Below are 56837 nucleotides of genomic sequence, written 5' to 3' on the forward strand. Positions count from 1 at the left end.
TTGACGATGTTGGCACCAGTGGCCTCGTCGCCCTCGAGCTTCAGCTCGTCCAGCACAGGCGAGGACTGCAACAGGGCCACGCCACCACCGGAGACGATGCCCTCCTCGACGGCAGCCTTCGCGTTGCGGACGGCGTCCTCGATGCGGTGCTTGCGCTCCTTGAGCTCGACCTCGGTCGCAGCGCCGGCCTTGATGACCGCGACGCCACCGGCCAGCTTAGCCAGACGCTCCTGCAGCTTCTCACGGTCGTAGTCCGAATCCGACGCCTCGATCTCGGCGCGGATCTGGTTGACGCGCCCGGCGATGGCATCGGCGTCGCCGGCGCCCTCGACGATGGTGGTCTCGTCCTTGGTGACGACGACCTTGCGAGCGCGGCCCAGCAGCTCGATGCCGGCGGTCTCGAGGGACAGGCCGACCTCCTCGCTGATGACCTCGCCGCCGGTGAGGATGGCGATGTCGGCGAGCTGCGCCTTGCGGCGGTCACCGAAGCCCGGGGCCTTGACGGCGACGGACTTGAAGGTGCCGCGGATCTTGTTGACGACCAGGGTCGACAGGGCCTCGCCCTCGACGTCCTCGGCGACGATCAGCAGTGGCTTGCCGGCCTGGATGACCTTCTCGAGCAGCGGCAGCAGGTCCTTGACCGTGGAGATCTTGGAGCTGACCAGCAGGATGTACGGATCCTCAAGCACTGCCTCCTGACGCTCGGCGTCGGTGGCGAAGTACAGCGAGATGTAGCCCTTGTCGAAGCGCATACCCTCGGTGAGTTCGAGCTGCAGGCCGAAGGAGTTGGACTCCTCGACGGTGATGACGCCTTCCTTGCCGACCTTGTCCATGGCCTCGGCGATGAGCTCACCGATGGACGGGTCGCCGGCCGAGATGCCGGCGGTCGCTGCGATCTGCTCCTTGGTCTCGACCTCCTTGGCGGTGTCGAGCAGCTTGGCGGTGACGGCCTCGACGGCCTTCTCGATGCCGCGCTTGAGACCCAGCGGGTTGGCGCCGGCAGCGACGTTACGCAGCCCCTCACGGACGAGCGCCTGGGCCAGAACCGTCGCCGTCGTGGTGCCGTCACCAGCGACGTCGTCGGTCTTCTTGGCGACCTCCTTGACCAGCTCGGCGCCGATCTTCTCGTAGGGGTCCTCGAGCTCGATCTCCTTGGCGATGGAAACACCGTCGTTGGTGATCGTGGGGGCGCCCCACTTCTTCTCCAGTACGACGTTGCGACCCTTGGGTCCCAGCGTCACCTTGACGGCGTCTGCGAGGCTGTTCAGGCCACGCTCGAGGCCGCGACGTGCCTCTTCGTCGAACGCGATGATCTTGGCCATTGCGAAGTGATCCTCCGGATTGGGGGTGACACACGGAGGCGATCACTCGTCGGATCGCCCCATTTACGCTTCCGGCCAGGCTCGGTGCCCGCGACGGACGACCGGGGGTGTCTGGGTTCCCGGTCTCACCGTCCCGACCTGGCACTCACTAGTCGCGAGTGCCAAGTGCATTTTTAGCACTCTAGGGGGGCGAGTGCAACGTTGCGAGGAGGTCTCTGCCCTCGGTGGACATGACCCCGTTTCGCTACCCGCCCATGCAGGTCTGACCCGTCTTCAGATTCCATGCGAACGAGAGCGGACCGACGCAGTCGACGCCGCCCAGCTCAGCGGTCGCTCCGGAGCCCCAGCCGGCCACCGCGAAGGTCGCTATGCCGTCATCAGCCCACGAGTGTGCGATGCCTCCGCCGATCGCGAGGGCCAGAGACTGGCCGTTGCCCCGTGCCGCGCTCAGCGCCGTACCGTAGCCCGTCGCCAGACTGTTCGACGACCCGATGCCCTCCGCGACCGACACGGCGGTGCCGCTGTCCATCGCCGCCGAGCGAGCGACACCCCGCTCGATGGCCTCAGCACCGCAGCTCGCGAACTCCGAGACCTGGATGTCGTTGGGCGCGGTCGGCGAGAGGCACATCACCGGCGCCGCAGACGCAATGCCCGCTCCGGCCAGCGAAACACCCGCTGCCACACCGATTCCCGCGGTCGCGACCACCGCCGTCCGTGTCATCATCCGGCCGAGGATCGAGATTGCGCGCGCACGGGAAAGGGTCGACATTCGGACTCCTTGACAAACGGGACGAACAGGACGGGAGTGCCCGCGACATTACAGGCTCGACCCGCGTGAACCCAGGATTTCGATAGCATGCCGAACAGACTCGGCGCGTTACCCGATTTCGGTCAGCAACTGCGGTAGATCGGCCACCGAATCGACGAGATGGTCCGGACGGTCCACCGCCAGATCGAGAATCGGCTGCCGGAACTTGCCGGTCCGCACCAACACCCCGGTCATACCCACGCGCTGCGCCGGCAGGACATCGTTGCGGAAGTCGTCGCCGACCATCACCGTCGCCGCCGGATCGACCCCCATCAATTCGGCCGCCGTCAAGAATCCGGTGAGTGACGGCTTGCCCACCGATACGATCCGCGACCCCGACGCCTCCTCGATCCCCGGCAGGTACGCCCCGGTGTCCAGCTGCAAGCCGTCGGACTCCGACCACATCAGCGCACGGTGCATCGCTACCGCGGGCACCCCCGCCACCATCAGGTCGAGCACCCGACTGAGCGCGGCGTGCGTGAACTCCGGGCCCGCGCCGCCGATGACGATGACCTCTGGATCCAGGTCGTCCAACTCGATGTCCGGCATGTCGGCGCTGATGTCGCCGTCATTGAGCAGCATCACCCGGGCCCCCGGATAAGTCGACCGCAGGTACTCGGTGGTGAGCCGGGCCGCCGTCACGATTTCCTCGGACCGGACGTCGAAGCCGAAGGAAGCCAGCACCGATGCGATCTCGTCGCACGTCCGGGAGGTCGTGTTGGTCAGAAACGCCCGCACTCCCCCACGCCCTCGGATCTCGTCGAGCGCTTCCACCGCACCCGGCACCGGTTGCCACGAGGTGACCAGCACCCCATCGATGTCAAACAGGACACCTTCGACCCGGGTCATGAATCTGAGGGTAACGAGCAAGACGGGTCCGTGTCGCTGCCCACACGAACCTGTCGGAAAAGTGACCTCCCGCACACGAGAGAAGAGTCGACCCCTACGATCACCGGGTACGCGTGACACCCCGTACCACCCAATCGAATCCGGAGAGCAGAACAGTGACCGACACCCTCGAAGCCAGCATCGAGATCGCCGCCTCCCCGGAGGAGGTGTGGAATTTCATCTCCGATCTCAAGCGCATGGGCGAATGGAGCCCTCAGTGCCGCAAGATGCTCGTTTCCGGTGAGGTTCGTGAAGGCACCAAGACCTTCAACATCAACCGCAGGGGCCTGCTGGTCTGGGCGACCAGGTCCGAGGTCATCCGCTTCGAGCCGAACGAGGGCATCGCGTTTCGCATCAAGGAGAACTTCACCATCTGGTCCTTCACCCTCGAACCGACCTCCACCGGTACCCGGGTTGTCCAACGCCGCGAAACCCCGAACGGCACGAGCAAACTGTCACAGACGCTCGTCAAGGCCGTATTCGGCGGTGCCGAGACGTTCGAGGCCGAGTTGATCGTGGGCATGAACGCCACGCTCGCCCGGATCAAGGACGAGGCCGAAACCGCGAGCGCCGGGGCCCTTGGATCTCGTTAGCGGGGTCCCGCCGGCACAGGATCTAGTTGGCGCAGGATCCCGCTGCCACGGCGACCCGGCCGTACTCGGTAGTGACGTAACCTGTGTTAGCTGGAACGGCGAGAATCGCCGCTCAACCCGACCGGTAAGAGGAGCCCGTGGCACGTCGACCGACACCCCCTGGCAGCCCCCAGCCCACCGGCGTCGGCCACGTGATCGGCCTCGTCAAGGGTGCTGTCCCCCCGCTTCACCCCGCGGGCCTGCCCTTCGTGCTGGCCCCGCTCGCGGTCGCGGCACTCGGACGTAACCGCAAGTGGGTACGTCGCGCGGGACTCGCCTCAGCGGCCGCGTGTGCGGCATTCTTCCGCCATCCCCCCCGCGTGCCTCCGAAGCGCCCCGGCGTCGTCGTTGCTCCCGCCGACGGCGAGGTCGCGCTCGTCGACACCGCCGTACCGCCTGCCGAGCTCGGGCTGGGCGACCAGCCGCTGCCGCGGGTCAGCATCTTCCTGTCCGTGCTCGACGTCCACGTCCAACGTGTCCCCGTCGCCGGTGTCGTGAAGAAGGTCGTCCACCAACCCGGACAATTCCTGTCCGCCGACCTCGCGGACGCCAGCGAGGTCAACGAGCGCAACAGCATGCTCATCGAGACCGCCGACGGCCGCTATGTCGCCGCCGTGCAGATCGCCGGACTGATCGCCCGCCGGATCGTGTGTGACGCGCAGGAGGGTGACGCCGTCGCCATCGGCGACACGTACGGCCTCATCCGCTTCGGCTCGCGCGTCGACACGTACTTCCCCGTCGGCACTGCACTGCTCGTCGAGCGGGGCCAACGCACTGTGGGTGCCGAGACGGTCCTCGCACAGCTGCCGTGAGACCACCCCGCCCCAGTCGGCAGCACGCAGTCCGATTGCTGCCCAGCATCATCACGGTCCTCGCGCTGTGCGGCGGGCTGTCTGCCGTCAAGTTCGCGCTCGACGGCGAACTCGGCACTGCCCTGGCGATGGTCGGTGCCGCCGCCGTCCTCGACTCGCTCGACGGCCGGCTCGCGCGCATGCTCGACGCGACCAGCAAGATGGGTGCCGAACTCGATTCCCTCTCCGATGCCATCTCGTTCGGTGTCGCACCCGCCCTCGTGCTGTACGTGACCCTTCTCGACAGCAGCAGCTACGGCTGGATCGTCGCGCTGCTGTATGCGGTGAGCATCGTGCTCCGGCTCGCGCGATTCAACACCCTGCTCGACGACGACAGCGTGCCCGGCTACGCGAAGGACTTCTTCGTGGGCGTGCCCGCCCCTGCTGGGGGACTCGTCGCGCTGGCCCCGATCGCCGCCTACAGCCAGTGGGGCGAGGGCTGGTGGTCGTCGACGGGCGTGGTCATGGTGTGGACCCTGCTGTCCGCGACGCTGATCGTCAGCCGCATCCCCACACTCGCGATGAAGACCGTGTCGGTTCCGCCGCGAATGGCCGCCGGGCTGCTCGCCCTGGTCGCCCTCGCCGCCGCAGCGTTGGTCACCTACCCGTACGTACTGCTGCTGGTGCTCGTGTTCGTCTACCTCGCACACATCCCGTTCGCGGTCCGCTCGCAGCGCTGGGTCGCCGCACGCCCCGAGACCTGGGACATCAAGCCTTCCGAGCGGCGCGCGATACGCCGCTCCCCCAATGGCAGCCACAGATCCTCGGCGACGCGGCTGGGCCTGCGCCGGCCGAGGTAGGGTCGCCGGACCGAATCCGGTGCCGCACTAGGCTGGCGAGTGTGACCTCGCCCGAACTGACGCTCACCGTCCGGCTCAACACCTCTGCCGCGGACGCCCGCCGTGGTGTCGTGCGCCTGCACCCCGAGGTGCTCGCCGCGCTCGGTCTGAGGGAATGGGACGCGATCGCGCTGATCGGCGCCCGCCGAACAGCCGCGGTCGCCGGACTCGCACCCGCCGGCACCCCTACCGGCACAGCGCTGCTCGACGACGTCACTCTCTCCAACTCCGGGTTGCGCGAGGACTCTGCGGTCGTCGTCGCACCCGTCACCGTGTACGGCGCACGCGCGGTCACCGTGAGCGGCTCGGCAATGGCGCGGCAGGCCATCTCGGACACGACGCTGCGGCAAGCACTGCTCGGCAAGGTGCTCACAGTGGGTGATGCGGTGTCGTTGCTGCCCCGCGACCTCGGGCCGGGCACCAGTACCGCGCCGGCAACCCAGGCGCTGTCTCGGACCTTCGGTGTCACTTGGACATCGGAGTTGCTGACCGTCACCGGCGTCGACCCGTCGAGCGGTCCGGTGAGTGTGCAACCGAACTCAGCAGTGAGCTGGGGATCGGAGGTGACCGGCTCCCGTCCGGCACCGTCGGCGGCCGCGGCTTCAGCATCGTCGGAGCTCGCGCAGGTGGGGACCGAGCCTCGAACGACCGACGTCGTCCCGGTCGAGGACCTCGTCGGTGCCCACTTCCAGGCCGCAAAGCTATCCGAGTGGCTCACCCTCGCCCTCGACGAACCCGAACTGCTGCAGAAACTCGGTGCTTCACCGCATCTCGGTGTTCTCGTCACCGGACCTGCGGGGGTCGGCAAGTCGATGCTGGCGCGGTCGGTCCTGGCGAATCGTCGAGTCGTCGAACTCGACGGCCCGGGTGTCGGCGCGTCCGAAGCACAGTCGCGGCTCGAGCGCGTGACCGCGGCCGTCGACGCGGTGCGCTCCGGCGGGGTGCTGCTCGTCACCGACATCGACGCACTGCTGCCCGCGGCGCGTGAACCCGTCTCGACGCTCGTCCTCGACCAACTGCGCCGTGCGGTGGACACCGCGTCGGTGGCGCTCGTCGCAACCACCGCGCACCCCGAGTCGCTGGACGACCGATTGCGCTCACAGGATCTGTGCGACCGAGAGCTCTCGCTGCCGCTGCCGGACAGCACCGGCCGCCGACAACTGCTCGAGCTGCTCCTCCGCAAGGTACCCACCAGCGATCTCGACCTCACCGAGATTTCCTCACGCACGCCTGGATTCGTAGTCGCCGACCTCGCGGCCCTGTGCCGCGAAGCCGCGCTGAGGGCCGCGTCGCGCGCCAACGACACCAAGCAGGAGCCGAACCTGACACAGCAGGACCTACTCGGAGCCCTGGAGGTGATCCGCCCGCTGTCACGTTCGGGCACGGAGGAACTCGCGATCGGCACAGTCACCCTGGACGACGTCGGCGACATGGTCGAGACCAAGCAGGCGCTCACCGAAGCAGTTCTGTGGCCCCTGCAGCACCCGGACTCCTTCGCACGCCTGGGCGTCGATCCGCCGCGCGGTGTCCTGCTGTACGGCCCCCCCGGCTGCGGCAAGACCTATCTCGTTCGCGCCCTGGCCAGTTCTGGACAGCTGAGCGTCCATGCCGTCAAGGGCGCCGAGCTGATGGACAAATGGGTAGGCGCGTCGGAGAAGGCGGTGCGCGAACTTTTCCAACGGGCCCGAGACTCGGCGCCGTCGCTCATCTTCCTCGACGAGATCGACGCGCTCGCCCCGCGCCGGGGACAGAGTTCCGACTCAGGCGTCTCCGACCGGGTCGTCGCCGCACTGCTCACCGAACTCGACGGGGTCGAACCCCTTCGCGATGTCGTCGTGCTCGGCGCCACCAACCGACCTGACCTGGTCGACCCCGCCCTGTTGCGACCCGGACGCCTCGAGCGCCTCGTGTTCGTGCCACCGCCGAACGCGGATGCGCGCACGGAGATCCTGCGGACGTCGGGCAGGTCGGTGCCGCTCGCCGCCGACGTGGACATCGAAGCCCTTGCGCAGGACCTCGAGGGCTACTCGGCCGCGGACTGCGCGGCACTGCTACGAGAGGCGGCGCTCGCAGCGATGCGACGCAGCGTCGACGCCGCCGATGTCACTGCGGACGACGTCGCCGCGGCGCGCGAGAAGGTGCGAGCATCACTGGACCCGGAGCAGGTGGCACACCTGAAGGCCTATGCCGAAAGCCGGTGAGCGGCAGGTAGCGTCGGGGTGATGACCTTGAACGTCCGCTCGTCCCTGTCCGGCGTGGCTGTTTTGTTCGCTGGGATCCTGGGGACGTTCGTGCTCATCAGCCCACCCCAGTCGGGCTCGATGTTCACCGCAACCGCACGCCAGTTGGAGGCTTGGAACCGTACCCTGCCCACGGGTGTCGCGGTCGCGTGTGTGCTCGCCGTACTCACGTACGCCGCGATCCAGCGTGCGGCGTCGGTGCGCCCGGCGTGGATCACGGCGGTCGTCACGACGGCCGTGTTGATCGCAGCCCGCCTGATGGTGTCCGGCGTGAGCGATCTCGACCAGCTGACGCTGCTGTACTACACGAAGTGCGTGGCCGGGGGTGTCCTGCTGGGTGCGGCGGTGGCGGCCGCGTGGTCACGCACGCTGCCCCGGCTCCTCCTGGCCGGTGCCGTCGTGTCGACGTTCGTCGTCGCCCACACCGCACACGCCGCCTGGTCGCCGAGCACGTCGGTGCTCGGAGAGCCGTTCTGGTGGATGCTCTTGCCCGCCCTGGCCCTCGCCGCAGTGTGCGCGGTGATCGATACCGAGGAACCCGCACGCACCGACGGCACGGTCGTGCGCGAAGTGATCGCGGCCGTCGTGACGCTGGCGCTCGCGCATCGACTGCTCGGTGAGTGGATCGATGGCCAGAGCGGATCTCGGTTCCGGCTTTGGGTCGTCGCCGGCCTGTGTCTCGTACTCGTCGTCGCGCTCACCGAGTTCTGGGCCCGGCGCCTCGAGTCACAGTTCCTGCTTGCGGCCACAGCCGTTGCGGCTGTGGCGCCGTTCGCCACGACAGCGCTCGCATGGGGCCATCTTCGGCTGACCCCGTGGGTGCCGGTCACGGTCGGGGTCGCCACGGTGGCGGTCGGCGTGACGGTCGGGCTGTGGCGACCGTTGCCCCTGGCCGGTCTTGCCACGCTCGCCCTGATCCCCCTGGTCACCGCGATCGATCCCACGCCCCCCAACAGCCAGGCGTGGTTCCTCGCGGAACTCGCGGTCCTCGGCGTGGGAATCGGGCTGGCGCTCGGCGCGACCCTGCCCGACAGCGGAGCCCCCGCCGCGCTCGGACTGGTGGTGCCGCTGCTGTCACTGGTGTTCGCAACCGTCGTCGGCGCCACGACCACGTTCGAGACCACCGGATACGCACCGATCGTCAACGCCGAGTGGCCGCACCGCGACGGCGATGTCGTCTCGATCCTCGAGACCGATCTGTTGACGTCCAGCATCACCTTCGACCGCGGTGCGGCCATCGCGCTGCTGCTCGTCGTCGTGTTCTGCGCGATTGCGATTCGCGGATTACGGGCCCGTCCCGTCCCGCGTGCGGACTGACGCTTCGCCGGCAATCGTGCACAGCGGGGACCAAAATCTGTCCGTCAGTCGACGAGATCCAACTCTTTCAGTTTTGCGAAGACGAGCCGCGAACCGGGCGCAGTCTCGGACATCGCGGTGTACTCGGCTTCGGTGAAGTAGCGGATCTCGGCGATTTCGCCTGTCGCCTGAGGTTCATCGACGAGCTCGGCGATGAAGCACGTCATGTGCAGCCGGACGCCGTGACCGTGTCCGAATGCCGGGGCTTCGAAGACTCCCAACTCACGGAGGGTGCCGGGCGCGATGTCGGTGTCGAGTTCCTCGCGAATCTCCCGGTGCAGTGCCTGCTCGGGGGTCTCGCCGGGATCGATCTTTCCCCCTGCCATGTAGAACGCGGTCTTGCCGGCCGACCGGGCCTGCAGCATGCGGCGGTCACGGATGTGGGCGAGCGCGGCGGTACGGATCGGGGTGAGCTTGTCGTCGAACACCCGTCGAAAAGTACTCGGGTTCCGCGCTCCTCGCCGACCCGGCCGACGCGTGTCCGATTTCCTTGTTGAAAGGCTTGTCCCAGTCCGCTCAGTAAGATGGCCTCGTAGCCCACTCTGCTAGCTAAGCGAACGGTCTACTCGACTATCGGCTAACGCTGATTCGTCACCCCGCCGCCCGACGACCCGACGGAGTGTCATTTGCTTGTCGTATTGATCGCTCACGCAGTAGCGGCTGTTTTGGCTCCGCTCGTCGTGCGGTCGATGGGGCGCAATGGGTTCTTTCTGCTCGCACTGGTACCGCTGGGAAGCCTCGGCTGGGTGCTCGCGAACTGGGGGCAGGAACGCGAACTGCACATCCAGTGGGCACCCGGCCTGTCGATGGACATCGACATGCGGTTCGACTCGCTCGCCGCGATCATGTCCGTCCTGGTCCTCGGCGTCGGAACTCTGATCCTGATCTACTGCGGTCGCTACTTCACCAACGACGAACGCCGGCTCGGCATCTTCGCCGCCGAGATGGTCGCGTTCGCGGGCGCCATGTTCGGTCTCGTGACCAGCGACAACATGATCATCCTCTACACGTTCTGGGAACTGACGACGGTCCTGTCGTTCCTGCTGGTGGGTCACTACGCCGAACGAGCGACCAGCCGCCGCGCCGCCACGCAAGCACTGCTGGTGACCACCGCTGGTGGCCTCGCGATGCTGGTCGGCATCCTCATGCTCGGGCAGTCGGTGGGCAGCTACAACCTCTCCGACGTTGTTGCGAACCCGCCGAGCGGTTGGCTCGCGAGCGTCGCGCTGGTACTGGTGCTGATCGGTGCACTGTCGAAGTCCGCGATTGTGCCGTTGCACTTCTGGCTTCCGGGTGCAATGGCCGCGCCCACCCCGGTCAGCGGCTATCTGCACGCGGCTGCGATGGTCAAGGCCGGCATCTATCTCGTTGCGCGGCTGGCGCCCGGGTTCTCGGATTCGACACCGTGGCGGGTCACCATCATCACGCTGGGCCTTGCGTCGATGCTGCTCGCCGGCTGGCGTGCGCTGCGTTCGTTCGACCTGAAACTGGTGCTCGCGTTCGGCACCGTGAGCCAACTCGGGTTCATGATGGTGCTCGTCGGTCTCGGATCCCGCGACGCGGCCCTCGCAGGAATGACGATGATCATCGCGCACGGACTCTTCAAGGCCGCGCTGTTCATGGTGGTCGGCATCATCGACCACAGCACAGGCACCCGCGACATACGCAAACTCGCCCACCTGGGCGCGAAGGCTCCGTGGCTGGCCGCCATCGCCACGCTTGCGGCGGCGTCGATGGCCGGGCTGCCGCCCTTCCTCGGGTTCGTCGGCAAGGAGGCCGCACTCGAATCCATCCTCGAGGCGAACGTGCTCGAGCCGTGGGAACAGACCGTGACCGCCGCCGCGATCACACTCGGATCGATCCTCACCGTCGCATACAGCATCCGGTTCGTGTGGGGTGCGTTCGGCCGCAAACGGTTACGGCAGCCGAGCCCTGCGGTCACGGGCATGCACGCCCCGGGCGCACTGCTGCTGGCCCCGTCCGCGGTCCTTGCAGTTGCCGGTCTGCTCGCCGGCCCGCTGTCACCGCAGCTCGAGAAGCTACTGACGCCGTACTCGACGACGCTGCCCGCCGGCCCGCACGCCGACTACCACCTGGGTCTGTGGCACGGAATCACCACTCCGCTGCTGCTCACCGTCACGATCGTCCTTCTCGGTACGGTGCTGTTCGTGGCCCATCGCTGGGCCGTGGCCCGCCTACAGTTCAAGAACCCGCCGCTCGGCAACGCCGACCGCGCGTACGACGCCACACTGCGGGGGATGGACGCGCTGTCGATGCGCCTCACCGGCTTCACCCAGCGCGGCTCGCTGCCGCTCACGCAGTCGACGATCCTCGCGACGTTGATGCTGTTGCCCATGATCGTGCTGGCGCTGTACACCGACGCCTGGGCCGAGTTCCGACTGTGGGATTCGCCGCTGCAGTTCACTGTCGGCCTCGGGATGATCGGGGCCGCCCTGGCCACGACGGTGATGCGCAACCGCCTGGCCGCGGTGATCCTCGTGGGACTCACCGGCTACGGCTGCGGGGTCCTGTTCGCGCTGCACGGGGCGCCCGACCTGGCACTGACCCAGTTCCTCGTCGAGACGCTGACCTTGGTGATCTTCGTTTTGGTGCTTCGCAAACTGCCCGCCGAGGTCGACGAGCGTCAGTCCGTCGGCTTCAAAGTTCCCCGCGCACTCCTGGCGATCGGCGTCGGTACCGCGGTCACCATCCTCGCCGCGTACGCGGTGAACGCCCGCAACACGGTGCCGATCCACTACCAGTTGCCGGAGGCGGCATACGTACTCGGGGACGGCCGCAACGTGGTCAACGTGCTCCTCGTCGACATCCGCGCGTGGGACACCTTCGGCGAGATCTCGGTGTTGCTGGTCGCAGCCACCGGTGTCGCGAGCCTCGTGTTCCGGAGCCGCCGCTTCGGGACCGCGCCTCGTGTGGCCGACGCCCCCACCGTCGTGCTCGACGCGGCTTCGTCGAGTTCGGAGCGGACCTGGCTGCGTGGCGGCGACCTGATCGACCCGCGACACCGGTCGCTGGTGCTCGAGGTGACCACCCGGCTGATCTTCCCGACGATGATGGTTCTGTCCGTCTACTTCTTCTTCTCCGGCCACAACGCACCCGGTGGCGGCTTCGCCGGCGGGCTCACCGCCGGGCTTGCATTGGTCCTGCGATATCTCGCCGGCGGCCGGTACGAACTCGGCGAGACCGTCCCGATCGACGCGGGCAAGATCCTCGGCCTCGGCCTCGGCCTCGCCGCCGGCACTGCGGCGGCCTCGCTGTTCCTCGGCGCCCCGCCGCTGTCGTCGGCCGTGTTCGAGGTGACGCTGCCGCTGCTCGGCGACATCAAACTCGTCACCGCGCTCTTCTTCGACCTAGGGGTGTACCTGATCGTGGTGGGCCTGGTGCTCGACGTGCTCCGAAGCCTCGGTGCCCGACTCGACGCACGGGAGGAGGTGAACGCGTGAGTGCCGATCTCGCTTCGTTGATCCTCATCGGCGCGCTCACCGCCGCGGGCGTGTACCTGCTGGTCGAACGCAGCATCACCCGAATGCTGCTGGGCATACTGCTGATCAGCAACGCCGTGAATCTGCTGATCCTCACCGCCGGCGGTCGCGCGGGCAACCCCCCGATCGTGGGCCGCGAACCCTTCCGCGAGGAGATGGCGGATCCACTCGCACAGGCAATGATCCTGACCGCGATCGTCATCACCATGGGTATCGCCGCGTTCGTGCTCGCACTCGCATACCGGGCCTTCAAGATCAACACCATGGACCGCCTCGAGGACGACACCGAGGACACCAAGGTTTTCAAACGGCGCAGCCCCGCCGAGGCTCCCGATCGCGACCGCTCCGACGACCCATTGACCGGCGCCCCGAGCAAGAGCGGCGACGCCTTCGACGCCGCGGGCAATCCGATCCCCGTCGACCTCCTGGAGGATCCCGAGGACTACCAGTCCTACCAGAATCTTCACGGAGACGAAGACGAGGAAGACGAAAGGGAATCCGGCGGTATGGGATCCGGGGTACCGAGGGGACGACGATGAGCCTGTCTCCCGATCTCATCCGGACACTCGCGCCCCTGCCGGTCCTGATCCCGATGCTGGCCGCGGCAACCACGTTGTTCGTCGGTCGCCGACCCACCGTTCAGCGCGCGGTCACGATCTTCGCCCTGGTCGCCGTCACCGCCGTCTCGGCGATGCTGCTATATCTCGCGGACCGGTTCGGCGCAACCGCTGTCCAGGTGGGCGGCTGGGACACCCCGATCGGCATCACGCTCGTGGTCGACCGACTGGCGGCACTGATGCTGCTGGTGTCGTCGATCGTGCTACTCGCCGTCATCGTGTACGCCGTCGGTCAGGGCATTCGCGACGGGCAGGAAAACCAACCGGTCTCGATTTTCCTTCCGACATACCTGGCGCTCACGGCTGGTGTGTCCAACGCGTTCCTCGCCAGCGACCTGTTCAACATGTTTGTCGGCTTCGAGGTGCTGCTGGCCGCGAGCTTCGTGCTGTTGACACTGGGAGCGAGCGCGGACCGCGTCCGAGCCGGTGTGTCGTACGTCATGGTCTCGATGGTGTCGTCGCTGATCTTCCTGGCCGGCATCGGCTTTGCATACGCCGCGACCGGCACCCTCAATCTGGCGCAGATGTCCGAGCGGCTCGACGACATCCCCACCGGCACCCGCATGGCCATCTTCGGTGTGCTGCTGGTGGCGTTCGGTATCAAGGCTGCGGTGTTCCCGCTGTCGGCATGGCTGCCCGACTCCTACCCCACCGCCCCGGCCCCGGTCACGGCGGTGTTCGCGGGCCTTCTCACCAAGGTGGGTGTGTACGCGATCATCCGCGCCCACTCACTGTTGTTCCCGCAGGGGGAGCTCGACGACGTCCTGATGGTTTGCGGTCTGCTCACCATGATCGTCGGCATCCTGGGTGCGATCGCGCAGAGCGACATCAAGCGTCTGCTGTCGTTCACCCTGGTCAGCCATATCGGCTACATGATCTTCGGTGTCGCGCTCTCGACGCAGTCCGGTCTGTCCGGCGCCGTCTACTACGTGGCGCACCACATCATCGTGCAGACGACGCTGTTCCTGGTGGTGGGTCTGATAGAACGGCAGGCCGGATCGTCGTCGCTCCGCCGTCTCGGCGGCCTCGCGGCGGCCAGTCCGTTGCTCGCGATCGTGTTCCTGATCCCGGCCCTGAACCTGGGCGGCATCCCGCCGTTTTCCGGGTTCATCGGCAAGATCGCGCTACTGCAGGCCGGCGTCGCACACCCCAGCGTGCTGTCCTGGACACTTGTCGCCGGCGGCACCGTCACAAGCCTGTTGACGCTGTACGTCGTGGCCCGCGTCTGGACGAAGGCGTTCTGGAGGGCCCGAGCCGATGCCCCTGAAGGCGACCTCGCGGACGTGAGCCCGTCGGCGCTGATCGACGAGTCCGAGCGGGACATCGCCTTCGTCGACCGTGAGGATGTGGGCCGGATGCCGGTGTTCATGCTGGCTCCGACCATCGGCCTGGTCGCTGTGGGCCTGGCGCTGACGGTCTTCGCGGGCCAGATGATCGGGATCGCCGACCGGGCCGCCCGGGACCTGCAGAATCGAGACGTCTACATCACGGCCGTGCTGGGCGAGGGAGGTGGCCCATGACCCGCGAACGTGTTCTCCGCATCGGCGTCCTCACCTGGCTGACGACGGTGTGGGTCCTACTGTGGGGGAACGTCAGCGCCGCGAATATTCTCGGCGGCCTCGCCGTAGGTCTGCTGATCATGTGGCTGCTGCCGCTACCGCGGGTGGCAGTCGAGGGCCGCGTGCATCTGTTGTCGTTGGTTCAGCTCGTCTGGTGGATCACCTTCTATGCCGGTCAGTCGAGCGTGCAGGTCGCATGGCTCGCGGTCCGGCCCGGGCCGCCTCCCGTGACCGGCGTCCTGCGGTGCAAACTCGGCATCAAGTCGGACCTGGTGCTGACGCTGTGCGTCGACGTACTGAACCTGATCCCGGGCACCATGGTCATCGAGGTCGATCAGGCTCGGCGCGCGGTATACGTCCACGTCCTCGATGTGGGCACCACCAAGGCCGTGGACCAGTTCTATCGGACCGTGCGTCAACTCGAGCGACTGTTCATCGCGTCGTTCGAGCGGGACTCGGACTGGCAGCCGTCGCCGTGGCACCTACGCGACTACGAGTACCACGAACAGGGCAGGGAGGACCGGGCATGACAGCCGTGATGATCATTTCCGGAGTGATGCTGGTGCTCGCGGCGCTGGTCACCACCCAACGACTCCTCGCCGGACCCGGCAGCCTCGACCGCCTGATCGCGATGGACACCCTCATCGGGACCGCGATCTGCGGACTGTCGGTGTGGGCCACCTACACCGGTGACACCACGATCGTGCCCGCCATCGTCGCGCTCGCCCTCGTCGGCTTCATCGGTTCGGTGAGCGTGGCCCGGTTCCGAGTGCGAGACGACTCATGAACACAGTCCTCGACGTCATCGCCGCGACCTGCATCCTGGTCGGATCGTTCCTCGCGCTCACCGCGGCGATCGGCCTCGTCCGTTTCCCCGACACCCTCTCCCGGATGCACGCGGCCACCAAGCCCCAGGTCGTCGGCCTGGTGCTGGTCCTTGCCGGCGCGGTGATCCGACTGCACGGCAACGTCGACATCTGGATGCTGGTCCTGGTCGGGATGTTCACTCTGCTGACCGCACCCATGATCGCCTACAGCGTCGGCCGCGTCGCCTACCGCGAGCAGCGCGGGCAGGACGGACTGGTCATGGACCGACGCGACGACACTCCTGACACGTTCTACTAGACGCCGATCTGCTGGGCTGCGTCCCACCGGACGGCGTTCCACTGGACGGGGTTCTACCGGACAGCAGGACCCTCGCGCCTTCCACTCTTGTCGCCCGGGCGGTGGCCTCCGAGAGCGTGGAGTGCGCGGGACACAAGCGGGGCGTGCGGTGAAAGGTTCTCCAGTAGTCCAGGGCGAACAAGGCTGGGACACCGAGGAGCAGTGGCGCCGACACCGCCGGGTACTGAGCGATCTCCACCGCGAGGAACCGGTAGCTGAGCAGCAGCACGGCCAGCAGGATCCCGCCGCCGACGACGAGCCGGATCCGGAACCAGCCCCAGCCGCGTTCGGGGTCGCGTAGGGCCGACTCGAGTGCCAGCGTCAGGACCGCACCGGCGATGAGGTCGACCCCGTAGTGGTAGCCGAACCCGAGAGTCGCCGCAAGAGTGGCCACCAGCCAGAACGTGCCGCCCCAGCGCAGCCATCGCGGGCCTTGCCGCGAATGCAGGAACAGCGCCAGCGCCCACGCTGTGTGCAGGCTGGGCATGCAGTTGCGCGGGGTCGCGTCGTCGAACGGCATGGGCGACGGCGTCGGGTCGAACGGGGCGATGCCGGGCCAGAAGTTGCCGACCTGGAAGCCGTGGCCGTCGGCACCGAACACGAAGATCGGCCCGACCACTGGGAAGAGGATGTAGAAGACCGGCCCGACCAGCCCTATCAGCAGGAAGGTGCGCACCAGATGGTGCGATGGCCACCCCTTGCTCAGTTGGTAGAGCGCGACGACGATCGCAGCGACGGGCAGTTCGATGTACACCCAGTGCAGCACGAAGTACCCGACGGGGCCCAGGGCGTCGACGACATCCCCCATCACCCACGCCGGGTTGCCGAGGGCGCGATCGGCAAGCTGGACGTACTGGTCGAGGACCATTGGCTGAGTGATGACGGTGATGTGCAACCACACGTCGCCGATCTTGGTGGCGAGGATCAGCAGCGCACCGAATCCGACTCCGGTGAGTATCTTTCGGCGCTGTTCGCCGTGCCGATTCACCGCGGCGTAAGCGGCGACAGCCGTCAGCACGATCACCGCGCCGTTGCCGACAGTCAGTGGTCCACCGGTGAGGTAGCGAATCGCGGCGATGACGACGTCGATCCCGGCGGCACTCGCCAACGCGATGATCCGATACCGGGTGGTCAGTCCCACGACTCCGAGTGCAAGTCCAGCCCACGGCACGGACGCCGACTTCGGGGTGCCCACGAAGTCGTCGAGGAGGCTGGCCAGTGGCCCCTGGAAGCCCCGAACGGACGCGAAGATCTGCAGGCCGACAAGGGTGACGACCACCGCAGCAACGGCACCCATGAGAAGGGCACGTCGAGTTCGATCGCTGAGCCGAACCGGCTCGGTACGCACACCACCGTCCACTAACACGCCGAATATAGTAAACGGCGGGCAAAGACAGCGTTACGTGTCGAGTTCGTTCACTAGGGAGGCAACGACGGCCCGCACGTCACCGCCGGTGGCAGCGGCGACCTTGCGTTGCCGTTGGTACGACGCCCCGCGGCGGGGGATGTCGGCGACTCGGGCGAGTTCCTCGGCGCAGCCGAGCCTCACCGCTGTGGGCGTGAGCTTCTCCAGCAGATCGTAGAGGTCGTCGGTGACGAGGCGTTCCCGGTTGTCGGCGCCGAGGATCACCTCGGCATCGAGGCCGTATCGGGCAGCGCGCCACTTGTTCTCCTGTACATGCCACGGCGGCATGGACGGCAGCGTCTCCCCCGCGTCGAGCCGGGTGTCGAGATAGACGACGAGGCAGTGGATGAGAGCGACGAGGGCGCTCAGCTCGGTACGGGTGGAGATGCCATCGCACACCCGGACTTCGATCGTGCCCCAGCGGGGCGCGGGACGGATGTCCCAGTGCAGGCCCGCGAGATCGGCGATGACGCCGGTCGTCAACTGGTCGTGCACGTACCCCTCGAATTGGCCCCAGTTCTCGAACTGGAACGGCAGCCCGGCGGTCGGCAACTGCTGGAACATCAACGCACGATTGCTGGCGTACCCGGTGTCGACGCCCGTCCACATCGGTGAGGAAGCCGAAAGCGCGAGCAGGTGAGGATATTTCAATAGCAGCGCATTGAGGATCGGGAACATCTTCTCCCTGGAAGATATCCCGACGTGAACGTGGACACCCCAGATCAACATCTGCCGTCCCCACCACTGGGTGCGTTCGATGAGTTCGTCGTAGTGCGGGGTGCGGGTGAGCAATTGAGTGGACCATCGCGCGAACGGATGGGTGCCGGCACACATGAGGTCGACGCCGAGCGGGTTCGCCGCACGCCGCACCAGCGACATCGTCTCGGACAGATCGTCGATGGCTTCACCGACCGTATCGCAGATGCCTGTGACGAACTCGACTGTGTTTCGGAGCAACTCCTTGGTGACCCGAGGCTTGTCGACCAGTTCGCCGACCGCATCGAAGACCGCCGCGGCGGTGTTGGACAGATCACGGGTGGTGCTGTCAACCAGCGCGATCTCCCACTCCACCCCGAGGGTCGGACGGGGTGAACCAGCGAAGGGGACTCCCACAGGACCGATCCAACCACACGGTCCGAGCGCCCGCAGGACGCCCGGAAGTCCCCGAACTACGGAATCGGGGCCCCGGCGGACGGTGTCGCTGAACGCCTGGTGGGCGGTGTCGCCGAACGACTACCGCCGTGGTCATCAGCCTTCGATGACCCCGCAGGCGACGCGCGCACCGGCGTCTCCGGTCGACAGTGTCTCCTGGTCCGGCGAGGTGGCGTTGTTGGGCAGCGTGTAGCGGCTGGGGATATTGCCGAAGTTGTCGGGATCCGCGTGGATCATCAGCGCGGTGCCCTCACCGTCGTTCTTCAGATCCTCGAGGGTGAACGCGTCGGTGGTGGTAACGAGGTAGCCGACGCCGTCCTCACGCACCTGGAGCGAAGTAAGGTCGCCACTGGCCGGATGCCCGGTGCGGCCCCCCACCTGGAAGTGACCGCCGGCGGAGAGGAAGTTGCCGGGCTCGCCACCGGTTGGGGCGACCGAGTTGGGCTCGCACTTGCCGACCGAGTGGACGTGCAAGCCGTGGAAGCCGGGGGTCAGATCGTGAACGTCGACGGCGATCTGGACATAACCGTCCTCGCTCTCGGCGAGCGTCGCGGTACCGACCTGGCTACCCTGCGCATTGTCGAGCTGCACGGAGACCGTGTCGATGGCGGCGTGCTCGGCACCGCCCGCGGCGGACCCACCCAGAGGAGCCGGCGCACCGGTCCACACCGGCGGGGTGGTACCGGGAACGTCGCTCGGCTCCACGCTGTTCGAGCATGCGACCAAGCCCAGCGCGGTGATTGCGACCACTGGGGCCACGACAAACCAGGAATCGAGGCGGGTGAATTTCGAGGCCATCGAACTGCTCCTTCGGCGTCGTTCAAAATTTCGGATGATCTTGATGAGCAGGCCGATCGATCTGTTCGACCCGATCGATCTACTGGGAGGTAACGATCACGATCACTCCCGGCGGTATGCCGGCAATGCCCTCGAAACGCGGTTCGGCCGGGAAGCCGAGTTCGGAGGCGATGGCCTCCGCCGCCTGCTTCTCGACGGCGTCGTCGCCGTAGTAGACGGTGCTGGTCGGGATGACCCCGTCCGTGAAGTTCGCGGTCTCGGAGACAGTCCAGCCGTCGGACGTCAGTTCGCTCGCGGTCCGTGCGGCGAGCCCGGTGACGTCGCTGTTGTTGAACACCCGCACCGGCACCGACTTGTCGACTGGCCCAGTGGGTGCTGCCGCGGCCGCACCGGTCCCCTCCGGACTGGTCGTCGGCGGCGCAGCAGGAGCCGCGACGGTAGTGGTCACGGCCGGTGGCGCGGTGGTCGTCGGCGAAGTGCCCGCCGCGACCTCGGTGGCTGATTCGTCGGCATTCGAGCCGCCCAAGGCGCCCAGGCTGGCCGCGCCCAGACCCGCGAACAGGATCGCGAGGGCGATCAGCACCATCGCGATCGCACGCAGCGGAGGTCCTGACGAGTTGGGGTTGGGGGTGGTCACTGTTCCGACCTTAATCGGCGTCGGGCTCGTCCGGTAACGAGGTGACGACGGCCGGGCGTTGGTGGCGGCTGGGCCGGCGGGCTATGTCGAGACGTCGAAACCGAGCTGACGCGCGGCCCGGGCCTTCTGCCGACTGGCCCGCAGGCGGCGCAGACGCTTGACCAGCATCGGGTCGGCAGCCAGCGCCTCGGGCCGGTCTACGAGGGCGTTGAGCACCTGGTAGTACCGGGTCGCCGACATGGAGAACAACTCCTTGATGGCCTCTTCCTTGGCGCCCGCGTACTTCCACCACTGCCGCTCGAAGGAGAGGATGTCGTGTTCGCGGCGGGTAAGGCCGTCGGTGCCGACCTCGTTTCCCGATGCCTCGTTTCCCAAGGCATTGTCGGTGCGTTCAGTTTCGTTCCGGGCTGCTGCGCCGTCCATCTCACTCCTCGACTGCTGATCCAGTTCGACCTCGGCGAGACCTCGTACTCCCTAACAGGCCTGACAGCGTCAGGCCGAACGCGTGTCCGAGCACCGGGAACCCGCTTGACCGGACACGAATTACACCATTGCTCTTCCCGGTAATTGAACCATGATCATGACTGCAAGCACCGAGTTCCGGCGAGGCGCGCCGCGAAAATCACGCCCATTATCCTTGGTGACCATGGCAATTCTTCCCATCCGGATCGTCGGTGACCCTGTCCTTCACGAGCCGACCAAGCCGGTGACCGAGTCACCCACTGAGCTCGCCGACCTGATCCGCGATATGTACGAGACGATGGACGCCGCGAACGGTGTGGGTCTGGCGGCGAACCAGGTGGGTGTCGCGAAACGTCTGTTCGTCTACGACTGCCCCGACACCGACGAGGCCGGCAAGGAGATCCGCCGCCGGGGCGCGGTGATCAACCCTGTGCTCGAGACCTCGGAGATCCCGGAGACCATGCCGGATCCGGACGACGACGTCGAGGGCTGCCTGTCGGTGCCCGGCGAGCAGTTCCCAACGGGCCGCGCCGACTGGGCGAAGGTGACCGGCACCGACGAGGAAGGCAACCCGGTCGAGCTCGAGGGCCAGGGCTTCTTCGCGCGCATGCTGCAGCACGAGACCGGCCATCTCGACGGCTTCCTCTACGTGGACGTACTGATCGGCCGCAATGCGCGCGCCGCCAAGAAGACGATCAAGAGGGCAGGGTGGGGCGTGCCGGGCCAGAGTTGGACGCCGGGCACCGACGAGGACCCCTTCGGTCACGACGATGTCGACGGCAGCGACTGACCGGGCGAAATGACCGACTGGGCGGAATGACCGACTGGGCGGAATGACTGACTGAGTTGACCAGAGGACGACTCGACCGGAGTCGGAAGGGAAAGCCCATGGAGCCGAGTCCCGGAAAGCCGGCCCTCGGCGGCAGGGTGGTGGTGCGGTATCGGCTACCACCAGGCGCGTCGCACGCGCTCACCGATGTGATCGGCACGCTGGAGCAACTCGAGCCGACAGTGGTGGTCCGCTCCGCCGACGGCCGAGTGATCGAGGTGGAACGGGATCGTGTGGAGGCGCTCAAGGCATTGGGTCCGAAACCGATGCGCAGGTCCGGGACCGGGTCTGGCGAATGCCAGAGCAGCTGACTAGCCTCCAGCCGACTACCCTCTCGGGTGTGCGACTCGCGACGTGGAATGTGAACTCGGTCCGTGCCCGAACCGACCGGATCCTGGACTGGCTGACGCGTACCGGCACCGACGTGTTGGCCATACAGGAAACCAAGTGCAAGGACGAGCAGTTCCCGTACGAGAGGTTCGGCGAAGCGGGCTACGAGGTCGCTCACGTAGGCCTGAGCCAGTGGAACGGCGTGGCGATCGCATCCCGCGTCGGGCTCGATGATGTGCAGGTGGGGTTCACGGACCAGCCGGGGTTCAGCAAGGACCCCGCGAGCGAGGCCGCGCTGGAGGCCCGCGCGATCGGCGCAACCGCTGGTGGAGTGCGAGTGTGGAGTCTGTACGTGCCGAATGGTCGCGGTTTGACCGACCCGCACTACGTCTACAAGCTCGAGTGGTTGGCGAAGCTGCGTGCAGACGCCGAGGGATGGCTGGCCGGCAACCCGGACGCACAGATCGCACTGGTAGGTGATTGGAACGTCGCGCCCACCGACGAGGATGTGTGGGATCCGGCGTTCTTCGAGGACAGGACGCACACTTCTCAACCGGAAAGAGATGCGTTCAATGCATTCGCCGAGGCGGGATTCAGTGATGTGGTGCGTCCACACGCGCCCGGCCCGGGCGTCTACACCTACTGGGACTACACCCAGTTGCGGTTCCCGAAGCGACAGGGGATGCGCATCGACTACGTGCTCGGCTCGCCTGGGTTCGCCGCACGTGTCACAGCCGCCCACATCGACCGGGACGAACGCAAGGGCAAGGGCGCGAGCGACCACGCTCCGGTCGTTGTGGACTTGGATTGATCAAGCCGGTACGTCGAGGGGCACCATCAGATCGCGGTACTCCGGGTTGGCCTCGACGAACCGCTGGACGTAGGTACATACCGGCCTGATCTTCCAACCGCAGCTGCGAGCGTGGTCGAGCGCGTGCCGCACCATGACCGCAGCGAGTCCCCGGTGTCCGAAGTCCTCGACAACGACCGTGTGCATGAACGAAATCACGGGAACGGAATCGGGCTCTCGGTCTTTCCCAGCGGGCGAGGTGTCGTAGTAACCCACGATTCCAACCAGATCACCGTTGAGCCGCAGCTCGAAGCGGTTCTGATCGCAATTGTCGGTCACGTCGATGAGGGGCGAATCGGCGAACACGACACCTCCTCGGGATAACTTGGTAGAAATTGTGTGACCCACACCACTATTAGTACAGCAGCGCCCCGATGCCTGTCTGCCGTTTGACAGAAATTCGCGCGCGTTCCAGAACGCCGCCCTGTTCGCGGGACCGACGGCCAGCCCCCGCAACCACCATCGCCTACGAAACAATCTCGCACGCAACGCTTTCGACCCTTGCCAGCTCGTCCGACCTGCACCCCTCTTCCGAGGAATCCAGCCCGCCGCTACCGGATAGGCACAGGGCGAAGCCAACTCTCGGCTCGCCCTCCGTCTCTTGCGCATCCGGCACTGCCCGACCACAGCACGGCCACCGTCGAGGTCCGACCTCTCGGTAGGCTCGACATCGTGGACTACCTGCCTCTGACGCCGACCGGCCAGACCCCGATCCGCGCCCTGACCATCGCCGGTACCGATTCCGGCGGCGGCGCAGGCATCCAGGCCGATTCACGGACCATGACGATGTGCGGTGTGCATGCGTGCGTCGCGGTCGCCGCGGTCACGGTGCAGAACTCCGTGGGTGTCAGCGGATTCCACGAGATCCCGCCAGAAACGGTGGCAGCGCAGGTGCGTTGCGTCGTCGAGGACATCGGCGTGTCCGCCGCCAAGACCGGCATGCTCGCGTCGACTGCGATCATCGAGGCGGTCGCTCAGGTGTGCACCGAGGTCGGGATCGGCCGCGACCACCCCGTACCGCTTGTGGTCGATCCGGTCTGCGCGTCGATGCACGGCGATCCGCTGCTGCACGCGGATGCCCTCGACGCCGTCCGTCACACGCTCATACCTATCGCGTCGCTGGTGACGCCGAACCTCGACGAGGTACGGCTCATCACCGGCGTCGAGGTGGTCGACGATGCCAGCGCCCGCCGCGCCGCCGAGGCTTTGCACGCACTGGGAGCGAAGTGGTCTCTGGTCAAGGGCGGGCACCTGCGCTCGTCCACGTCCAGTACCGACCTGCTGTTCGACGGCGACACCTTCCACGAGTTCACCAACCCGCGGATCGACACCGGCAACGATCACGGCGGCGGCGACACGCTTGCCGCGGCCATCACGTGTGCCCTCGCCAACGGCTACGCGATGCCCGACGCGGTCGCGTTCGGCAAGGAATGGGTCACCCGCTGCCTCGAGGCAGCGTACGACCTGGGTGCGGGACACGGACCGGTGTCGCCAATGTGGCGGCTGGACCAGAAGAACGTGTAATCCCCACTCTCACCGCGAGTAGTCACGCAAGGTGAAGACGAAACCGACGGCCACCACCGGCACAGTGAGGATGTAAACCGTGACTCGGAGCCAGGTCGGCCCGTAATAGCTCACGGCGATCGCGGCTGCGAGCGCCGCGATGATCATTACCACTCCGTAGAAGGGTGTGCGCTGTTCGCGATCGGGCACGCACACAGTGTGCGCCTCGCACGTAGGCCGGGCAACAGCCGTCCGACCGGGACGTCAGGGCTGTGCTGGTGCCGGCCGCAGGACGTAGATCGGTAGATCCTCCGGTACCCCACGCTGCGGGGCCGCCAGCAGTCCGCGCCGGTAGTGACTGGCGGTCAGACCCAGCTCCGCGAGCCTCTGGTCGCCGATCGCATCATGAGTGTCACCGGAGATCACGACGTTGCCTTTCCCGCCGAGCTCCATCATCCGGGCGGCGACGTTGACGTCCACACCGAACCAGTCGGCGCCGATCGGTTGCGGCGCACCCGTGTGCAAGCCGACCCGCATGCGCGGCCGATAGCCGTCGTAGTCCAGGTTCGCCAGCGCTGCGCGGGCCTCGAAGACTGCTTCCACTGCTCGGTCCGGGTGGTCGAACACCACCATCAACCCGTCCCCGAGCCTCTTCACCACCTGGCCCCCGCGCTCGATCATCGGCGGCTCGACCATCGCGGCGACCTCTCGCAAAAGACTCAGCGTCGCGCCGTCGCCCGCCCGCAGCGACCAACTCGAGAACCCCACCAGGTCGGTGAATACGATCGTGACCTCGCCGTCGGCCGGCGTACCCCAGGCCTTCTCGAGCACTACCTGCAGCACCTGCAGCGCAGCCAGGCTCACCTCGCGGGACGCGCCGGGACCGGTGTCGATCATTCGTGCGGCCGCTCGGGCCCCACCTGGACCGGAGGTTGACAGGGGGTCACCGAACGCCGGATCCCCCGGGAGCGCCCGCCGTAGGCGCCGGACGGCTTCGACGAATCGCGGCCGCCTGTCTGTGTCACGCACCCACTTCGCGACCGTTCCCGACACTTTGGCGTACCCGCTCCCGTCGCCGGAATCAGCCCGTAGCGATTCCGAGACGTTGGCGTCGTGAAGCGGGTCGTCACTCACGTCGGCAAGAATAATCCTGGCCGGGTCATCTCGCAGAAGTACCGGGTGACGCCGTTCTCCTCGTCTACTTCGTCGCATCGGCGCGGGCGGCCGTCCGGGCGTCGCCCGCCGCGGGGACACCGTTGGGGCCGTCGATCGACTGGGCATAGTGCCCGACCGCGTACCCGATCGCCTCCGCGTTGAGTTCGAGTGCCTGCCGATCCACATTGGCTAGTGTGTCCCGCTCGGTGTGGTAGTTCGGATCGAACAGCGCGTCCGGTTCGCCGCCCCACTTGCTCGCCTGAGCTGCCGTTTTCACACCGTCAGCACCGGTGGTCAGCCCTCCGGCAGGAATTCCGGCTGCGATGAACGGGCCGTAGTCCGAGCGCCCGTCGAAGTCTGTTCCGTCGGGTGAGACTCCCAACTGCAGGAGAATCGACGCGAGTGTCCGCTCGATTCCGGCCGAGCCTTCGGGTCCTGGGCCCCGGCCCACCTCGTCGGAGTCGTCTCCGTCGTACACGAGGTAGCCGGCGTTGTCCGAGCCCACCATGTCGAAATTGAGATAGAGCGCGATATCAGCACGCGCCTCGTCGTCGAGGCCCTCGACGTACGCCTTGGAGCCGACGAGCCCGACCTCCTCGGCCCCCCAGAAGGCAAACCGCACGGCGTTGGTCACGTTGGGCTCGGCTCCGAGCTGCCGAGCGGTCTCGAGCAGAGCCGCGACACCCGATCCGTCATCGTTGATCCCAGGACCAGCAGGCACCGAGTCGAGATGCGCTCCCGCCATCACGACGTCGTCGGATGCACCGGATTTCGTCTGCGCAATCACGCTGCGGGACTTGATCGATTCGATGGTCGTGTCGAGCACGAGAACGGCGTCGCCACCCTGCCGCAGCGCAGCACCTTCGGCTTTGCTGACCCCGGCGGTGGGGATCCGGGCGTCGTCCGTACCGCCCAGGGTGCCATTCTCGAGGTCGGTGTCCACGTTGTTGGCGACCAGGACCGCTGCCGCTCCCTGATCCGCGGCGACCTGCTGTTTCTGCGCGAACGAGCACTCACCCCGATCGACCAGCACCACCGCGCCCGTCACGTCCAAACCGCCGTAGTCGATGCTTTCACAGCCATCGGCGCGGCCCGCCGGCACCGGCACCAGCCGGGCATGCAACCCGCCCGCCGGCGTCGCCGGTGAGTACGTGAGGGCATCCACCGGTACATCGCGACCCGACACCTGCAAGCTCTGACTGGCCGCCTCGAATGTCTCGACGGCGAATTCCGGTGTGTCCACGTCGAATCCGGCGCGCTCGAGCTGATCCACGACATAGTCGAGACTCGCCTCGTAGCCGTGTGTGCCGACGGCCCGATTGCCCCCGTTGTCATTCGCGATTCGCTCGAATTGACCGAGGTCCTCGATCACCGCGTTCGTGTCGATCGCCGACGCGAGGCCCGGCCCGTCCACCGGCGGACCGATGTCGTCGGGATTTGCGCATCCCGCGAGCACCAGTGCGCCGGCCACACCTGCGACGAACGTCACGCTCATCCGCATGGGGGCAGACTACCGCGTTCGGGGCCCTTCCCTCAGCCCGTCAGACGCTCGCCGAGGAACGCCAGGATCTCGTCCCGTGCCGCAACGGTGGGCTGCCCGGCCTCGTCGATCAGATGCGCAGTGACGACACTGTGCGGGCCCGCGATCACGTGCTCGAAGAACGGCGACGTCTCGGTGTTCGCGGCACTGTCGGGCAGCACCCGCGCGACGAACCGATCGCCGAGCGCCTGCTCGTATGCCGCGAACCGCTCGGCGTGACAGAACTTGTCACCAGAGAACCGGTAGGCCATCACCGTCAGGTCGTTCTCGTCCAGGCGTTTACGCACCAAGGCGAGTTCCTCAGGGGTGCTGTCGATTCCGTCCGGATCGCCCAGCGGCAGCGACGGCTGCGAGAGTACGGGCGCCAGCATCGCGGGCTCGAGCATCATCGACAGTGCGAAGTTGCCCGTGAAACACATGCCGATCGCGCCCACCCCCGGGCCTCCACACTCGTCGTGTGCGAGTCGCGCAAGCGCGCGCAGCCAGCGCACCGCCGGACTGTTTCCGTTCCTGCCGAGCGCCCGGAACTCGGCGCTCACACAGGCCTTGCGAAACACCGCCACACCCTCTTCGACGCCGGGGACAGCGCCGTCACGACCGAATAGCGACGGCAGGTAAACGGTGAACCCGGCATCCCGAACCCACCGCCCGAACCGTGCGACGTGGGGACTGATGCCGGGCATCTCCGGCATGACGATCACGGCCGGACCACGCCCAGCGACGTAGACCGTCTTCGCGATGCCGTCCAACTCGACTGTGCTCCGCTCGAAATCGTCGAGCGGGTCGTCCTCGTGCAGGCTTCGATCGGGCACCGTTGTCCTCCCTGACTGGGCTTTTCGTGTCCGGTCAGTCTGCCCGGCGCCCGTCCTGGAGCGAAGGGTCGATATCGCCACCCTTTGTGGTCTTCTCGCCACGAAACTGCCTTCGATACTCGGCAGGACCGACGCCGACCTGATTCACGAACAGGCGACGGAACGTTCCGGAGTCCCGGGAGCCGACACGTTCGGCAATGCGTCCCACTGACAAGTCGGTGGTCTCGAGAAGGTTCCGCGCGACGCGCACCCTCGCCCGCCCGAGGAACCCGAGAGGCGTCTGCCCGGTCTCGGCGCCGAAGCGGCGCAGCATCGTTCGAGTACTGACGTGGAATGCACCCGCCAACCGGTTGAGGTCATAGGGTTCCGCGAGGTGCTCCACCAGCCAGGCGCCGACGTCGTCGGCGAAAGGCGCCCTCTCGGCCGGCAGCATCGAGTCGACGATGTACGGCGCCTGGCTCGTCCGGTTCTCGGCCACGAGGGCGATCCGAGCGGTGGCGCGGGCGATGTCGTCGCCGAGGCTCTCCCGCACGAGGGCGGTCGCGAGATCGAGTGCCGCACTGAACGCCGCGGTGGTGGTAATCGGTCCGGACCCCTATCCGCACAGATCGGACCTCCTCTCGCTCGACCGACGGTAGTGCGAGCGCCCGGCCGGGGATCCCGGCCGGGCGCTCGAGGAGTAGCGCGGATGCTCAGGCGTCGCGCTTGTTCACCACGAACAGGCTGGCGCCGAACACGATCGCGACGAAAGCCGTGAAGTAGAGCAGCGCACCCCATGGGCCCCAGGGGAAGTCGACCCCGCCACCTTGTCCGAGGAAGTACGAGACATTGGTGAAGGGACCGAACTCGGCGAAGTACTTGCCCACCTTCGGGATGAGCGTCAACAGGCTCTCGATCACCAGCGGCCACAGCAGCAGTAGGGAGACCGCGCCCGCCGACTGACGGATCAGCGTGCCGACGCCGACCGCCAGCACGGCGAGGAGCGCGTAGTAGATCGGGACCCCGAACAGTTCGCGGGCACTGTCGCCGTCACCGATGGACACCGACTCCCCCGAGATCGCCTGCGCCACGAACAGCGACAACAGGGCGACGACCAACCCGAGGACGCCCGCGACCACGGCCAGCAGCAGTGCCTTGCCACCGATGACCTGGGCTCGGTTCGGGATCGCCTGGAACGTCGTGCGGATGACACCGAACCGGTACTCGGTGGTCACCGCCAGAGCCGCCATGATCATCACCAGCATGGAGCCGAACCCGGTCGTACCCGACTGGGTGAACGCTACCGAGAACTCGCCCATCGAGCCCTCACCCGACGACTCCAGTTCCCGGTAGGCCCAGGCCATAACTGCAGCGAGCCCGACGCTCACGACGACCGCAATCACGCTGCACCAGATCGGCGACTTGGTCGACGTCAACTTGATGCGCTCTGCATTCAACACGCTCATCAGAGCGCACCTCCCGTCTTCTGTACGGCGCCGTTCTGTGCGGCACCGGCCGGCTGCCCGGCGATCTCAGCGTGGTACTGCACCTCGTCACCGGTGAGCTTCATGAACGCATCCTCGAGCGAACCCCGCTGCGACGACAGCTCGTGCAGCACGATCCCGTTGGAACCCGCGAGCGCACCGATGTCGTCGGTGCGCGCCCCCGACACCAGCAACGCCGACACGTGATCGTCCCCGGCCTCCTCGCTCACGGCAAAGCCCCGCGCGGTCAGCAGGCCGCGCAGCGCGTCGAGCTGCGGGCTCCGCACCCGCACCGACGACTCCGACGCACGATCGACGAACTCCTTGACGCTCGTGTCAGCGATCAACCGTCCCCGACCGATCACGATCAGGTGCTCGGCAGTCAACGACATCTCCGAGAGCAGGTGACTCGACACCAACACCGTGCGCCCCTCCGCCGCCAGACTCTGCATGAACTTACGAATCCACACGATGCCCTCGGGGTCGAGACCGTTGACCGGCTCGTCGAACAACAACACCTTCGGATCACCCAGCAACGCCCCAGCCAGCCCCAACCGCTGCGACATGCCCAGCGAGAAACCACCGGCCTTCTTCCCCGCAACCTCGGTCAGACCCACCATCCGCAACACCTCGTCCACCCGAGACTTCGGCAGTGCGTTGGCCGCCGCCATCCACTGCAGGTGCGCCTTGGCCGAGCGGTTCGGATGCACCCACTTGGCGTCGAGGAGCGCTCCGACGGTGTGCAGCGGCCGCTCCAACTCGCTGTACGGCACTCCCTCGATCAGCGCCGTACCCGAGGTCGGCCGGTCCAGACCGAGGATCATCCGCATGGTCGTCGACTTGCCGGCACCATTCGGACCCAGAAAGCCCGTGACACTGCCCGGCTTCACGGTGAACGTCAGATCCTCCACCGCTTTCGTCGACCCGTAGGTCTTCGTCAGTCCCCTCACTTCAATCATGAGGACCACTTTGCCCGAAACGTCCTCATCGATGCATCGGACTTCGGTCTATTCATGCGTCATACCCAGGGATGACTCCGTCGCGAATCGTGCCGTAAATCACAACGATGACCGGCCGCCGGCAACGGGGCGGCCGAGGCCGCGGTCACCGCCACCCGGAACGGATCCGTAGTTGCCGCACCCGTCTCGCGCGCAACACGATTGGCGAACCGACGATGATGCAAGCGCTCGGCCGGGGGTCCCGACCGGGTGCTCGAGGAGCGGCGCGAACGCTCAGGCGTCGCGCTTGTTCACCAGGAAGAGGCTGGCGCCGAACACGATTGCGACGAAGGCCGTGAAGTAGAGCAGTCCACCCCATGGGCCCCAGCGGAAGTCGATCGGCCCTTGGTTTCCGAGAAAGTACGACATGTTGTTGAACGGGCCGAACTCGCCGACGTACTTGCCCACCCTCGGGATGAGCGTCAACAGGCTCTCGATCACCAGCGGCCACAGCAGCAGCAACGAGATCGCGCCCGCCGACTGACGGACCAGGGTGCCGACGCCGACCGCCAGCACCGCGAGGAGTGTGAAGTAGATCGGGACGCCGAACAGTTCACGCGCGTTGTCGCGGGCTCCCAGATCCACCGTCACGCCGGAGGTCGCCTGCGCCACGTAGTAGGACAGCACAGCGATGACCGATCCGAGAACCGCGGCGACGATCGCCAACAGCAGCGCCTTGCTCGCGATGATCTGGGCTCGGTGGGGGACCGCCAGGAACGTGGTGCGGATGACGCCGAACCGGTACTCGGTGGTCACCGCCAGAACCGACATGATCATCACGAGCATCGCTCCGAAGTTGACCGCACCGAGCTGCGTGTCCGACGCAGTGAGCTCGCTGATCAAGAGGTCACCGCTCGATATCATCGACTTGAGAAATATCCCGAACACCGCGGCCATACCAACGCTGACCACCAGGGCGATGAGGCTGCACCAGATCGGCGACTTGGTCGATGTCAACTTGATGCGCTCTGCATTCAACACGCTCATCAGAGCGCACCTCCCGTGTTCTGTGCGGCACCGCTCTGTGCGGCGCCGGCCGGCTGCCCGGCGATCTCAGCGTGGTACTGCACCTCGTCACCGGTGAGCTTCATGAACGCGTCCTCGAGCGAACCCCGCTGCGACGACAGCTCGTGCAGCACGATCCCGTTGGAACCCGCGAGCGCACCGATGTCGTCGGTGCGCGCCCCCGACACCAGCAACGCCGACACGTGATCGTCCCCGGCCTCCTCGCTCACGGCAAAGCCCCGCGCGGTCAGCAGGCCGCGCAGCGCGTCGAGCTGCGGGCTCCGCACCCGCACCGACGACTCCGACGCACGATCGACGAACTCCTTGACGCTCGTGTCAGCGATCAACCGTCCCCGACCGATCACGATCAGGTGCTCGGCAGTCAACGACATCTCCGAGAGCAGGTGACTCGACACCAACACCGTGCGCCCCTCCGCCGCCAGACTCTGCATGAACTTACGAATCCACACGATGCCCTCGGGGTCGAGACCGTTGACCGGCTCGTCGAACAACAACACCTTCGGATCACCCAGCAACGCCCCAGCCAGCCCCAACCGCTGCGACATGCCCAGCGAGAAACCACCGGCCTTCTTCCCCGCAACCTCGGTCAGACCCACCATCCGCAACACCTCGTCCACCCGAGACTTCGGCAGTGCGTTGGCCGCCGCCATCCACTGCAGGTGCGCCTTGGCCGAGCGGTTCGGATGCACCCACTTGGCGTCGAGGAGCGCTCCGACGGTGTGCAGCGGCCGCTCCAGCTCGCTGTACGGCACTCCCTCGATCAGCGCCGTACCCGAGGTCGGCCGGTCCAGACCGAGGATCATCCGCATGGTCGTCGACTTGCCGGCACCGTTCGGACCCAGAAAGCCCGTGACACTGCCCGGCTTCACGGTGAACGTCAGATCCTCCACCGCTTTCGTCGACCCGTAGGTCTTCGTCAGTCCCCTCACTTCAATCATGGGGACCACTTTGCCCGAAACGTCCTCACCTGCGCCGCGTCAAACCCAGAGATGAGAACCGCTCAGCCGCGGACCGCTCCGTCGGGCATGTGGGCGTCGGTGAGATCCGTACCTGCGAGGTCCGCGCTGGTGATCTTCGCGCCGGTCAGGTCCGCATGCGCAAGGTACGCACCGGCCAGTCGCGCCCCGGTCAGATCCGCGTCCTCGAGATGTGCCGCCGTCATGTACGCGCCGGACAGGTCGGCGCCCACGAGGTCGGCGTGGTCGAGGTCCGTCTCCGTCAGAAACGACAGTGTCAACACGGCACCGGACAGGTTTGCGTTCGCCAGGTGCGTCCCTGTGAAGTCCGCGTCAGCAGCGACCGCCCCGGACAGGTTCGCCCCCGTCATGTCGGCACCACCGAGTTCCGCGGCCGTCAGGTTCGCGCCTGACAGATCGGTGCCGACCATGTTGGCCCCCGTCAGGTTGGCCCCGGCCAGATCTGCACCGGACAGGTCCAGACCGTGGAGGTCCGGAGCTTCGGGTAATTCGTCGCGTCGGGCGTTCCAAGCCACGACATCCGAGCGGAGTAGTTCGAGAAGATTGGCACTCAACGTCGACATGGCATGTCCTCCACTGGAACCAGCACTGCCCCCGAGGGTAGCGCGATTCGACGCAAGGCCTGGTATTTCGACCAATCCGTAATCCGTCGTGTGCACCCTGAGCGCCCGCTTCGGCTCCCGAAATCCCGAACCCACCTCTGTTTACGCAGGGAGTGGGGGTTCGGGACGAACCAATCACTTCGGCGACGACGCCTGCGCCCAGAACCGCTTGGGGATACGCCCGGCGTGCCGGGCCTCGTGACCGGCGATCACCGCCGCGCGCATCGCCGACGCCATCAGCGCCGGATCCTTCGCACGGGTGACCGCCGTCGCGAGCAGCACCGCGTCGCAGCCCAGCTCCATCGCGAGAGTCGCGTCACTCGCGGTACCGATGCCGGCGTCGAGGATGACGGGTACGCCCGCGCGTTCGACGATCATCTCGATGTTGTGGGGGTTCGAGATGCCGAGGCCGGTACCGATCGGCGCACCCAGGGGCATGACCGCGGCGCAGCCAACGTCCTCGAGCCGTCTCGCGAGCACCGGATCGTCCGTGGTGTACGGCAGCACCGTGAAACCCTTGTCTACCAATTGTTCTGCAGCACTGACTAATTCGATCGGTTCAGGTAGCAACGTGCGCTCGTCGGCGATCACCTCAAGCTTGACCCAATCGGTCTCGAGAGCTTCGCGCGCGAGCTGGGCGGTGAGCACCGCCTCCGCCGCATCGCGACACCCCGCGGTGTTCGGCAACGGCGCGATGTCGAGCCGGCGCAGTAGGTCCAGCACACCAGTACCGCCAACGGCGTCGACACGCCGTATCGCGACGGTCGTCAACTCGGTACCCGAGGCCACCAGCGTCTCCTCGAGTACCGCGAGGTTTGCGGCGCCGCCGGTGCCCATGATCAAGCGCGAGCCGAAGGTACGGTCGGCGATCGTGAGCTTGGGCAGGTCAGCCACCCTGCACCGCCGTGAGGATCTCGATCTCCCAACCGCGACGGACAGACTCGGACCACCGGCCGCGCGGGAACACCGCACCGTCGACGGCAACCGCGATTCCACGCTGCGGGAGTTCCAGCCGCTCGAGCAGCCCAGCGACCGTCAACGGTCCGTCGAACTCGCGTTCTTCACCGTTGACGGTGACTCCGATCAACTCGCTCATCCAATCCTCGCTCAAATCTTCGCTAGTGAAAATCGTTCGGCGGTAGCGTTTTCCGCATCCGTCAAGGATTCCCCGTCAAGGATCGCGACCGTCGCGTCCGCTGTCACGGGGGTCGTCAGGATGCCATTTCGGCCGTGTCCGGTTGCAAGGACCACGCGCTCGGAAACCCGTCCGATGATAGGCAGGTTGTCCGGACTCATAGGGCGCAAACCGGCTTTCGCCTCGTACAGTTCGTACTCGCCGATGGCCGGCATGAGCGCCTCCGCGTCGGCGATCAGATCCCGCACCCCAGCCACCGTCACCTGAGTGTCGTGACCTGATTCGTACTGCGTCGCGCCGATCACGATGCCGTCGGCGCGCGGAACCAGGTAGGACGGACGGCCGTGGACGCTTCCGCGGATCGTGCGCCGTGGCACCGGTGTCACACCGGGCCGGGCCCGCAGACGCAGGATCTCGCCTTTCACGGGCCGCACCGGCAGGTCGGGCCACAGCTGCGCGGAGTTCGCTCCCGCGGCCAGAACTACCTGGTCCGTGGTCAGCTCGTCCAGATCGGTCACCGTCTGCTCGATCAGCTGGGCGCCCGCCTCGACGGCTGCGGTCTGCAACGCCCGCATCAACAGCCGGTTGTCGACCGCCAACTCGTCGGGCGCCTGCAACGCGAGCCGGATGCCGCGTCCGAGCGACGGCTCGAGTTCCCGGATCTGCGCCCGGTTCAGGATTCGCAGCTCATGACCCTGGCCGGCGACCCAGTCGGCGATCGTCTGCAAGTCTGCGGCGTCGGCAGCATCGAGCGCGACGGTCAGCGAATCATCGGAGGTGAACAGCGTCACGCCCGCGATACGCTCGAGTTCCGCACCGAAATCGGGCCATCGTCGCAACGACGCTGCACCGAGTTCGAGCGCCCTCTCCTCGCCGGGCCAGCCCTCCGACAGCGGCGCCAGCATGCCTCCGGCGACCCAGGACGCCCCCGAGCCGGGAGTCGGGTCGTACACCCGAACCACCCAGCCATGCTGCGCCGCTCGCCACGCGATGGACAGGCCGATCACACCGCCTCCAACGACGGAAACCGATCGGGTCAACTTCGCTCCACCTCACTCCCTGCGCCGGCATGATCCGGGTCAGGTATGACGGTCGGGGTCGGCGGACCCCCTCTCAGCCCCTCGCTCCTCGAGACTCCCGTGTTGATTCATATGCAGTAAAGACTACCGTTCGAGGTGTGCGTGTTACCCAGTCCATCAAGCACCTCACACCGCGTGAACGCCTCAGCGATGCGCGTCTGTACCTCTGCACCGACGCCCGGCGGGACAAGGGTGACCTGGCCAAGTTCGCCGAAGCCGCATTGGCCGGTGGCGTCGACATCATCCAACTGCGCGACAAGGGCTCGACCGGCGAGCGGGATTTCGGCCCGCTAGAGGTGAAGGAAGAGCTGGCAGCGCTCGCGGTGCTCGGTGCCGCGGCCCGGCGTCACGGCGCATTGCTCGCCGTCAACGACCGTGCCGACCTCGCACTCGCCGCCGGCGCCGACGTCCTGCACCTGGGCCAGAACGACCTGCCCGTGCACTACGCCCGCCAGATCGTCGGGCCCGACGTCGTGATCGGCCGGTCCACCAACAACCGCGCACAGGCCAGCCTCGCCGCCATCGAGGAGGATGTCGACTACTTCTGCGCAGGACCGGTTTGGGCCACACCCACCAAACCGGGGCGGACCGCATCGGGCATCGAACTCGTCCGCAGCACCGCAGACGCGGCGCCGGCTCGGCCTTGGTTCGCAATAGGCGGCATCGATCAGCAGCGCCTACCGGAGATCCTCGAGGCCGGCGCCACCCGGATCGTCGTCGTCCGTGCGATCACGGAAGCCGACGATCCGGAGGCTGCAGCACGAGTGTTGTCCGACGCCCTTCGTGGCTGACATCCAGGTCAGCAGGTTCCGTTGACCCCGTTCTGCACGGCCTTCTCGATCAGGTCGCGGCTCTCCGACGGCAGGTCCTCCCAGCCCGCGATCTCCGGATCGAGTTGCTCCTTCCCTTCCGACTCGGCCTGCTGGTTGTACGCAGCCACCCACAAAGCGGAGTTGTCCTTGAGCAGCCCCATGAACTCGTCACCTGTGGCCTGCCGGTCGAAGGGCTCCCCGGTAACCTCGGCCTGATCCTCGGACATGTCGATGAAGGTCACCACCTGGCGGCACATCTCCGCGACGGCGGAATCGCGGAGTTCGGCCTCCGCGGTGTCCTCGTTACTGCCGCTGCAGCCGGCGAGAACGAGTACGGCTGCGGGGACGATGGCGATCAGGTGTCGAATCTTCATCCCGGCATAGTGCCAGGCTTGTCCGGTTTTCGCCATAGCAGGCCGGCGGCGCCCCGGACCGATGGAACTCCTCCGGCGCCGAACCACCCTCGCCGGGCCGATCCGCTCGATACACTCGGCCCGAATCGACCACCCGGTCTCTTCGTGTGACCGACGTGGTCCACGACGAAGGGCCGGAACATGATTCGCTTTCTCATTCGGACAGCGATCTTCCTCGGATCGGCCGCGATCGGCATTCTGGCGGCCGTGTGGTTGCTTCCCGAGGTATCGGTGAGCGCGTCCGGGTTCATCACCGCCGTCGTCCTGTTCGCCGTGGCGCAAAGTGTGCTGTCGCCATACATAACGAAGATTGCTGCAAGGGATGCGCCGGCCTTCCTAGGGGGCATCGGAATCGTCTCGACATTCGTCGCACTCGTCATCGCATCGGTCTTCGGCGGACTGTCGATCTCCGGCTGGCGTACCTGGATTCTCGCGACCATCGTCGTGTGGCTCGTCACCGCGCTCGCCACCGTGCTCCTTCCCATGGTCCTGCTACGGGGCAAGTTCGATGATCGCAAGACAAAGAAGTCCGGAGACTGATCCATCTGTCCTGCAACAAAACTCGTGCAATCCGCTCGATTCACGGTGCAGACGCGAAGCCGACGGCGCGCTCGTCTGGCACGACGGCGCGCTAACGGGCAGAGTCTGAGGTGAACGCTTGCCGACGATCGGAGGAGACATGCCGGACCAGACAACCCCCGTCACCGTGCTGACCGAGCAGGAAGCCATGAACCTGCTGTCGACCGAACGGTTGGGCCGTCTCATCGTCGTCGTCGGTGACCAACCCGACATCTTCCCGGTCAACTACGTCGTACACGACGGCAAGCTCTTCTTCCGGAGCGCGGAAGGCGACAAGCTGACCGAACTCGCCCTCGAGCCGAGCGTCACCTTCCAGGTCGACCACGCCGAGGCGACCGCCGGCTGGAGCATCGTCGTCCGCGGCATCGCACGCACACTTGTCCGATTCGACGAGATCAACGCTGCCGAGGAACTCGACCTGAAGTCGTGGATTCCGACCGAGAAGTACAACTTCGTCGAGATCCGGCCCACCGCGGTGCACGGGCGGCGCTTCGTGCTCGACCGCGGCTGAACGGTCCCGAGCTCAGTCCAGCCAGCTCAACACCGTCGACGGGGACAGCGTCAGTACCGACTCGGGCAGGCGCGCGCGCAACCCACGATCGGCCGTCGCGACCACTGTGAGAACGCCGTCGAGATCCGCCAGCCTGGCCACCTCGTCGTCACCGCTGCCTGGTGCGGCGTGAACCGGGATGCGCGCGTCGCCGTGCTCGGCGCTGCGGGCCCGCCCCTCGAGCACCGCCTCGACTCGCGGTAGCCAACCGAACCCTCCGTCCGGCAGTTCGATCGTGCGTGGAAGAACCTGGGCCAACTCGTCCAACAGTTGCCTCGTCGCGCCGGGACGATCACGCCACCACCCGTCCGGTCGCGAACCCAGTACGTTCGCAGTGTCGAGGAGCACGCGCACCTCAGTCGCACGCAAACTCGGCCACGCATCAGCGAATCCGGGATGCAGCGGCATCCCCACGACCTCGGACTCGGGCACCCAGCGAAGCTCGGTGCTCTCCCTGTTCGGGACCACAGCCAGGGTCTTTTCGGAATCTGCGACGACCGTCGTGTAGGTCCAGCCGCCGTCCACGCAGGCCGTCACCCGCTCGGTGCGCACCCGGACCGCATCGACGTCGATTCCGGTCTCCTCGTGCGCCTCCCGCACCGCCGCGTGGATCGTCGTCTCGTGGCTGTCGCGGGCGCCTCCCGGCAGCGCCCAGGTGCCGCCCTGGTGACTCCAGGCTGCCCGGTGCTGCAGAAGGATCGCGGCCGAGCCGTCCGCCAGCGGAGCACGAAGCAGTAGCCCCGCCGCGCCGTGCCGCCCCCAGTGCCGAACTCCATCCGGGGTCATTGCCCAACCGTCTCCGTCACCGCGCATGGGGTGTCTCTCACCTGCCTGTCCGCCGAGCCGCTCACCTGTCCCCACAGTATTCCCCGCGACATTCCCCGCGACGTCTAGTATTCCCCGCCACGTTCGCGTCCTGCAGAACAACCTGGCGGTACTGCTTATATGCTCGGCAGTACGGAAACGGCGAATCAGACCGGACAGCGAACCGAGGATGTGCCGTGGTAGTGCCAGGAATCAATACGCCGAGACGCGAGGAAATGGTCGCGCCGGACGAAACGATCCCGGAGGGCGCGACTCCCCGCGCCGCTCGGGCGCGCATGCGTGTGCGTCAGATGGCCACCCATGAGTTGCTGCGGTCGACGCCCGCCCGACTGCTCGCCGTCGGAATTGTGCTGTTGCTCGGCACCCTCACCGCAGGCCTGATGGCATCCTCGGCCGCGAACGACCGGAAACAGGACATCGACACGTTGCTCGCCACGACGGGACCACTCGTCCGCTCGTCGCAGAACCTGTACGCCTCGCTGTCCGTCGCGGACACCGCGGCCGCGACTGCGTTCCTGTCCGGCGGGGTCGAGCCGAGAGACGAACGCGCCAGGTACTCGCAGGCGATCGGTACTGCGGCCGCAGAATTGGTCGCGGGATCGGATGTATTGTCCAGCGACGACACGAGCAGGCGTCTACTGACCGCCATCGCGACGAAACTGCCGGTGTACACCGGGCTCGTGGAGACGGCACGCGCCAACAACCGCGCCGGGAACCCCGTCGGCGGTGCTTATCTGGCTGAAGCGTCATCGCTGATGCAGGGCGATATCCTCCCCCTCGCGGAGGCGCTGCACACCGAACGTGAGGCGGCAATGCTGGCTCCGCAGTCGGAATTCGGTCGGCCACCGTGGGTCGCCATCAGCTTGCTCGTTGCTCTGATCGCGGCGCTGATCGCCACCCAGGTGGTGATGGCCCGACGAACCCGCCGCACCTTCAATATCGGGTTGCTGTTCACGACGGCCGCGATGTCCACGCTGCTGGTGTGGATGCTCTTCGCTGGACTCGTCTCGGCGACGACGGCGCATCGGGCGTTTCGCGACGGCTCGACCCCGCTCTCGACGCTCTCTTCCGCGCAGATCCTTGCGCAGCAAGCCCGCACGCAGGAAATCCTCCAATTGGTCCGGCGGGAAGAACACACCGAACACGGCCGACTCTTCGTCGACAACACCGACGAACTCCGTAACCTGCTCCGCGACTATTCTTCCCCGGTCGGCGCCGACGACGTCGACCGGGCCACGGAGGCGTTGGACGAGTGGACGACGTCCCACCAGAAAATGGCCGGCGCACTCGAGGTGGGCGACTGGACCACCGCAGCCATGACGACCTTGAGCTCCGAGCCTGATTCCACCGCTACGTACTTCGATGTCGTCGACGATGCGTTGGCCGCCGGTGCCGACAGTGCCCGTTCCGAATTCCGCGACAACGTCTCCCACTCGTCGACAGTGCTGTCGGCGCTCGGCCCCGGCGCCGTGGTGATCACGTTGGTGGCGGCTGCCGCGATCCCAGTGGGCATGTGGCCCCGACTGCGGGAGTACCAATGATCCGGCGTCGCAGGCTGATGACGACAGCGTTGGCTGCCGCAGTGATCGGCGTGATCCTGAGCGGATGTTCGACTCCACCGGGGCCGAGCGTGCAGCCTCCGACCGATACGTTCACAGCGCCCCCCGTCCCTGCGGGCGCCAGAGTCGTGCCGTCCCTGCCAACGCCCCCGCCCGAGGAGGCGTGTGGCGACCCCACCGCGAGCCTGCGCCCGTTCCCGCCCGGCGAAACGCCGACCGGCCCGACGCTCGACGCAATCCGCGAACGTGGAAAGCTGATCGTGGGAATCGACACCGGCAGCAATTTGATGAGTTTCCGCGATCCGAGCACCGGAACCATCAGCGGCTTCGACGTCGACGTCGCTCGTGAGATCGCCCGTGACCTGCTGGGCGTCCCCAATCTCGAGTTCCGGATCCTCTCTTATACGCAGCGGGAGCAGGCTCTTTCCGACGACGAGGTCGACATCGTCGCCAAGACGATGTCGATCACCTGCCAGCGGCGCGAGAGGATCGACTTCTCGTCGGTGTACTACGAGGCCCACCAGCGCACCCTGGTGACGGCAGGATCTCCGATCCAGGGCATCGGCGACCTGGCGGGCCATCGAGTCTGCGTCGGCGAGGGCACGACTTCGGCCGAGCAGGTCTGGAGGCAACAGCCCGACGCCGAGGTCGTGTCGGTGCCGCTGTGGTCCGATTGCCTGGTGATGCTGCAGCAGCATCAGGTGGATGCCATCAACGCCGACGACACCCTCCTGGCCGGACTGGCAACCCAGGACCCTTACACACGGATCATCGGCCCCAGCCTGGGAATCGAGCACTACGGCATCGGCATCGGCAAGGGCAACGATGACCTGGTGCGCTTCGTCAACGGCACGCTCGAAAGGATCCGCCAGGACGGCACGTGGGAGACAATCTACGATCGATGGCTCTCCGAACTGGGCCCGTCACCCGGACCACCCCCTGCCACGTACGTGGACTGAGACGCGGAGCGATCGGAGGAGGTATGGCGAGAAAGGAAGCGGAAGAACGCAGTACGAACGATCCCGGTGACGGCGTGTCCACCCAGGCCACCGTCCCCGACGACGAGCCGGTGGCGACCGCCGCACAGGAAGTCCTCCCTACCACCGGACGTCGCGCACACACCCAGCGCGCCCGCAGCCGCCGCCTGCTGGGAGGCGGATTGGTCGAGGTGCCACCCGTTCCCGTACGCGACCCGCAGTCCGTCGTCCTCGCTGATCCACAGGTACCCGAACGGAAGCGGTTCTGCTGGAAGTGCAACCGGCCGGTCGGACGGTCCGCGAAGGACCTACCCGGCGCGACATCCGGCATCTGCCCACACTGCGGTGCGAGCTTCGAGTTCTCCCCGTCGCTGTCCCCTGGGACAGTGGTCGCCGGCCAGTACGAGGTCCAGGGATGTATCGCCCACGGCGGCTTGGGCTGGATCTACCTCGCGATCGACCGCAACGTCGACAACCGCTGGGTCGTCCTCAAGGGATTGCTGCATCACGCTGATGCCGAGGCGCGGGCGGTGGCTGCTGCCGAGCGCCAATTCCTCGCGGAGGTGGAGCACCCGAGCATCGTCAAGATCTACAACTTCGTCGAGTACCAGCAGAAAGCAGACACGGTCTCGTCCGGCTACCTGGTGATGGAGTACGTGGGCGGAAGCTCGCTGCGCGACATCCTCGCCGAGTACGAACGTCCTGATCGAATGCCCGTCGATCAGGCCATCGCCTACGTCGTCGAGATACTGCCTGCCCTGGAGTACCTGCACTCGATCGGCCTGGCCTACAACGACCTCAAGCCCGACAACATCATGGTCACCGACGAGCAAATGAAACTGATCGACCTGGGAGCGGTGGCACCGCTGGAGAGCTACGGGTATCTGTACGGAACCCCCGGATTCCAGGCTCCGGAGATCACCGAGACCGGACCCACGGTCGCCTCCGATATCTATACCGTCGGAAGGACTCTTGCGGCCCTGACCCTGAACCTGCCGATCGAGGAAGGCCACTACGCGGACGGACTCCCGTCACCGGAGGAGGCGCCGCTGCTCGCCGAGTACGACTCCTTCCGACGACTGCTGCTGCGCGCCACCGATCCCGACCCCAGGCGGCGGTTCCGGTCCGCCACCGAGATGTCCGGGCAACTCAGCGGGGTTCTGCGGGAGATCGTCTCCCGACAATCGACGGAGGAACACCCGGTCCTGTCTACGATGTTGACCCGCCAACGGTCGGTGTTCGGCGCGGACGACCTGGTCGAGCAGACCGATGTGTTCGCGGACGGGATTGAGCGCGAACGGAAACTGAATCCGCACAAGGTGGCTCAGGCTCTGGCCGTTCCGTTGGTCGACCCCGAGGATCCGGGCGCACCGCTGGTTTCCACCGCTGCCCACAGTGATCCTCGGCTTGTGCTCGATGTCCTCGATCGAGCCCGAGAGAGTGATGACGAAGCGACGGACTCGCTCGAGCTCCAGCTCGCGGAGATACGGGCGCATCTCGACCTCGGTGATGTGAGTCAGGCCCGGCAGTTGCTGCGCCCACTCACGTCGGCCCACCCGTACGACTGGCGCATCGAGTGGTTTCGCGGAATCGCCGCACTGGTTGCGAACGAACTTGCTGCTGCCTACGAGGCGTTCGATGCGGTCAACTCGGCGCTTCCCGGTGAGATCTCCCCCAAGCTGGCGTTGGCGGCAACTGCCGAACTCTTGCTCACGCGCAGCACCGGAGAAGAACGGGACCGCTGGCGTCTACCCGCGTTGGAGAACTACCGGACTGTGTGGTCCATGGACCGGAACATCGTGAGCGCCGCGTTCGGCCTCGCTCGGCGCCTCGCGGCCGACGGCGACGTTCGCGGCGCCGTCGAGGAGCTGGACCAGGTTCCGGTCTTCTCCCGCAGCTACGGCACCGCGCGCATGACCGCAGTCCTGACCTTCCTGTCGGTGCGACCGATCGGCGATATCGACGAAGCGACGCTGCGAGAGTGCGCCCGACGTGTGGAAGCCTTGCCCCACACCGAGATCCGAGGTCCGCAGATGCGTACCGTCCTTCTCGGTACGGCACTACAGTGGCTACTTGCCGGACACACCCCCACCACCGCAGGCGAGCCGCTGCTCGACGTCCCGTTCACCGAACGCGGCCTGCGTGCGGGAACCGAATCGGCTCTGCGGGCGATGGCACGCAGCGCTCCTACCGCGACCCACCGGTACACGCTCGTGGATCTCGCGAACGCGGTACGTCCCCGGAGCTTGTTCTGAGCGAGCCTGTTCTGAGCGTCTCAGACCTTGATTACCTGCTTCTGCTCGACGGCCTTGCCCTTGCCGTGTCCGGGGCCGACGTGGGCCTCGGCCCGCATGCGTTCGACCATGTGCGGGTAGTGCAACTCGAATGCCGGTCGCTCCGAACGGATCCGGGGCAACTCGGTGAAGTTGTGCCGCGGCGGCGGGCAACTGGTGGCCCACTCGAGCGAATTGCCGTAACCCCACGGGTCGTCGACGGTCACGACCTGGCCGTAGCGGTAGCTCTTGAAGACGTTCCACAGGAACGGCAGCGTCGAGGCGCCCAGGACGAACGAACCGACCGTCGAAATCGTGTTCAGCGTGGTGAACCCGTCAGAAGGCAGGTAGTCCGCGTAGCGGCGCGGCATGCCCTCGGCCCCGAGCCAGTGCTGCACGAGGAAGGTGGAGTGGAAGCCGATCATCGTGGTCCAGAAGTGCCACTTGGCCAGGCGCTCGTCCATCATGCGGCCGGTCATCTTCGGGAACCAGAAGTAGATGCCCGCGTAGGTGGCGAACACGATGGTGCCGAACAGGACGTAGTGGAAGTGCGCGACCACGAAGTACGAGTCGGTGACCTGGAAGTCGATCGGCGGGCTCGCCAGCAGCACGCCCGACAGGCCGCCGAACAGGAACGTCACGATGAAGCCGACCGAGAACAGCATCGGCGACTCGAAGGTCAGATGGCCCCTCCACATCGTGCCGATCCAGTTGAAGAACTTCACGCCGGTCGGGACCGCGATCATGAACGTCATGAACGAGAAGTACGGCAACAGGACCGCGCCGGTGGCGTACATGTGGTGCGCCCACACCGCGATCGACAGCGCCGCGATGCCGATGGTGGCGTAGACCAGGCCGCTGTAGCCGAAGATCGGCTTACGTGAGAAGACCGGGAAGATCTCCGAGACGATGCCGAAGAACGGCAGCGCGATGACGTACACCTCGGGGTGGCCGAAGAACCAGAACAGGTGCTGCCACAGCATGACGCCGCCGGTGGACGGATCGAACAGATGCGCCCCGAGATGCCGGTCCACCCACAGCCCGAGGAGGGCCGCCGCGAGGAGCGGGAAGACCAGCAGGATCAACAGACAAGTGATGAGGATGTTCCACGTGAAGATCGGCATCCGGAACATGGTCATGCCGGGGGCCCGCAGGCACACGATCGTGGTGATGAAGTTGACGCCACCGAGAATGGTGCCGACACCACCCAGGGTGAGCCCGATGATCCACAGATCGGCGCCGAGGCCCGGGCTGTGCACCATGTTGGTCAGCGGAACGTAGGCGGTCCAACCGAAGTCCGCCGCACCACCGGGGGTGATGAAGCCGGCTGCCGCGATAAGCCCACCGAAGAGGTACATCCAGTAGCTGAGCGCGTTCAGGCGCGGGAACGCGACGTCCGGCGCACCGATTTGCAGCGGAACGATGTAGTTCGCGAAGCCGAACACGACCGGGGTCGCGTACAGCAGCAGCATGATCGTGCCGTGCATCGTGAACAGCTGGTTGAACTGCTCGTTCGACAGGAACTGCAGGCCGGGAACCGCGAGCTCGGAGCGCATCAGCAGCGCCATCAGGCCGCCGATGAGGAAGAACGCGAACGAGGTGACCAGGTACATGATCCCGAGGACCTTGGGATCGGTGGTCGTGACCATCTTGTAGATGAACGAGCCCTTGGGGGCACGACCCGCGGCAGCCGGTCGTGACGGCGTCAACGTTCGTGGTGGAGCGAGATCGATCTCGGGGTTGGCAACCATGTCCGCAATGGTCGGATGTCCGAGTGTTTCTGGACGAGGGTCCAAAGTCCCGTGGGCGCCAGCCGACCGTCCCCACTCTTCGAGAACTACACCAACGCGATCGTCTTTCGTGCGATGGCGAGCTCCTCGTTGGTGGGTATCACCAGGACCTCCACCGCTGACCCGTCGGCGCTGATACGGCGCTCGGCCTGCTCCACGGCTTCATTGCGGTCCTGGTCGACCAGGATACCGAGACGCGCCAACCCGGCAAGGGCATCGCGGCGGACGTCCGGGTTGTTCTCCCCGACCCCGCCGGTGAAGGTGATGACGTCGACACCGCCGAGTTCGACCAGATACGCGCCGATGTAGCGGCGCAGGCGGTGCACGTACACGTCGTACGCCAGCTTCGCGGCAGGATCGCCGTCGGCCACCAGCTCGAGCAGCGCACGGAAGTCGTTCTCCCCGCACAGGCCCTTCAGTCCCGAGTGGCGGTTGAGCAGGTCGTCCAGCTCGTCGCCCTCCAGGCCTGCGTTCCGGTGCAGGTGCAGGATCACCCCCGGATCCAGGTCACCACTGCGGGTGCCCATCACCAGGCCTTCGAGCGGCGTCATTCCCATCGACGTGTCGATGGCGTGCCCACCCTGGATCGCCGACGCGGACGCCCCGTTCCCCAAGTGAAGGACGATCTGATCGATCTCGCCGAGATCCCGCCCGAGGAAGGCAGCCGCCCGCCCGCTGACGTACTCGTGCGACGTCCCGTGGAAGCCGTACCGTCGCACCCCGTTCGCACGGGCCACCTCGGCGTCGATCGCGTAGGTGACGGCGGCCTCGGGCATCGTGTGGAAGAAGGCCGTGTCGAACACCACGACGTGCGGGACGTCGGGCAGCAGACGGCGCGCCTCCTCGATCCCGACGACGTTCGACGGGTTGTGCAGCGGCGCAAGCGGGGACAGGCGTTCGATCTCGGCGACAACCTCGTCGTCGACGACGGTCGGCTCGTGGAACACCGATCCGCCGTGCACGACGCGGTGCCCCACCGCCACCACACCCCACTCGTCCAGCGAGCGGCCGGCGGCCGCGACGACCTCCTCCACCGCGTGCAGGGCCGCGGTGTGGTCGGCGATAGCGAGATCACGCTCGCACACCCCACCCGGATGGTGGTAGACGACGCGCCCCGACGACTCGCCGATGCGTTCGACCAGCCCGGACCCGACAGCACGCCCGGCGACCGGTTCCACGATCTGGAACTTGATCGACGACGATCCCGAATTGAGCACCAGCACAACCGGTTCGGTCATTCCTGCACCCCCTGATCCGAAACGTCCTGAGCCTGGATCGCGGTGATCGCGACGGTGTTGACGATGTCCTGCACCAGTGCCCCGCGAGACAGGTCGTTGACGGGCTTGTTCAGCCCCTGCAGCACCGGGCCGACGGCGATCGCACCTGCACTGCGCTGCACCGCCTTGTAGGTGTTGTTGCCCGTGTTCAGGTCCGGGAACACGAACACCGTCGCGCGGCCCGCCACCTGCGACCTCGGCAGCTTGGCGAGTGCAACCGTCGGCTCGACCGCGGCGTCGTACTGGATCGGCCCCTCCACCAACAGGTCCGGGCGGCGCTCGTGCACCAGTGCCGTCGCGGTGCGTACCTTGTCGACCCCGATCCCCCTCCCGGAGTCACCCGTCGAATACGACAGCATCGCGACCCGCGGTTCGATCCCGAAACGGGCCGCGGTCTCCGCCGACGAGATCGCGATGTCGGCGAGCTGCTCGGCCGTCGGGTCGGGCACCACTGCACAGTCGCCGTAGGCGAGCACACGATCCGCCAGGCACATCAGGAAGACACTGGACACCGTCGACACACCCGGCTTCGTCCTGATGATCTCGAGCGATGGCCGGATCGTGTGGGCCGTGGTGTGCGCGGCACCGGACACCATGCCGTCCGCAATGCCCCTGTGCACCATCATCGTTCCGAAGTACGAGATGTCGACCATGATCTCGCGAGCCCGCTCGATGGTCATCCCGCGGCTCGCCCGAATCCGCGCGTACTCGGCAGCGAACTCGGAGAGGTACTCCGAGCGTTTCGGATCGAGCACCGTCGCCGACGACAGGTCGACACCGAGTTCGGCCGCACGGGCACGGACCTTGGTCTCGTCACCGAGGATGGTCAGGTCCACGACGCGCCGACGTAGCAGTCGCCCGGCCGCCCGTAGCACCCGGTCATCGTCCCCCTCGGGCAGCACGATTCGTTTGCGTTGCGCGCGAGCCCGATCCAACAGTTGAAACTCGAACATCTGAGGTGTCACCACCGACGGCAACGTCACCTGGAGCCGCTCGATGAGCGTCGGAGCGTCCACTCTCCGCTCCATGAGTCCCAGTGCGGTGTCGACCTTGCGCAGCGAGCCCACCGAGAGGCGACCGCGGGTCTGTGCGGCGATGTTCGCGGTCTCGAACGAACCGAACTTCGTGGCCAGGATCGGCAACCGCGGACGAAGTCCGGAGATCAGGCGTGCCACCGAGGGGTGTGGTTCGATCCCCCCGCTCATCACGATCCCGGACAGGGACGGGAACCCTTGCGCGTCGTGGGCGTTGACGAGTGCGAGCAGCACATCCGAACGGTCCCCCGGGACGATCACCATCCAGCCCTCGGCAAGCCGTTCGAGAATGTGCTCGGCCGTCATCGCGCCGACGGCCACCGCCAGCGCCTCACGCTGCAGCAACGCCGTGTCGCCGGAGTACAGCTCACCCTCGACCGCCTGCAGGAGTTCGGCGACCGTGGGCGCGATGAGCAGCGGATCCTCCGGCAGGCTCCACACCGGAACCCCCGCCGCTTCCGGTGCTGCGGCGTATTCCTCGAGTCGGTCCGGATCGCAGCGATTGACCACGATCGCGACCAGATGTGCATGGTGCGCGGCCAGTTCGGCGACACACACGTTGGCCAGCTGCGCCACATCGTGCGGACTGCGACGGGCACCGCGCAGCGTCAACAACACCGGTGCCTCGAGGTTGGCCGCGATTCGTGCGTTGTAGCCGAGTTCGCTTGGACTGGGGACGCCGGTGTAGTCGGACCCGACGATCACCACCGCGTCACATTCCTCTGCCACCTGGTGGTACCGCGAGACGATGTCGCTCAGCGCCCCGTCCGGATCGCTGTGCACCTGCTCGTACGTCACGCCCATGCACTGCTCGTAGGTCAGGTCCGCCGTCGTGTGCTCGAGCAACAGTTCGAGGATGTGGTCGGTCTCGTCGGTAATGCGCGCGATCGGACGGAACACCCCGACCCGAGCGGTGCAGGCGCACAGCATCTGCAGGACACCGAGCGCGACGGTGGATTTGCCGGCATCCCCTTCCGGGGAGGCGATGTACACGCTCGACACGGTGTCCAAATCAGCCATGGCGACAGCCTAGTGACGCCTCACGCCCGTGTGCTGAGCGCAACCCCAGCTACGCCAGCGCACGCAGGCGCGGGGCGAGATCGCGCTCGAAGAGGTCGAGGAAGCGCTTCTGGTCTTGGCCGGGCGCGTGGAACACCAGATGGTTGAGGCCCGCATCCAGGTACGGCTTGATCATCTCGACGGCCTCGTCGGGGTCCGACGACACGATCCAGCGCTTGGCGATCTGCTCGATCGGCAACGCGTCGGCCGCGGCCTCCATCTCGATCGGGTCGTCGATGCTGTGCTTCTGCTCTGCGGTGAGCGAGAGCGGAGCCCAGAACCGGGTGTTCTCGAGTGCCGCCTCGGGGTCGGTGTCGTAGGAGATCTTGATCTCGATCATGCGATCGATGTCGGCGAAGCTGCGGCCCATCTTGTCCGCACCTTCCTTGACCGCCGGCATCAGCTTCTCGGTGTACAGATCCATGCCCTTGCCGGACGTGCAGATGAAGCCGTCGCCCGCACGCCCCGCGTAGCGCGCGACGACCGGGCCGCCGGCCGCGATGTAAACGGGGATACCACCCTCGGGAACGTCGTAGATCGAGGCGCCCTTGGTGGTGTAGTACTCACCCTCGAAATCGACTCGGTCACCGGTCCACAGCTGACGCATGAGCTGCACCGACTCGCGCAGCCGGGCGAAACGCTCCTTGAACTCGGGCCAATCGCCCTTGAAGCCGGTCGCTATCTCGTTGAGCGCCTCCCCGGTGCCGACACCGAGCATCACCCTCCCCGGGTACAGGCAGCCCATCGTCGCGAACGCCTGCGCGACGACCGCCGGGTTGTACCGGAACGTCGGGGTCATCACCGACGTTCCGAGCTGCACCCGCTGCGTGCGCTCGCCGACCGCGGTCATCCACGCGATCGAGAACGGGGCGTGGCCGCCCTTGTGGCGCCAGGGCTGGAAGTGGTCGCTGACGGTGACACTGTCGAGGCCGTGCTCCTCCGCCATCACACCCAGCTCGACGAGGTCGCGTGGACCGAACTGCTCCGCGGAGGCCTTCAATCCCAACTTCAATCCCTGTACCACCGCTGCTCCGATCGTCCACCTGATTCGATTGCCTTCGAGTATGCCCCTCGACGGCAGCGGACTACAGCCCGACCTCACCCGCACCCGCCGACGGCGCACCCTGGATCGCGGCGAACGACATCCAGAACAAACCGAATCCTGTTGCCTCCCATACCGACCGATACCGACCGATACCGATCGATGCCGACATCCGGAACGCAGCGGACGCACTGGACGACATGTGGGGCCGACGATCCGGGATCGGCAACCTCCTCCGCGGGGCGCGGATATGCTGGTCTGAGCTTCACTCAGCCGGAAAGCAATTCACGCCGATTCGGCCGGAGGTGCGTGATGAGACGTTTCGGAGCAACGGCCGTAAGGCGGATCCTCCACATTATCGGTCTCGTTGGAACACTCGTGGTCACGCTGCTCGGTGGTGCACTCACGGCGCACGCCGCTCCGGAAAACGCCGCGTACGTCGCCGAGACCGTCGAGGTGAGCAACCGGGTGACGCGGGTATCGGTGTACTCACCGTCGATGGACCGCGTCATCACGAGCGACGTCATCCATCCCGTCGGGGGCGGGCCCGCGCCCACCTTCTACCTCCTCACCGGGATCGGCGGCGGCGAGGACGGCATCTCCTGGTTCAACAACACCTCGATCGCCGAGTTCTTTGCCGACAAGCACGTCAACGTGGTGCTGCCGGTCGGCGGCAAGTTCTCTATGTACACGGACTGGGTCGCCGACGACCCGGTGCTCGGGCGCAACAAGTGGCAGACGTTCCTCACCCGCGAACTGCCGCCGGTGATCGATCAACAGTTCCAGACCACCGGCGTCAACGCGATCGGCGGGGTGTCGATGGGCGCCGGCCCCGTGCTCGACCTCGCGATCCAGGCACCGGACGTCTACCGAGCGGTCGGCTCGTACAGCGGGTGTGCGCGGACCAGCGACGCCAACGGGCAGGCGATGGTCCGGTCGATGGTCGAGCTGCGCGGCGGCGGTAACGCCGCCAACATGTGGGGTCCGATCGGCGGCCCGCTCTGGGTGCAACACGACCCGTTCCTGCAGGCGGAACGGCTACGAGGCAAGGCGTTGTTCTTGTCGGCCGCGTCCGGGATGCCCGGTCCGATCGACAACCACAATCCACTGCTTACCATCCCGCAGGCGATTGGCGGTGGTGTCGTGGAGGCGATCACGCAGGGCTGCACCGCGGTGATGGATGCGCGACTTCGCTCGCTCGGGATTCCCGCGACGGTCGTCTACCGCGACGAGGGCAGCCACTCGTGGGGGCTGTTCGAGGCCGAGATGCGGGACTCGTGGCCGGTGATCGGGCCGGCGATCGGCGCCTGACGGATACTGGGACTCGTGAGTACCGAAGAACGGAACCCCGGCTGGGCCTATCTCATGGACATGGACGGGGTGCTCGTCCACGAGGAACACATCATCCCCGGTGCCGATGCCTTCCTGGCCGAGCTGCAGGAGTCCGGAACGCCCTTCATCGTCCTGACGAACAACTCCATCCGTACCCCGCGCGATCTGCGTGCCCGGTTGCTGCGCAGCGGACTCGACATTCCCGAAAAGTCGATCTGGACGTCGGCACTGGCCACGGCGAACTTCCTGCAGAACCAGCGTCCCGGCGGAAGTGCCTACGTCGTGGGCGAATCCGGGCTCACGACGGCGCTGCACGAGATCGGCTACGTCCTAACCGACAACGACCCCGACTACGTCGTCCTGGGCGAGACGCGGACCTACTCGTTCGAAGCGATCACGACCGCGATCCGTCTGGTCGAACGCGGGGCCCGGTTCATCGCGACCAACCCCGACGCCACCGGACCGTCCCGCCAGGGTTCGCTGCCGGCGACGGGATCGGTCGCCGCGCTCATCACCCGGGCCACCGGTCGTGAGCCGTACTACGTGGGCAAGCCGAACCCGTTGATGATGCGGTCGGCGCTGCGGGCGATCGGCGCCCACTCGGAGAGCACACTGATGATCGGCGACCGGATGGACACGGACGTGGTGGCCGGCCTCGAGGCCGGTCTGCAGACCATCCTCGTCCTCAGCGGCATCTCCACGCGCGAGACCGTCGAGATGTTCCCGTACCGGCCGACCCTCGTGCTCGACTCGGTGGCAGATCTGGTGGGACACACCGCAAACCCGTTCTGAATCAGAGTCTTTCACCTCGCTTGCGGTGTCCCCGATTGCAGTTCACCCGATCGCGGCGTACGCGGCCTCGAGCAGACGGTAGGCGCGGCGGTCGCCCGCGAAGTAGTCGCGCTTGAGGTTCGGCACGAACACGAACGAGAGGCCACGGTCCGGGTCTCCGAGTCCGACCGCGCCGCCCGCGCCCGGGTGCCCGAACGCACTCGCGCGGGCGGCCGCGGGCAGCTCGAAACTCTGTGCGGGGAGCATGAACCCGAGTCCATAGGCGCTGTCGGTCAACAGCACCCGGTCCCGACCGCGGACTTGTTCGCGCAACGCATCGGACAGTGTCTCGGCGTCCAGCGTGGTACCGCACACCAGATCCCGGTAGAACCGAGCAAGTCCGCGCGCCGTGGTTACCATCCCCGACGCCGGCCAACCGGCGGACAGCATTGCCGGATCGTTGAATGACGCAATCGGGTTGGTGGTCGCACGAAACAGCAGCGAACCCGGCTCGGAGTAGGCTGCGCTGATCCGGGTCTGGGTCGCAGTATCGGTGAGCGGCGATTCCGGTTCCCCGCGGCGAGGGACGCTGATCCGGGCCGCCCGTGCGATGGTCTCGGGCGGGGCCCCGATCCACAGGTCCGAGCCGAACTCCTCGCGGGCGAACTGCCCCACCGTCGTCCCGGTGTGGCGACGGACCAACTCGCCGATCAGCCAGCCGAACGTGAGGGCGTGGTAGCCGTGCGCGGTTCCGGGCTCCCACTCGGGTGTCTGGCGGGCGAGACGCTCGGCCGTCGCAACCGGATCCGACGAATGCGCCACCGAAACCGGACCGTCGAACGCAGGCAGCCCGGCCTGGTGGGTGAGCAGGTGCTCGACGGTGATCTCGTCCTTACCGTTCACCGCGAACTCCGGCCACCACTGCGCGACTGGTTCGTCGAGCGCGAGGTGGCCGCGTTCGGCGAGCAGCAACGCCGCGGCCGTCGTCACCGCCTTCGTGCACGAGAACACCACGCACGGGGTGTCGCGCAACCACGGCCGTCCGGTGCGCCGGTCTGCCACACCACCCCACAGGTCGACGACCGGAAGGCCATCGACGAACACCGCGACCGCGGCACCCAGGTTCCACCCGTCCGCGAAGCTCTCCTCGAAGACTTCCCGGACACCGTCGAACGCCGAATCACAGTGACCCTGCACAGATGTCATAAACACCTCGAATCGGGCATGCCCCCGTGTCCCCGAGTGTCAGGTTAGGCCGCCCGCCGCCCGTCCGCGACCGAATCCGCCTCGGTCATTACTTCTCGCGCCACTCCTCGCGCGCTCGTGCGGGCGGGTCCCGTCAGCGCAGCGCCTGCGCCAGATCTTCGAGCAGGTCCTCGGGATCTTCCAGGCCCACCGAGATCCGCACGACGCCGTCGGACAGCCCGATCGCGGCGCGTCCCTCCGGCCCCATCGCGCGGTGCGTGGTGGTGGCCGGGTGGGTGACGAGCGTCTTCGAGTCCCCGAGGTTGTTGGAGATGTCGATGACGCGCAGCTTGTTCAGGACCTCGAACGCCCGCTTCTTTGCGGCGTCCTCTCCGCCTCCCGGCGGGGTTTCCAGTTCGAACGTGACGACGGTGCCACCACCGCTCATCTGCGACTTCGCCAGCTCGTGCTGCGGGTGCGACTCGAGGAACGGGTACTTGACCCAGCCCACCGACGCCTCGGTCTCGAGGAACTGCGCGATCCGCAGCGCGCTTTCCGAAGAGTGGCGCACCCGCAGCGGCATCGTCTCGAGGCCCTTGAGCAAGGTGTGCGCGTTGAATGGGCTCAGCGCCGGACCGGTGTGCCGGACGAGCTGCTGCACCGGACCGTCGATGTAGTCCTGTGGACCGAGGATCGCACCACCGAGGACGCGGCCCTGGCCATCGATGTGCTTGGTGCCCGAGTAGACGATCACGTCGGCACCCAGATCGAGGCTGCGCTGGAGCATCGGGGTGGCGAAGACGTTGTCGATGACCACCTTCGCGCCGGCGGCGTGCGCCATATCGGACACCTTGCGGACGTCGACGAGGGTCTGCATCGGGTTCGACGGGGTCTCGAAGAACACGGCCGTGGTCGGCACCGACAGTGCCTGTTCCCACTGGTCGAGGTCTTCTCCGTCGACGAACACGGTCTCCACGCCCCAGCGGGGCAGGATCTCGTTGCACACCACGAAGCACGATCCGAACAGGCTGCGGGCCGCGACGAGGCGATCGCCCTGGGCGAGCAACGCACCGAGGGAGGTGAACACCGCGGACATCCCGGACGCGGTGGCGTAGCAGCCCTCGGCACCGTCGAGCAGCCGCAGGCGTTCCTCGAACATCTTCACGGTCGGGTTCCCGTACCGGGAGTAGACGAAGTGGTCGATGTCGCCGGCGAATGCCTGCTCGGCGGCCTCAGCGGACTCGTACACGAATCCCGAGTTGAGGTAGATCGCTTCCGACGTCTCCTCGAATCCCGAGCGAAGTGTGCCGCCGCGGACGCCGACCGTGGCCGGGCGCACCGAATCAGGCAGCGCCCGCCGGAAGGATCCACCTTGCGGGATGGCGCTCATGACTGCCTCCATGGCAGGCCCACGGCCCGCCAGCCTGTGGTGCCGCGGTGCCCGTCCGCGCCCAGCCCGCCTTCGAAGCCGTCGAGCACGTTGTACGAGGGACCGATACCGGCCGCGGTCGCGGCCTCGGCTGCACCGATGGAACGTTGACCCGAGCGACACAGGAAGATCACCGGACGGGCCTGCTCACCCTCAGCGGTCTCACTCTCAGTGGTGCCGACGATTCCGGCCTCGCCGAGCTGGTCGACGAAGTACTCGTTGCGCGCGCCGGTGGGGTAGCTCACCCACTCGACGAGCACCGTCCGGCGGTCGATCGACGACGTGTCGGGCACCCCGACGTAGCGCCATTCCGGGTCGGTGCGCACATCCACGAGCACAGCTTCCGGATGTGCACGCAGCATGTCCCATGCCTGCTGCGGCGTTATGTCACCTGCGTAGCTCACTTCACCAGCTTTCCACAGCGCCAGATCGGGTGCAGAGCACGGATCGACGGCAATTCCGATCATCACGATCGCGACTATTGACATGGCGGGAAGGATCGGCTCCACCGCCGCGCGCCGACCGTCCTCGGAGGGATCGTGCTGGTCAGCCATACCTGCGTCTTCGGCGCGCCCGAGGCGTCGGAGGCCCTCCGGATCCCGGCCGATCGAGCCCACAAACGCCGGTTGTGCCCCCTCAAGTCGGAGCGCAGTACCCAGAGGAAGCTCACACCGGCAGTATGGGTCCCGACGACAGCCGGGCTCTAGCATGAAGGCAGGTGCGGTCACGCCGTGAGCTTGTCAGGCACGGGATCCGCCGCCCACGACAGCCCATCGGCGCCCGGGGTTAGGTGGGGCTCACTTCACCCGCAGTCGCACGTACGCTGTCACTCGAGCACAAGCACATTCGTCCAATCGAAAAGGTAGTTCACCTCAGATGACTGACCAGACTCGTCCACTGCGCGTGGCCATCGTCGGCGCCGGCCCGGCCGGCATCTACGCTGCCGACGCGCTCATGAAGTCCGACGCCGAGGTGAGCATCGACCTGTTCGAGCGGATGCCGGCGCCGTTCGGTCTGATCCGGTACGGCGTCGCCCCCGACCATCCCCGGATCAAGGGCATCATCACCGCGCTTCACAAGGTTCTCGACAAGGACGCGGTTCGACTGCTCGGCAACATCGACTACGGCACCGACATCAACCTCGAGGACCTGCGCCGCTTCTACGATGCGGTCATCTTCTCCACCGGCGCCAACGCAGACCGCGCCCTCGACATCCCCGGCATCGATCTCGACGGCTCCTACGGCGCCGCCGACTTCGTGTCCTGGTACGACGGACACCCGGACGTGCCCCGCACCTGGCCGCTCGAGGCCGAGAAGGTCGCCGTTCTCGGTGTCGGCAACGTCGCGCTCGACGTCGCACGGGTGCTGGCCAAGACTGGCGACGAGTTGCTGCCGACCGAGATCCCCGCGAACGTCTACGAAGGCCTGAAGAGCAACAAGGCCGTCGAGGTCCACGTGTTCGGCCGCCGCGGTCCCGCGCAGGCGAAGTTCACGCCACTCGAGCTGCGCGAGCTCGACCATTCCCCGAACATCGAGGTGATCGTCGACCCGGAGGACATCGACTACGACGAGGGCTCCGAGGCCGCGCGCCGTGCCTCCAAGCAGGTCGACATGGTCGCCAACACACTGCAGGACTGGGCCATCCGTGACCAGGGCAACCGTCCGCACAAGCTGTTCCTGCACTTCTTCGAGTCCCCTCACGAGATCGTCGGCGAGGACGGCAAGGTCGTCGGATTGAGGACCGAGCGGACCGAACTCGACGGCACCGGCAACGTCCGCGGCACCGGCAAGTTCAACGACTGGGACGTGCAGGCCGTCTACCGGGCCGTGGGCTACCTGTCGCAGAACATCCCCTCGATCCCGTTCGACGACCAGGCCGGCACCGTCCCCAACGAGGCGGGCCGGGTCCTCGACGCGAACGGAAAACACCTCTCGGCCACCTACGTGACCGGCTGGATCAAGCGCGGCCCGGTCGGCCTGATCGGCCACACCAAGGGCGATGCGAACGAGACCATCGCATGCCTGCTCGAGGACGCCCCCAACTTCGACGAGCCGGCGGACCCGTCCCCGGACGCGGTCATCGAACTCCTCGAGGGCAGGGGCATCCCCTACACCACGTGGCAGGGCTGGTACCGACTCGACGCCCACGAGCGGTCGCTCGGCGAGCCCGAGGGCCGCGAACGCGTCAAGGTCGTCGAGCGCGAGGACATGCTCCGCGCAAGCGAGCCGCACAAGGCCTAGCGCCCCTAGCTGGGGGCCGTTTCACGCGTTACCGGCGCGTGGAGCGGCCCTCCAGCCCTTCAGCGGGCATGATGAACAGGTGTTTGACGCACACGTACACATCATCGACCCCCGGTTTCCACTGGTGGAGAACAACGGCTACCTGCCAGATCCGTTCACGATCGACGACTACCACCGACGAATGGTGGGGTTGGGAGTGGACGGGGGCGCCGTGGTGACCGCGTCCTACCAGGGCACCCTCGGTCGCCCGGGTCTGCTGGCCGCGCTGCAGGAACTCGGCGAAGGCTGGGTGGGCGTCACACATCTCGACCCCGACGCCACCGACGAAGACATCGTCGCGCTCGACCACGCCGGGGTGCGCGGGGTGCGGTTCAACCTGCGACGCAGCGCCACCGACGTGCAAGTCCTGACGTCGCAGGCCCTGCGCGCCCACGAACTGGTGGGCTGGCACGCCGAGTTCTACGTGGACGCCACCCTGCTGCTGTCGCTCGAACCGGTGTTCGCGAAGCTTCCCGCGGTGAGCATCGACCATCTGGGGATGTCGACTCGCGGGCTGAGCTATCTGCTCAATCTCGTCGACCGAGGCGCCAAGGTGAAGGCGACCGGCTTCGGGCGCGCCGCCATCGACGACATCGGTTCGGTGCTGCGCCGGATCCACGCCGTCAACCCCAAGGCCCTGATGTTCGGCACCGACCTGCCCGGCACCCGCGCGCGGCGCGCCTTCGAGGCCGCCGACATCGACATCATCGCCGACGCCGTCGGGGACGACCTCGAGGCGGTCCTCGGCGGCAACGCCCGCGAGTGGTACCGCTGCCCGGCCTGAGCGGCTACTCCGGCACGACCACGCGCACCCGCGAGGCCGCTTCCCGGGCCCGCTCGCGCGCCGTCGTGACGTCCGGTCCGGTGGACACCGCCACGCCCATCCGCCGGCGCGTGAACGCCTCGGGCTTGCCGAACAGTCGCAGGTCCGTCTCGGGGACGGCGAGTGCATCGGCGACCCCCTCGAACGCGACGCCGCCGCCTTCGACGCCGCCGTAGATCACTGCGGACGCGCCGGGCGCGGTTAGGGTGGTGTCGACGGGCAAGCCGAGGATCGCCCGGGCGTGCAGTTCGAACTCCGAGTACCGCTGCGAACGCAGCGTCACCAGTCCGGTGTCGTG

59 protein-coding genes and 1 riboswitch (2 of these 60 only partly in view) are annotated in these 56837 nt (G+C 66.8%); of the genes, 25 read left to right on the forward strand and 34 right to left on the reverse strand.

The window, feature by feature from the left end; translation table 11 throughout:
* From groL to EF834_RS14540, 3 genes are all read right to left on the reverse strand, one after another.
* On the reverse strand, nucleotides 1–1322 hold the 5' portion of the coding sequence (gene groL, locus EF834_RS14530) for a chaperonin GroEL (protein ID WP_127947936.1). The gene continues 304 nt to the left of window position 1, outside the view; the window shows 1322 of its 1626 coding nt (coding positions 1–1322); the start codon lies at nucleotides 1320–1322; its stop codon lies beyond the left edge, outside the window.
* Nucleotides 1323–1566: 244 nt separating this feature from the next.
* Entirely contained in the window at nucleotides 1567–2091 is a 525-nt protein-coding gene (locus EF834_RS14535; protein WP_127947937.1) for a DUF6764 family protein, read from the reverse strand.
* Nucleotides 2092–2199: 108 nt separating this feature from the next.
* Nucleotides 2200–2979, reverse strand: coding sequence for an HAD-IIA family hydrolase (locus tag EF834_RS14540; RefSeq protein WP_164874138.1), 780 nt, complete (start codon nucleotides 2977–2979; stop codon nucleotides 2200–2202).
* A gap of 155 nt (nucleotides 2980–3134) precedes the next feature.
* On the opposite strand from EF834_RS14540, the gene EF834_RS14545 reads away from it, so the two are divergent.
* The 5 genes from EF834_RS14545 to EF834_RS14565 all read left to right on the forward strand — a co-directional run bounded on the left by EF834_RS14545 (nucleotide 3135) and on the right by EF834_RS14565 (nucleotide 8897).
* Nucleotides 3135–3611 carry an SRPBCC family protein gene (locus EF834_RS14545; protein ID WP_127947939.1) on the forward strand — a complete coding sequence of 159 codons (477 nt, stop codon included), beginning with the start codon at nucleotides 3135–3137 and terminating at the stop codon, nucleotides 3609–3611.
* A 137-nt stretch (nucleotides 3612–3748) separates the two neighbouring features.
* Nucleotides 3749–4462, forward strand: a complete 714-nt coding sequence (locus tag EF834_RS14550; protein ID WP_127947940.1) for a phosphatidylserine decarboxylase — start codon at nucleotides 3749–3751, stop codon at nucleotides 4460–4462.
* Entirely contained in the window at nucleotides 4459–5301 is an 843-nt protein-coding gene (locus EF834_RS14555; RefSeq protein ID WP_206615289.1) for a CDP-alcohol phosphatidyltransferase family protein, read from the forward strand. The genes EF834_RS14550 and EF834_RS14555 overlap by 4 nt, the downstream gene beginning before the upstream one ends.
* Nucleotides 5302–5342: 41 nt before the next feature.
* On the forward strand, nucleotides 5343–7541 hold the full coding sequence (locus EF834_RS14560; protein WP_127947941.1) for an AAA family ATPase: 2199 nt from the start codon (nucleotides 5343–5345) through the stop codon (nucleotides 7539–7541).
* A 21-nt stretch (nucleotides 7542–7562) separates the two neighbouring features.
* Nucleotides 7563–8897: a hypothetical protein gene (locus tag EF834_RS14565; protein ID WP_127947942.1), complete on the forward strand. Its 1335-nt coding sequence runs from the start codon at nucleotides 7563–7565 to the stop codon at nucleotides 8895–8897.
* Between the two features lie 44 nt (nucleotides 8898–8941).
* On the opposite strand, the gene EF834_RS14570 is transcribed toward EF834_RS14565, so the two are convergent.
* Nucleotides 8942–9364, reverse strand: a complete 423-nt coding sequence (locus EF834_RS14570; protein WP_127947943.1) for an NUDIX hydrolase — start codon at nucleotides 9362–9364, stop codon at nucleotides 8942–8944.
* 198 nt (nucleotides 9365–9562) lie between these two features.
* Here EF834_RS14570 and EF834_RS14575 point away from each other — a divergent pair, with 198 nt between their 5' ends.
* The 6 genes from EF834_RS14575 to mnhG are packed head-to-tail and all read left to right on the forward strand — an operon-like array spanning nucleotide 9563 to nucleotide 15737.
* Entirely contained in the window at nucleotides 9563–12397 is a 2835-nt protein-coding gene (locus EF834_RS14575; RefSeq protein ID WP_127947944.1) for a Na+/H+ antiporter subunit A, read from the forward strand.
* Nucleotides 12394–12975, forward strand: coding sequence for a Na(+)/H(+) antiporter subunit C (locus EF834_RS14580; RefSeq protein ID WP_127947945.1), 582 nt, complete (start codon nucleotides 12394–12396; stop codon nucleotides 12973–12975). The genes EF834_RS14575 and EF834_RS14580 overlap by 4 nt, the downstream gene beginning before the upstream one ends.
* Nucleotides 12972–14573: a Na+/H+ antiporter subunit D gene (locus EF834_RS14585; protein WP_127947946.1), complete on the forward strand. Its 1602-nt coding sequence runs from the start codon at nucleotides 12972–12974 to the stop codon at nucleotides 14571–14573. The genes EF834_RS14580 and EF834_RS14585 overlap by 4 nt, the downstream gene beginning before the upstream one ends.
* Nucleotides 14570–15142 carry a Na+/H+ antiporter subunit E gene (locus EF834_RS14590; RefSeq protein ID WP_127947947.1) on the forward strand — a complete coding sequence of 191 codons (573 nt, stop codon included), beginning with the start codon at nucleotides 14570–14572 and terminating at the stop codon, nucleotides 15140–15142. Before EF834_RS14585 ends, EF834_RS14590 begins: the two co-directional genes overlap by 4 nt.
* Complete coding sequence (locus EF834_RS14595; protein WP_127947948.1) at nucleotides 15139–15399, forward strand: monovalent cation/H+ antiporter complex subunit F; 261 nt, start codon at nucleotides 15139–15141, stop codon at nucleotides 15397–15399. The genes EF834_RS14590 and EF834_RS14595 overlap by 4 nt, the downstream gene beginning before the upstream one ends.
* The gene (gene mnhG, locus EF834_RS14600; RefSeq protein WP_127947949.1) at nucleotides 15396–15737 is read left to right on the forward strand and encodes a monovalent cation/H(+) antiporter subunit G; all 342 of its coding nucleotides are present in this window, start codon (nucleotides 15396–15398) and stop codon (nucleotides 15735–15737) included. Before EF834_RS14595 ends, mnhG begins: the two co-directional genes overlap by 4 nt.
* Here mnhG and EF834_RS14605 read toward each other — a convergent pair.
* The 5 genes from EF834_RS14605 to EF834_RS14625 form a co-directional block, all read right to left on the reverse strand.
* Nucleotides 15697–17073, reverse strand: a complete 1377-nt coding sequence (locus EF834_RS14605) for a phosphatase PAP2 family protein (protein WP_127947950.1) — start codon at nucleotides 17071–17073, stop codon at nucleotides 15697–15699. The two genes, mnhG and EF834_RS14605, sit on opposite strands and share 41 nt — an antisense overlap.
* A gap of 102 nt (nucleotides 17074–17175) precedes the next feature.
* Nucleotides 17176–18294, reverse strand: a complete 1119-nt coding sequence (locus EF834_RS14610) for a glutamate--cysteine ligase (RefSeq protein ID WP_127947951.1) — start codon at nucleotides 18292–18294, stop codon at nucleotides 17176–17178.
* 135 nt (nucleotides 18295–18429) lie between these two features.
* Nucleotides 18430–19131 carry a superoxide dismutase[Cu-Zn] gene (gene sodC / locus EF834_RS14615; RefSeq protein ID WP_127947952.1) on the reverse strand — a complete coding sequence of 234 codons (702 nt, stop codon included), beginning with the start codon at nucleotides 19129–19131 and terminating at the stop codon, nucleotides 18430–18432.
* A 79-nt stretch (nucleotides 19132–19210) separates the two neighbouring features.
* Nucleotides 19211–19768 carry a LytR C-terminal domain-containing protein gene (locus EF834_RS14620; protein ID WP_127947953.1) on the reverse strand — a complete coding sequence of 186 codons (558 nt, stop codon included), beginning with the start codon at nucleotides 19766–19768 and terminating at the stop codon, nucleotides 19211–19213.
* Between the two features lie 81 nt (nucleotides 19769–19849).
* Nucleotides 19850–20191, reverse strand: a complete 342-nt coding sequence (locus EF834_RS14625; protein WP_127947954.1) for a DUF3263 domain-containing protein — start codon at nucleotides 20189–20191, stop codon at nucleotides 19850–19852.
* Between the two features lie 223 nt (nucleotides 20192–20414).
* Between EF834_RS14625 and EF834_RS14630 the strand changes: the two genes are divergently transcribed.
* From EF834_RS14630 to EF834_RS14640, 3 genes are all read left to right on the forward strand, one after another.
* The gene (locus tag EF834_RS14630) at nucleotides 20415–21020 is read left to right on the forward strand and encodes a peptide deformylase (protein WP_127947955.1); all 606 of its coding nucleotides are present in this window, start codon (nucleotides 20415–20417) and stop codon (nucleotides 21018–21020) included.
* A gap of 98 nt (nucleotides 21021–21118) precedes the next feature.
* Nucleotides 21119–21370 carry a putative acetyltransferase gene (locus EF834_RS14635; protein WP_127947956.1) on the forward strand — a complete coding sequence of 84 codons (252 nt, stop codon included), beginning with the start codon at nucleotides 21119–21121 and terminating at the stop codon, nucleotides 21368–21370.
* Nucleotides 21371–21399: 29 nt separating this feature from the next.
* Nucleotides 21400–22200, forward strand: a complete 801-nt coding sequence (locus EF834_RS14640; RefSeq protein ID WP_127947957.1) for an exodeoxyribonuclease III — start codon at nucleotides 21400–21402, stop codon at nucleotides 22198–22200.
* Here EF834_RS14640 and EF834_RS14645 read toward each other — a convergent pair whose 3' ends face one another.
* On the reverse strand, nucleotides 22201–22545 hold the full coding sequence (locus EF834_RS14645) for a GNAT family N-acetyltransferase (RefSeq protein WP_127947958.1): 345 nt from the start codon (nucleotides 22543–22545) through the stop codon (nucleotides 22201–22203). It abuts the gene before it with no gap.
* A 366-nt stretch (nucleotides 22546–22911) separates the two neighbouring features.
* On the opposite strand from EF834_RS14645, the gene thiD reads away from it, so the two are divergent.
* A complete protein-coding gene (thiD, locus tag EF834_RS14650) occupies nucleotides 22912–23763 on the forward strand; it encodes a bifunctional hydroxymethylpyrimidine kinase/phosphomethylpyrimidine kinase (RefSeq protein ID WP_127947959.1) in 852 nt (283 codons plus the stop codon).
* A 9-nt stretch (nucleotides 23764–23772) separates the two neighbouring features.
* On the opposite strand, the gene EF834_RS14655 is transcribed toward thiD, so the two are convergent.
* The 13 genes from EF834_RS14655 to thiO form a co-directional block, all read right to left on the reverse strand.
* Nucleotides 23773–23952, reverse strand: coding sequence for a hypothetical protein (locus EF834_RS14655; RefSeq protein ID WP_127947960.1), 180 nt, complete (start codon nucleotides 23950–23952; stop codon nucleotides 23773–23775).
* A 54-nt stretch (nucleotides 23953–24006) separates the two neighbouring features.
* A complete protein-coding gene (locus tag EF834_RS14660; RefSeq protein WP_127947961.1) occupies nucleotides 24007–24876 on the reverse strand; it encodes an adenylate/guanylate cyclase domain-containing protein in 870 nt (289 codons plus the stop codon).
* Nucleotides 24877–24940: 64 nt separating this feature from the next.
* A complete protein-coding gene (locus EF834_RS14665; RefSeq protein ID WP_127947962.1) occupies nucleotides 24941–26398 on the reverse strand; it encodes a M20/M25/M40 family metallo-hydrolase in 1458 nt (485 codons plus the stop codon).
* Between the two features lie 32 nt (nucleotides 26399–26430).
* On the reverse strand, nucleotides 26431–27249 hold the full coding sequence (locus tag EF834_RS14670; protein ID WP_127947963.1) for a dienelactone hydrolase family protein: 819 nt from the start codon (nucleotides 27247–27249) through the stop codon (nucleotides 26431–26433).
* A 34-nt stretch (nucleotides 27250–27283) separates the two neighbouring features.
* On the reverse strand, nucleotides 27284–27781 hold the full coding sequence (locus EF834_RS14675; protein WP_235871222.1) for a helix-turn-helix domain-containing protein: 498 nt from the start codon (nucleotides 27779–27781) through the stop codon (nucleotides 27284–27286).
* Between the two features lie 160 nt (nucleotides 27782–27941).
* Nucleotides 27942–28694, reverse strand: coding sequence for an ABC transporter permease (locus EF834_RS14680; RefSeq protein WP_127947965.1), 753 nt, complete (start codon nucleotides 28692–28694; stop codon nucleotides 27942–27944).
* A complete protein-coding gene (locus tag EF834_RS14685; RefSeq protein WP_127947966.1) occupies nucleotides 28694–29671 on the reverse strand; it encodes an ABC transporter ATP-binding protein in 978 nt (325 codons plus the stop codon). Before EF834_RS14685 ends, EF834_RS14680 begins: the two co-directional genes overlap by 1 nt.
* Before the next feature lie 273 nt (nucleotides 29672–29944).
* Nucleotides 29945–30697 carry an ABC transporter permease gene (locus EF834_RS14695; protein ID WP_127947967.1) on the reverse strand — a complete coding sequence of 251 codons (753 nt, stop codon included), beginning with the start codon at nucleotides 30695–30697 and terminating at the stop codon, nucleotides 29945–29947.
* Nucleotides 30697–31674 carry an ABC transporter ATP-binding protein gene (locus EF834_RS14700; protein WP_127947968.1) on the reverse strand — a complete coding sequence of 326 codons (978 nt, stop codon included), beginning with the start codon at nucleotides 31672–31674 and terminating at the stop codon, nucleotides 30697–30699. Before EF834_RS14700 ends, EF834_RS14695 begins: the two co-directional genes overlap by 1 nt.
* Nucleotides 31675–31736: 62 nt before the next feature.
* Entirely contained in the window at nucleotides 31737–32276 is a 540-nt protein-coding gene (locus EF834_RS14705; RefSeq protein WP_127947969.1) for a pentapeptide repeat-containing protein, read from the reverse strand.
* Between the two features lie 174 nt (nucleotides 32277–32450).
* Nucleotides 32451–33209: a thiazole synthase gene (gene thiG, locus EF834_RS14710; RefSeq protein ID WP_127947970.1), complete on the reverse strand. Its 759-nt coding sequence runs from the start codon at nucleotides 33207–33209 to the stop codon at nucleotides 32451–32453.
* Nucleotides 33202–33411, reverse strand: coding sequence for a sulfur carrier protein ThiS (thiS, locus tag EF834_RS14715; protein ID WP_127947971.1), 210 nt, complete (start codon nucleotides 33409–33411; stop codon nucleotides 33202–33204). The genes thiG and thiS overlap by 8 nt, the downstream gene beginning before the upstream one ends.
* An 11-nt stretch (nucleotides 33412–33422) precedes the next feature.
* Nucleotides 33423–34490 (reverse strand): glycine oxidase ThiO, encoded by a 1068-nt coding sequence (gene thiO, locus EF834_RS14720; protein ID WP_127947972.1) that lies wholly within the window; start codon nucleotides 34488–34490, stop codon nucleotides 33423–33425.
* A riboswitch (TPP riboswitch) is annotated at nucleotides 34490–34601 on the reverse strand. (Overlaps the previous gene by 1 nt.)
* A 26-nt stretch (nucleotides 34602–34627) precedes the next feature.
* On the opposite strand from thiO, the gene thiE reads away from it, so the two are divergent.
* Entirely contained in the window at nucleotides 34628–35320 is a 693-nt protein-coding gene (gene thiE, locus EF834_RS14725) for a thiamine phosphate synthase (RefSeq protein ID WP_127947973.1), read from the forward strand.
* A gap of 8 nt (nucleotides 35321–35328) precedes the next feature.
* On the opposite strand, the gene EF834_RS14730 is transcribed toward thiE, so the two are convergent.
* Nucleotides 35329–35715, reverse strand: coding sequence for a hypothetical protein (locus EF834_RS14730; protein WP_127947974.1), 387 nt, complete (start codon nucleotides 35713–35715; stop codon nucleotides 35329–35331).
* Nucleotides 35716–35895: 180 nt separating this feature from the next.
* Here EF834_RS14730 and EF834_RS14735 point away from each other — a divergent pair, with 180 nt between their 5' ends.
* Nucleotides 35896–36294 carry a phage holin family protein gene (locus EF834_RS14735; protein WP_127947975.1) on the forward strand — a complete coding sequence of 133 codons (399 nt, stop codon included), beginning with the start codon at nucleotides 35896–35898 and terminating at the stop codon, nucleotides 36292–36294.
* A gap of 139 nt (nucleotides 36295–36433) precedes the next feature.
* Entirely contained in the window at nucleotides 36434–36844 is a 411-nt protein-coding gene (locus EF834_RS14740; protein WP_127947976.1) for a pyridoxamine 5'-phosphate oxidase family protein, read from the forward strand.
* Between the two features lie 12 nt (nucleotides 36845–36856).
* Here EF834_RS14740 and EF834_RS14745 read toward each other — a convergent pair whose 3' ends face one another.
* Entirely contained in the window at nucleotides 36857–37696 is an 840-nt protein-coding gene (locus EF834_RS14745) for an NUDIX hydrolase (protein WP_127947977.1), read from the reverse strand.
* A gap of 188 nt (nucleotides 37697–37884) precedes the next feature.
* On the opposite strand from EF834_RS14745, the gene EF834_RS14750 reads away from it, so the two are divergent.
* Genes EF834_RS14750 through EF834_RS14760 form a run of 3 tightly spaced genes read left to right on the forward strand, consistent with a single transcriptional unit; the run spans nucleotide 37885 to nucleotide 42499 of the window.
* Nucleotides 37885–39249 carry a hypothetical protein gene (locus tag EF834_RS14750; protein WP_206615290.1) on the forward strand — a complete coding sequence of 455 codons (1365 nt, stop codon included), beginning with the start codon at nucleotides 37885–37887 and terminating at the stop codon, nucleotides 39247–39249.
* On the forward strand, nucleotides 39246–40226 hold the full coding sequence (locus EF834_RS14755; RefSeq protein ID WP_127947978.1) for a transporter substrate-binding domain-containing protein: 981 nt from the start codon (nucleotides 39246–39248) through the stop codon (nucleotides 40224–40226). Before EF834_RS14750 ends, EF834_RS14755 begins: the two co-directional genes overlap by 4 nt.
* Before the next feature lie 23 nt (nucleotides 40227–40249).
* The gene (locus tag EF834_RS14760; protein ID WP_127947979.1) at nucleotides 40250–42499 is read left to right on the forward strand and encodes a serine/threonine-protein kinase; all 2250 of its coding nucleotides are present in this window, start codon (nucleotides 40250–40252) and stop codon (nucleotides 42497–42499) included.
* A gap of 20 nt (nucleotides 42500–42519) precedes the next feature.
* Here EF834_RS14760 and ctaD read toward each other — a convergent pair whose 3' ends face one another.
* From ctaD to EF834_RS18220, 5 genes are all read right to left on the reverse strand, one after another.
* Complete coding sequence (gene ctaD / locus EF834_RS14765; RefSeq protein ID WP_127947980.1) at nucleotides 42520–44268, reverse strand: aa3-type cytochrome oxidase subunit I; 1749 nt, start codon at nucleotides 44266–44268, stop codon at nucleotides 42520–42522.
* Nucleotides 44269–44354: 86 nt separating this feature from the next.
* Entirely contained in the window at nucleotides 44355–45545 is a 1191-nt protein-coding gene (locus EF834_RS14770; RefSeq protein ID WP_127947981.1) for an acetate/propionate family kinase, read from the reverse strand.
* Nucleotides 45542–47638: a phosphate acetyltransferase gene (gene pta, locus EF834_RS14775; protein ID WP_127947982.1), complete on the reverse strand. Its 2097-nt coding sequence runs from the start codon at nucleotides 47636–47638 to the stop codon at nucleotides 45542–45544. Before pta ends, EF834_RS14770 begins: the two co-directional genes overlap by 4 nt.
* 49 nt (nucleotides 47639–47687) lie before the next feature.
* Nucleotides 47688–48701 (reverse strand): glucose-6-phosphate dehydrogenase (coenzyme-F420), encoded by a 1014-nt coding sequence (fgd, locus tag EF834_RS14780; RefSeq protein ID WP_127947983.1) that lies wholly within the window; start codon nucleotides 48699–48701, stop codon nucleotides 47688–47690.
* A 61-nt stretch (nucleotides 48702–48762) separates the two neighbouring features.
* Nucleotides 48763–48921, reverse strand: a complete 159-nt coding sequence (locus tag EF834_RS18220; protein WP_164874139.1) for a hypothetical protein — start codon at nucleotides 48919–48921, stop codon at nucleotides 48763–48765.
* A gap of 110 nt (nucleotides 48922–49031) precedes the next feature.
* On the opposite strand from EF834_RS18220, the gene EF834_RS14785 reads away from it, so the two are divergent.
* Nucleotides 49032–50030, forward strand: coding sequence for an alpha/beta hydrolase (locus tag EF834_RS14785; RefSeq protein ID WP_127947984.1), 999 nt, complete (start codon nucleotides 49032–49034; stop codon nucleotides 50028–50030).
* A gap of 54 nt (nucleotides 50031–50084) precedes the next feature.
* Nucleotides 50085–50843 (forward strand): HAD-IIA family hydrolase, encoded by a 759-nt coding sequence (locus EF834_RS14790; RefSeq protein ID WP_127948133.1) that lies wholly within the window; start codon nucleotides 50085–50087, stop codon nucleotides 50841–50843.
* A gap of 42 nt (nucleotides 50844–50885) precedes the next feature.
* On the opposite strand, the gene EF834_RS14795 is transcribed toward EF834_RS14790, so the two are convergent.
* The 3 genes from EF834_RS14795 to EF834_RS14805 all read right to left on the reverse strand — a co-directional run bounded on the left by EF834_RS14795 (nucleotide 50886) and on the right by EF834_RS14805 (nucleotide 53840).
* Nucleotides 50886–52028, reverse strand: a complete 1143-nt coding sequence (locus tag EF834_RS14795) for a serine hydrolase domain-containing protein (protein ID WP_235871223.1) — start codon at nucleotides 52026–52028, stop codon at nucleotides 50886–50888.
* 133 nt (nucleotides 52029–52161) lie between these two features.
* Nucleotides 52162–53397, reverse strand: a complete 1236-nt coding sequence (locus EF834_RS14800) for an O-succinylhomoserine sulfhydrylase (RefSeq protein WP_127947986.1) — start codon at nucleotides 53395–53397, stop codon at nucleotides 52162–52164.
* Entirely contained in the window at nucleotides 53394–53840 is a 447-nt protein-coding gene (locus EF834_RS14805; RefSeq protein WP_127948134.1) for a rhodanese-like domain-containing protein, read from the reverse strand. The genes EF834_RS14800 and EF834_RS14805 overlap by 4 nt, the downstream gene beginning before the upstream one ends.
* A gap of 472 nt (nucleotides 53841–54312) precedes the next feature.
* On the opposite strand from EF834_RS14805, the gene EF834_RS14810 reads away from it, so the two are divergent.
* Nucleotides 54313–55677 (forward strand): FAD-dependent oxidoreductase, encoded by a 1365-nt coding sequence (locus EF834_RS14810; protein WP_127947987.1) that lies wholly within the window; start codon nucleotides 54313–54315, stop codon nucleotides 55675–55677.
* A gap of 79 nt (nucleotides 55678–55756) precedes the next feature.
* The gene (locus tag EF834_RS14815) at nucleotides 55757–56500 is read left to right on the forward strand and encodes an amidohydrolase family protein (protein ID WP_127947988.1); all 744 of its coding nucleotides are present in this window, start codon (nucleotides 55757–55759) and stop codon (nucleotides 56498–56500) included.
* Nucleotides 56501–56504: 4 nt separating this feature from the next.
* On the opposite strand, the gene purT is transcribed toward EF834_RS14815, so the two are convergent.
* Nucleotides 56505–56837 carry the 3' end of a formate-dependent phosphoribosylglycinamide formyltransferase gene (purT, locus tag EF834_RS14820; protein ID WP_127947989.1) on the reverse strand. The gene runs 870 nt beyond the window's last position, so 333 of the gene's 1203 nt are visible here — the last part of the coding sequence; its start codon lies beyond the right edge, outside the window; its stop codon occupies nucleotides 56505–56507.

It is taken from the genome of Rhodococcus spongiicola, assembly GCF_004011835.1.
GTDB classification, from domain to species: Bacteria; Actinomycetota; Actinomycetes; order Mycobacteriales; family Mycobacteriaceae; genus Prescottella; species Prescottella spongiicola.

What these genes read in the sequence shown, in the direction of transcription:
- EF834_RS14565 (WP_127947942.1), top strand. Translation starts at nt 7,563, where the DNA reads ATGACCTTGAACGTCCGCTCGTCCCTGTCCGGCGTGGCTGTTTTGTTC.
- EF834_RS14585 (WP_127947946.1), top strand. Translation starts at nt 12,972, where the DNA reads ATGAGCCTGTCTCCCGATCTCATCCGGACACTCGCGCCCCTGCCGGTC.
- EF834_RS14680 (WP_127947965.1), bottom strand. Translation starts at nt 28,694, where the DNA reads ATGAGCGTGTTGAATGCAGAGCGCATCAAGTTGACGTCGACCAAGTCG.
- EF834_RS14735 (WP_127947975.1), top strand. Translation starts at nt 35,896, where the DNA reads ATGATTCGCTTTCTCATTCGGACAGCGATCTTCCTCGGATCGGCCGCG.
- EF834_RS14630 (WP_127947955.1), top strand. Translation starts at nt 20,415, where the DNA reads ATGGCAATTCTTCCCATCCGGATCGTCGGTGACCCTGTCCTTCACGAG.
- sodC (WP_127947952.1), bottom strand. Translation starts at nt 19,131, where the DNA reads ATGGCCTCGAAATTCACCCGCCTCGATTCCTGGTTTGTCGTGGCCCCA.
- EF834_RS14800 (WP_127947986.1), bottom strand. Translation starts at nt 53,397, where the DNA reads ATGAGCGCCATCCCGCAAGGTGGATCCTTCCGGCGGGCGCTGCCTGAT.
- EF834_RS14685 (WP_127947966.1), bottom strand. Translation starts at nt 29,671, where the DNA reads ATGATTGAAGTGAGGGGACTGACGAAGACCTACGGGTCGACGAAAGCG.
- EF834_RS14625 (WP_127947954.1), bottom strand. Translation starts at nt 20,191, where the DNA reads ATGGACGGCGCAGCAGCCCGGAACGAAACTGAACGCACCGACAATGCC.
- EF834_RS14590 (WP_127947947.1), top strand. Translation starts at nt 14,570, where the DNA reads ATGACCCGCGAACGTGTTCTCCGCATCGGCGTCCTCACCTGGCTGACG.
- EF834_RS14700 (WP_127947968.1), bottom strand. Translation starts at nt 31,674, where the DNA reads ATGATTGAAGTGAGGGGACTGACGAAGACCTACGGGTCGACGAAAGCG.
- EF834_RS14535 (WP_127947937.1), bottom strand. Translation starts at nt 2,091, where the DNA reads ATGTCGACCCTTTCCCGTGCGCGCGCAATCTCGATCCTCGGCCGGATG.
- EF834_RS14665 (WP_127947962.1), bottom strand. Translation starts at nt 26,398, where the DNA reads ATGCGGATGAGCGTGACGTTCGTCGCAGGTGTGGCCGGCGCACTGGTG.
- EF834_RS14595 (WP_127947948.1), top strand. Translation starts at nt 15,139, where the DNA reads ATGACAGCCGTGATGATCATTTCCGGAGTGATGCTGGTGCTCGCGGCG.
- EF834_RS14790 (WP_127948133.1), top strand. Translation starts at nt 50,085, where the DNA reads ATGGACATGGACGGGGTGCTCGTCCACGAGGAACACATCATCCCCGGT.
- EF834_RS14705 (WP_127947969.1), bottom strand. Translation starts at nt 32,276, where the DNA reads ATGTCGACGTTGAGTGCCAATCTTCTCGAACTACTCCGCTCGGATGTC.
- EF834_RS14730 (WP_127947974.1), bottom strand. Translation starts at nt 35,715, where the DNA reads ATGAAGATTCGACACCTGATCGCCATCGTCCCCGCAGCCGTACTCGTT.
- EF834_RS14795 (WP_235871223.1), bottom strand. Translation starts at nt 52,028, where the DNA reads ATGACATCTGTGCAGGGTCACTGTGATTCGGCGTTCGACGGTGTCCGG.
- EF834_RS14770 (WP_127947981.1), bottom strand. Translation starts at nt 45,545, where the DNA reads ATGACCGAACCGGTTGTGCTGGTGCTCAATTCGGGATCGTCGTCGATC.
- EF834_RS14605 (WP_127947950.1), bottom strand. Translation starts at nt 17,073, where the DNA reads ATGGGTGCCGTTGCTGCGGTGGTCGTCACCCTTGTCGGCCTGCAGATC.
- EF834_RS18220 (WP_164874139.1), bottom strand. Translation starts at nt 48,921, where the DNA reads ATGTCGTCCAGTGCGTCCGCTGCGTTCCGGATGTCGGCATCGATCGGT.
- EF834_RS14810 (WP_127947987.1), top strand. Translation starts at nt 54,313, where the DNA reads ATGACTGACCAGACTCGTCCACTGCGCGTGGCCATCGTCGGCGCCGGC.
- EF834_RS14760 (WP_127947979.1), top strand. Translation starts at nt 40,250, where the DNA reads ATGGCGAGAAAGGAAGCGGAAGAACGCAGTACGAACGATCCCGGTGAC.
- EF834_RS14540 (WP_164874138.1), bottom strand. Translation starts at nt 2,979, where the DNA reads ATGACCCGGGTCGAAGGTGTCCTGTTTGACATCGATGGGGTGCTGGTC.
- EF834_RS14745 (WP_127947977.1), bottom strand. Translation starts at nt 37,696, where the DNA reads ATGCGCGGTGACGGAGACGGTTGGGCAATGACCCCGGATGGAGTTCGG.
- EF834_RS14635 (WP_127947956.1), top strand. Translation starts at nt 21,119, where the DNA reads ATGGAGCCGAGTCCCGGAAAGCCGGCCCTCGGCGGCAGGGTGGTGGTG.
- EF834_RS14785 (WP_127947984.1), top strand. Translation starts at nt 49,032, where the DNA reads ATGAGACGTTTCGGAGCAACGGCCGTAAGGCGGATCCTCCACATTATC.
- EF834_RS14740 (WP_127947976.1), top strand. Translation starts at nt 36,434, where the DNA reads ATGCCGGACCAGACAACCCCCGTCACCGTGCTGACCGAGCAGGAAGCC.
- ctaD (WP_127947980.1), bottom strand. Translation starts at nt 44,268, where the DNA reads ATGGTTGCCAACCCCGAGATCGATCTCGCTCCACCACGAACGTTGACG.
- pta (WP_127947982.1), bottom strand. Translation starts at nt 47,638, where the DNA reads ATGGCTGATTTGGACACCGTGTCGAGCGTGTACATCGCCTCCCCGGAA.
- thiS (WP_127947971.1), bottom strand. Translation starts at nt 33,411, where the DNA reads ATGAGCGAGTTGATCGGAGTCACCGTCAACGGTGAAGAACGCGAGTTC.
- EF834_RS14755 (WP_127947978.1), top strand. Translation starts at nt 39,246, where the DNA reads ATGATCCGGCGTCGCAGGCTGATGACGACAGCGTTGGCTGCCGCAGTG.
- mnhG (WP_127947949.1), top strand. Translation starts at nt 15,396, where the DNA reads ATGAACACAGTCCTCGACGTCATCGCCGCGACCTGCATCCTGGTCGGA.
- EF834_RS14695 (WP_127947967.1), bottom strand. Translation starts at nt 30,697, where the DNA reads ATGAGCGTGTTGAATGCAGAGCGCATCAAGTTGACATCGACCAAGTCG.